At 36.8% G+C, this 57,671-nt stretch carries 63 protein-coding genes, 1 pseudogene and 1 riboswitch (2 of these 65 running past the window's edge); of the genes and pseudogenes, 21 read left to right on the top strand and 43 right to left on the bottom strand.

Annotated features, from left to right (window positions below):
- On the top strand, positions 1–156 hold the final stretch of the coding sequence (locus OXPF_RS03965) for a DUF4231 domain-containing protein (protein ID WP_054873911.1). The gene continues 297 nt to the left of window position 1, outside the view; only the last 156 of its 453 coding nucleotides appear in the window; its start codon lies off the left edge, out of view; the stop codon is at positions 154–156.
- 3 nt (positions 157–159) lie between these two features.
- Here OXPF_RS03965 and OXPF_RS03960 read toward each other — a convergent pair whose 3' ends face one another.
- From OXPF_RS03960 to OXPF_RS03940, 5 genes are all read right to left on the bottom strand, one after another.
- Positions 160–438, bottom strand: coding sequence for a hypothetical protein (locus tag OXPF_RS03960; RefSeq protein WP_054873910.1), 279 nt, complete (start codon positions 436–438; stop codon positions 160–162).
- 236 nt (positions 439–674) lie between these two features.
- Positions 675–1,247: a hypothetical protein gene (locus OXPF_RS03955; RefSeq protein WP_054873909.1), complete on the bottom strand. Its 573-nt coding sequence runs from the start codon at positions 1,245–1,247 to the stop codon at positions 675–677.
- 313 nt (positions 1,248–1,560) lie between these two features.
- Positions 1,561–2,205 carry a nitroreductase gene (locus OXPF_RS03950; protein WP_054873908.1) on the bottom strand — a complete coding sequence of 215 codons (645 nt, stop codon included), beginning with the start codon at positions 2,203–2,205 and terminating at the stop codon, positions 1,561–1,563.
- 178 nt (positions 2,206–2,383) lie between these two features.
- Positions 2,384–4,033 carry a response regulator transcription factor gene (locus OXPF_RS03945; protein WP_054873907.1) on the bottom strand — a complete coding sequence of 550 codons (1,650 nt, stop codon included), beginning with the start codon at positions 4,031–4,033 and terminating at the stop codon, positions 2,384–2,386.
- 156 nt (positions 4,034–4,189) lie between these two features.
- Positions 4,190–5,953 (bottom strand): flavocytochrome c, encoded by a 1,764-nt coding sequence (locus OXPF_RS03940; RefSeq protein ID WP_054873906.1) that lies wholly within the window; start codon positions 5,951–5,953, stop codon positions 4,190–4,192.
- A 555-nt stretch (positions 5,954–6,508) separates the two neighbouring features.
- Between OXPF_RS03940 and OXPF_RS03935 the strand changes: the two genes are divergently transcribed.
- From OXPF_RS03935 to OXPF_RS22320, 3 genes are all read left to right on the top strand, one after another.
- Complete coding sequence (locus OXPF_RS03935) at positions 6,509–7,498, top strand: uroporphyrinogen decarboxylase family protein (RefSeq protein ID WP_054873905.1); 990 nt, start codon at positions 6,509–6,511, stop codon at positions 7,496–7,498.
- A gap of 87 nt (positions 7,499–7,585) precedes the next feature.
- Complete coding sequence (locus OXPF_RS03930; RefSeq protein ID WP_054873904.1) at positions 7,586–8,212, top strand: corrinoid protein; 627 nt, start codon at positions 7,586–7,588, stop codon at positions 8,210–8,212.
- Between the two features lie 199 nt (positions 8,213–8,411).
- On the top strand, positions 8,412–8,570 hold the full coding sequence (locus OXPF_RS22320; protein WP_160317144.1) for a hypothetical protein: 159 nt from the start codon (positions 8,412–8,414) through the stop codon (positions 8,568–8,570).
- A gap of 32 nt (positions 8,571–8,602) precedes the next feature.
- Here the strand turns inward: OXPF_RS22320 and OXPF_RS21590 are convergent, their stop codons facing one another.
- Positions 8,603–8,752 (bottom strand): aspartyl-phosphate phosphatase Spo0E family protein, encoded by a 150-nt coding sequence (locus OXPF_RS21590; RefSeq protein WP_083479682.1) that lies wholly within the window; start codon positions 8,750–8,752, stop codon positions 8,603–8,605.
- 100 nt (positions 8,753–8,852) lie between these two features.
- Positions 8,853–9,023: a hypothetical protein gene (locus tag OXPF_RS22315; RefSeq protein WP_160317143.1), complete on the bottom strand. Its 171-nt coding sequence runs from the start codon at positions 9,021–9,023 to the stop codon at positions 8,853–8,855.
- 135 nt (positions 9,024–9,158) lie between these two features.
- Between OXPF_RS22315 and OXPF_RS03925 the strand changes: the two genes are divergently transcribed.
- The gene (locus OXPF_RS03925) at positions 9,159–9,506 is read left to right on the top strand and encodes a hypothetical protein (RefSeq protein ID WP_054873903.1); all 348 of its coding nucleotides are present in this window, start codon (positions 9,159–9,161) and stop codon (positions 9,504–9,506) included.
- On the opposite strand, the gene OXPF_RS03920 is transcribed toward OXPF_RS03925, so the two are convergent.
- The 4 genes from OXPF_RS03920 to OXPF_RS03900 form a co-directional block, all read right to left on the bottom strand.
- Complete coding sequence (locus tag OXPF_RS03920) at positions 9,503–10,045, bottom strand: hypothetical protein (protein WP_160317142.1); 543 nt, start codon at positions 10,043–10,045, stop codon at positions 9,503–9,505. The genes OXPF_RS03925 and OXPF_RS03920 overlap by 4 nt on opposite strands.
- A 291-nt stretch (positions 10,046–10,336) precedes the next feature.
- Positions 10,337–12,253, bottom strand: coding sequence for an FAD-binding protein (locus OXPF_RS03910; RefSeq protein ID WP_054873900.1), 1,917 nt, complete (start codon positions 12,251–12,253; stop codon positions 10,337–10,339).
- 230 nt (positions 12,254–12,483) lie between these two features.
- Positions 12,484–13,293: a MerR family transcriptional regulator gene (locus tag OXPF_RS03905; protein WP_054873899.1), complete on the bottom strand. Its 810-nt coding sequence runs from the start codon at positions 13,291–13,293 to the stop codon at positions 12,484–12,486.
- A gap of 104 nt (positions 13,294–13,397) precedes the next feature.
- On the bottom strand, positions 13,398–14,141 hold the full coding sequence (locus OXPF_RS03900; protein WP_054873898.1) for a prepilin peptidase: 744 nt from the start codon (positions 14,139–14,141) through the stop codon (positions 13,398–13,400).
- 224 nt (positions 14,142–14,365) lie between these two features.
- Here OXPF_RS03900 and OXPF_RS03895 point away from each other — a divergent pair, with 224 nt between their 5' ends.
- On the top strand, positions 14,366–15,739 hold the full coding sequence (locus tag OXPF_RS03895; RefSeq protein ID WP_054873897.1) for an MDR family MFS transporter: 1,374 nt from the start codon (positions 14,366–14,368) through the stop codon (positions 15,737–15,739).
- A gap of 16 nt (positions 15,740–15,755) precedes the next feature.
- On the opposite strand, the gene OXPF_RS03890 is transcribed toward OXPF_RS03895, so the two are convergent.
- From OXPF_RS03890 to thiW, 12 genes are all read right to left on the bottom strand, one after another.
- Entirely contained in the window at positions 15,756–16,982 is a 1,227-nt protein-coding gene (locus OXPF_RS03890) for a DUF438 domain-containing protein (RefSeq protein ID WP_054873896.1), read from the bottom strand.
- Between the two features lie 12 nt (positions 16,983–16,994).
- Positions 16,995–17,222 (bottom strand): DUF1858 domain-containing protein, encoded by a 228-nt coding sequence (locus OXPF_RS03885; RefSeq protein ID WP_054873895.1) that lies wholly within the window; start codon positions 17,220–17,222, stop codon positions 16,995–16,997.
- A 290-nt stretch (positions 17,223–17,512) separates the two neighbouring features.
- On the bottom strand, positions 17,513–18,226 hold the full coding sequence (locus tag OXPF_RS03880) for a Crp/Fnr family transcriptional regulator (protein WP_054873894.1): 714 nt from the start codon (positions 18,224–18,226) through the stop codon (positions 17,513–17,515).
- Between the two features lie 21 nt (positions 18,227–18,247).
- Complete coding sequence (locus tag OXPF_RS03875) at positions 18,248–18,874, bottom strand: GyrI-like domain-containing protein (RefSeq protein ID WP_152967690.1); 627 nt, start codon at positions 18,872–18,874, stop codon at positions 18,248–18,250.
- A 44-nt stretch (positions 18,875–18,918) separates the two neighbouring features.
- Positions 18,919–20,400: a methyl-accepting chemotaxis protein gene (locus OXPF_RS03870; protein ID WP_054873892.1), complete on the bottom strand. Its 1,482-nt coding sequence runs from the start codon at positions 20,398–20,400 to the stop codon at positions 18,919–18,921.
- A 229-nt stretch (positions 20,401–20,629) separates the two neighbouring features.
- Positions 20,630–22,423, bottom strand: a complete 1,794-nt coding sequence (locus OXPF_RS03865) for a cell wall-binding repeat-containing protein (RefSeq protein ID WP_054873891.1) — start codon at positions 22,421–22,423, stop codon at positions 20,630–20,632.
- A gap of 105 nt (positions 22,424–22,528) precedes the next feature.
- Positions 22,529–23,056 carry a DUF2284 domain-containing protein gene (locus OXPF_RS03860; protein WP_054873890.1) on the bottom strand — a complete coding sequence of 176 codons (528 nt, stop codon included), beginning with the start codon at positions 23,054–23,056 and terminating at the stop codon, positions 22,529–22,531.
- Positions 23,050–23,664 carry a thiamine phosphate synthase gene (gene thiE / locus OXPF_RS03855; RefSeq protein WP_054873889.1) on the bottom strand — a complete coding sequence of 205 codons (615 nt, stop codon included), beginning with the start codon at positions 23,662–23,664 and terminating at the stop codon, positions 23,050–23,052. The genes OXPF_RS03860 and thiE overlap by 7 nt, the downstream gene beginning before the upstream one ends.
- Positions 23,657–24,490: a hydroxyethylthiazole kinase gene (gene thiM / locus OXPF_RS03850; RefSeq protein WP_054873888.1), complete on the bottom strand. Its 834-nt coding sequence runs from the start codon at positions 24,488–24,490 to the stop codon at positions 23,657–23,659. The genes thiE and thiM overlap by 8 nt, the downstream gene beginning before the upstream one ends.
- Positions 24,491–25,690 (bottom strand): putative hydroxymethylpyrimidine transporter CytX, encoded by a 1,200-nt coding sequence (gene cytX, locus OXPF_RS03845; protein WP_054873887.1) that lies wholly within the window; start codon positions 25,688–25,690, stop codon positions 24,491–24,493.
- Positions 25,683–26,492 carry a bifunctional hydroxymethylpyrimidine kinase/phosphomethylpyrimidine kinase gene (thiD, locus tag OXPF_RS03840; protein ID WP_054873886.1) on the bottom strand — a complete coding sequence of 270 codons (810 nt, stop codon included), beginning with the start codon at positions 26,490–26,492 and terminating at the stop codon, positions 25,683–25,685. The genes cytX and thiD overlap by 8 nt, the downstream gene beginning before the upstream one ends.
- A 13-nt stretch (positions 26,493–26,505) precedes the next feature.
- Positions 26,506–27,015: an energy coupling factor transporter S component ThiW gene (thiW, locus tag OXPF_RS03835; RefSeq protein WP_054873885.1), complete on the bottom strand. Its 510-nt coding sequence runs from the start codon at positions 27,013–27,015 to the stop codon at positions 26,506–26,508.
- A 72-nt stretch (positions 27,016–27,087) separates the two neighbouring features.
- Positions 27,088–27,197: riboswitch (TPP riboswitch) on the bottom strand.
- A gap of 144 nt (positions 27,198–27,341) precedes the next feature.
- Here thiW and OXPF_RS03830 point away from each other — a divergent pair.
- The gene (locus OXPF_RS03830; protein ID WP_054873884.1) at positions 27,342–28,199 is read left to right on the top strand and encodes a metallophosphoesterase family protein; all 858 of its coding nucleotides are present in this window, start codon (positions 27,342–27,344) and stop codon (positions 28,197–28,199) included.
- Positions 28,200–28,219: 20 nt separating this feature from the next.
- On the opposite strand, the gene OXPF_RS03825 is transcribed toward OXPF_RS03830, so the two are convergent.
- From OXPF_RS03825 to OXPF_RS03790, 8 genes are all read right to left on the bottom strand, one after another.
- Positions 28,220–29,410: an HD-GYP domain-containing protein gene (locus tag OXPF_RS03825; protein WP_054873883.1), complete on the bottom strand. Its 1,191-nt coding sequence runs from the start codon at positions 29,408–29,410 to the stop codon at positions 28,220–28,222.
- The gene (locus tag OXPF_RS03820) at positions 29,407–29,607 is read right to left on the bottom strand and encodes a ferritin family protein (RefSeq protein ID WP_054873882.1); all 201 of its coding nucleotides are present in this window, start codon (positions 29,605–29,607) and stop codon (positions 29,407–29,409) included. The genes OXPF_RS03825 and OXPF_RS03820 overlap by 4 nt, the downstream gene beginning before the upstream one ends.
- 195 nt (positions 29,608–29,802) lie before the next feature.
- Positions 29,803–30,264: an N-acetyltransferase gene (locus tag OXPF_RS03815; RefSeq protein WP_054874118.1), complete on the bottom strand. Its 462-nt coding sequence runs from the start codon at positions 30,262–30,264 to the stop codon at positions 29,803–29,805.
- Positions 30,265–30,350: 86 nt separating this feature from the next.
- Positions 30,351–30,995, bottom strand: a complete 645-nt coding sequence (locus OXPF_RS03810) for a hypothetical protein (RefSeq protein ID WP_152967689.1) — start codon at positions 30,993–30,995, stop codon at positions 30,351–30,353.
- Positions 30,996–31,063: 68 nt separating this feature from the next.
- Entirely contained in the window at positions 31,064–31,324 is a 261-nt protein-coding gene (locus tag OXPF_RS03805; RefSeq protein ID WP_054873880.1) for a hypothetical protein, read from the bottom strand.
- 109 nt (positions 31,325–31,433) lie between these two features.
- A complete protein-coding gene (locus OXPF_RS03800; RefSeq protein ID WP_054873879.1) occupies positions 31,434–31,919 on the bottom strand; it encodes a GNAT family N-acetyltransferase in 486 nt (161 codons plus the stop codon).
- Between the two features lie 9 nt (positions 31,920–31,928).
- Positions 31,929–32,585: a flavodoxin family protein gene (locus OXPF_RS03795; protein WP_054873878.1), complete on the bottom strand. Its 657-nt coding sequence runs from the start codon at positions 32,583–32,585 to the stop codon at positions 31,929–31,931.
- Positions 32,586–32,628: 43 nt separating this feature from the next.
- Positions 32,629–33,024, bottom strand: coding sequence for a hypothetical protein (locus OXPF_RS03790; RefSeq protein WP_152967688.1), 396 nt, complete (start codon positions 33,022–33,024; stop codon positions 32,629–32,631).
- 290 nt (positions 33,025–33,314) lie between these two features.
- Here OXPF_RS03790 and OXPF_RS03785 point away from each other — a divergent pair, with 290 nt between their 5' ends.
- Positions 33,315–33,770 carry a hypothetical protein gene (locus OXPF_RS03785; RefSeq protein ID WP_054873876.1) on the top strand — a complete coding sequence of 152 codons (456 nt, stop codon included), beginning with the start codon at positions 33,315–33,317 and terminating at the stop codon, positions 33,768–33,770.
- Between the two features lie 42 nt (positions 33,771–33,812).
- Here OXPF_RS03785 and OXPF_RS03780 read toward each other — a convergent pair whose 3' ends face one another.
- The 3 genes from OXPF_RS03780 to OXPF_RS03770 form a co-directional block, all read right to left on the bottom strand.
- Positions 33,813–34,490, bottom strand: coding sequence for a hypothetical protein (locus OXPF_RS03780; RefSeq protein ID WP_054873875.1), 678 nt, complete (start codon positions 34,488–34,490; stop codon positions 33,813–33,815).
- Positions 34,491–34,593: 103 nt separating this feature from the next.
- Positions 34,594–35,580, bottom strand: coding sequence for a D-alanine--D-alanine ligase family protein (locus OXPF_RS03775; protein ID WP_054873874.1), 987 nt, complete (start codon positions 35,578–35,580; stop codon positions 34,594–34,596).
- 205 nt (positions 35,581–35,785) lie between these two features.
- Positions 35,786–37,027, bottom strand: a complete 1,242-nt coding sequence (locus OXPF_RS03770; RefSeq protein WP_054873873.1) for a uracil-DNA glycosylase family protein — start codon at positions 37,025–37,027, stop codon at positions 35,786–35,788.
- Between the two features lie 332 nt (positions 37,028–37,359).
- Here OXPF_RS03770 and OXPF_RS03765 point away from each other — a divergent pair, with 332 nt between their 5' ends.
- A complete protein-coding gene (locus OXPF_RS03765) occupies positions 37,360–37,869 on the top strand; it encodes a DUF2179 domain-containing protein (protein WP_054873872.1) in 510 nt (169 codons plus the stop codon).
- A gap of 101 nt (positions 37,870–37,970) precedes the next feature.
- On the opposite strand, the gene OXPF_RS03760 is transcribed toward OXPF_RS03765, so the two are convergent.
- From OXPF_RS03760 to OXPF_RS03730, 8 genes are all read right to left on the bottom strand, one after another.
- On the bottom strand, positions 37,971–38,756 hold the full coding sequence (locus OXPF_RS03760) for an EFR1 family ferrodoxin (RefSeq protein ID WP_054873871.1): 786 nt from the start codon (positions 38,754–38,756) through the stop codon (positions 37,971–37,973).
- Positions 38,757–38,921: 165 nt separating this feature from the next.
- Entirely contained in the window at positions 38,922–39,206 is a 285-nt protein-coding gene (locus tag OXPF_RS03755; RefSeq protein WP_054873870.1) for a YggT family protein, read from the bottom strand.
- Between the two features lie 109 nt (positions 39,207–39,315).
- Positions 39,316–40,803 (bottom strand): phytoene desaturase family protein, encoded by a 1,488-nt coding sequence (locus tag OXPF_RS03750; RefSeq protein ID WP_054873869.1) that lies wholly within the window; start codon positions 40,801–40,803, stop codon positions 39,316–39,318.
- A 35-nt stretch (positions 40,804–40,838) separates the two neighbouring features.
- Entirely contained in the window at positions 40,839–41,486 is a 648-nt protein-coding gene (gene fsa, locus OXPF_RS03745) for a fructose-6-phosphate aldolase (protein ID WP_054873868.1), read from the bottom strand.
- Between the two features lie 133 nt (positions 41,487–41,619).
- Entirely contained in the window at positions 41,620–42,057 is a 438-nt protein-coding gene (locus OXPF_RS03740; protein ID WP_054873867.1) for a DUF3788 domain-containing protein, read from the bottom strand.
- A gap of 219 nt (positions 42,058–42,276) precedes the next feature.
- Complete coding sequence (locus OXPF_RS03735; protein ID WP_054873866.1) at positions 42,277–43,461, bottom strand: MFS transporter; 1,185 nt, start codon at positions 43,459–43,461, stop codon at positions 42,277–42,279.
- A 215-nt stretch (positions 43,462–43,676) separates the two neighbouring features.
- Positions 43,677–43,802, bottom strand: a complete 126-nt coding sequence (locus OXPF_RS23305) for a hypothetical protein (RefSeq protein ID WP_278308340.1) — start codon at positions 43,800–43,802, stop codon at positions 43,677–43,679.
- Positions 43,803–43,899: 97 nt separating this feature from the next.
- Positions 43,900–44,379, bottom strand: a complete 480-nt coding sequence (locus OXPF_RS03730) for a C-GCAxxG-C-C family protein (RefSeq protein WP_054873865.1) — start codon at positions 44,377–44,379, stop codon at positions 43,900–43,902.
- Between the two features lie 222 nt (positions 44,380–44,601).
- Here OXPF_RS03730 and OXPF_RS03725 point away from each other — a divergent pair, with 222 nt between their 5' ends.
- From OXPF_RS03725 to OXPF_RS03710, 4 genes are all read left to right on the top strand, one after another.
- The gene (locus tag OXPF_RS03725; RefSeq protein ID WP_054873864.1) at positions 44,602–45,552 is read left to right on the top strand and encodes a TDT family transporter; all 951 of its coding nucleotides are present in this window, start codon (positions 44,602–44,604) and stop codon (positions 45,550–45,552) included.
- Positions 45,553–45,859: 307 nt separating this feature from the next.
- Positions 45,860–46,351, top strand: a complete 492-nt coding sequence (locus OXPF_RS03720) for an HD domain-containing protein (RefSeq protein ID WP_054873863.1) — start codon at positions 45,860–45,862, stop codon at positions 46,349–46,351.
- A gap of 187 nt (positions 46,352–46,538) precedes the next feature.
- Positions 46,539–47,513: a glycerophosphodiester phosphodiesterase family protein gene (locus OXPF_RS03715; RefSeq protein ID WP_054873862.1), complete on the top strand. Its 975-nt coding sequence runs from the start codon at positions 46,539–46,541 to the stop codon at positions 47,511–47,513.
- A gap of 100 nt (positions 47,514–47,613) precedes the next feature.
- On the top strand, positions 47,614–48,126 hold the full coding sequence (locus OXPF_RS03710; protein ID WP_054873861.1) for a GNAT family N-acetyltransferase: 513 nt from the start codon (positions 47,614–47,616) through the stop codon (positions 48,124–48,126).
- 50 nt (positions 48,127–48,176) lie between these two features.
- Here the strand turns inward: OXPF_RS03710 and OXPF_RS21585 are convergent.
- A pseudogene (locus OXPF_RS21585) lies at positions 48,177–48,412 on the bottom strand (energy-coupling factor ABC transporter permease); the annotation flags it as partial.
- A 409-nt stretch (positions 48,413–48,821) separates the two neighbouring features.
- On the opposite strand from OXPF_RS21585, the gene OXPF_RS03700 reads away from it, so the two are divergent.
- From OXPF_RS03700 to recD2, 8 genes are all read left to right on the top strand, one after another.
- Positions 48,822–49,529 (top strand): ABC transporter ATP-binding protein, encoded by a 708-nt coding sequence (locus tag OXPF_RS03700; RefSeq protein WP_054873859.1) that lies wholly within the window; start codon positions 48,822–48,824, stop codon positions 49,527–49,529.
- The gene (locus tag OXPF_RS03695; protein ID WP_054873858.1) at positions 49,529–51,892 is read left to right on the top strand and encodes an ABC transporter permease; all 2,364 of its coding nucleotides are present in this window, start codon (positions 49,529–49,531) and stop codon (positions 51,890–51,892) included. The genes OXPF_RS03700 and OXPF_RS03695 overlap by 1 nt, the downstream gene beginning before the upstream one ends.
- 44 nt (positions 51,893–51,936) lie before the next feature.
- The gene (locus OXPF_RS03690) at positions 51,937–53,172 is read left to right on the top strand and encodes an efflux RND transporter periplasmic adaptor subunit (protein ID WP_054873857.1); all 1,236 of its coding nucleotides are present in this window, start codon (positions 51,937–51,939) and stop codon (positions 53,170–53,172) included.
- Between the two features lie 229 nt (positions 53,173–53,401).
- Positions 53,402–54,031 (top strand): TetR/AcrR family transcriptional regulator, encoded by a 630-nt coding sequence (locus tag OXPF_RS03685; protein WP_054873856.1) that lies wholly within the window; start codon positions 53,402–53,404, stop codon positions 54,029–54,031.
- A gap of 108 nt (positions 54,032–54,139) precedes the next feature.
- Positions 54,140–56,110 carry a cell wall-binding repeat-containing protein gene (locus OXPF_RS03680; RefSeq protein WP_054873855.1) on the top strand — a complete coding sequence of 657 codons (1,971 nt, stop codon included), beginning with the start codon at positions 54,140–54,142 and terminating at the stop codon, positions 56,108–56,110.
- A 162-nt stretch (positions 56,111–56,272) separates the two neighbouring features.
- Positions 56,273–56,620, top strand: a complete 348-nt coding sequence (locus tag OXPF_RS03675) for a LapA family protein (RefSeq protein WP_054873854.1) — start codon at positions 56,273–56,275, stop codon at positions 56,618–56,620.
- Positions 56,610–57,446, top strand: coding sequence for a DegV family protein (locus OXPF_RS03670; RefSeq protein ID WP_054873853.1), 837 nt, complete (start codon positions 56,610–56,612; stop codon positions 57,444–57,446). Before OXPF_RS03675 ends, OXPF_RS03670 begins: the two co-directional genes overlap by 11 nt.
- Positions 57,447–57,537: 91 nt before the next feature.
- Positions 57,538–57,671: the start of an SF1B family DNA helicase RecD2 gene (gene recD2 / locus OXPF_RS03665; RefSeq protein WP_054873852.1), read on the top strand. It continues 2,005 nt past the right edge of the window; 134 of the gene's 2,139 nt are visible here — the first part of the coding sequence; its start codon is at positions 57,538–57,540; its stop codon lies beyond the right edge, outside the window.

Here is a 57,671-nt window from a genome sequence, read left to right as displayed (position 1 = left end):
TACTTATTTGAAACTCAGTCTTTACCCTATAAAGGGAAATATAAAGATGAACTGCTTCTTTCAAATGTTTATTCAATAGTTAAAGCGGAACATATCAGCTGGAAGTCTTTAGAATTAAACAATAAAAATAAGCCCCCTGCCAATAAGCAGCAGTGAGCTTTAGCGGCTTAATAAAGTATAAGTCTTTAAAAATATGCTTCTTCTGCATGGATATCTTTCCCCATCCACGCCGGTTATAATGTAATCCCCTCTGCTTATATAGTGCTTGCCTTCCAAGGTTTTAATATAGGGAATTTTGGGGGAATTGTAAGGATTAATATAATTATCAAGGTCAAGGCCGAATTTAACGGCTTCTTCTACTTCGTCAAAACCGTCTTCCAATCCTATGCTGTATTCCATTGCATCAATAGCTACAGGATTTTTAATATATTTGGCCAATATCATCACCTCTCATTTTAATTATTTCATGCCGTGTTTTTTTTATACTGCTAAAATTTGCTTCTTTTCAATATATAATATGTAATAGTATACTGCTTGGGTATCTTTTAAGTGACAAATTATATTGATGTATTGCATGTAACTTAAGTTTAAAATGGTCATTCAGCATTATTATGATTATGTACAAAGATTGAATCTCTATTCACACTGAAGATAACTTAAGTTACATGCACCTATTACATTATTTTTATGGATTGGATGCTTTGAGTAAATTCCTCCTCACAGTAATATTCACCCTCCATGCTGCCAGTTAAGACTATCATATACACAAAATCCGTACCGTTTATAATGACAATCCTGCTTAAATATTCGATGTCTTTACCATAGTGATTTTTCAAAGTAAATCTGCTTCGCAAAATTATACCTCTGTGTCCCGATATAATGCAATCCTCAGGCTGCTCTACTATTTCAAAATTCTCAAATTCACTGTCAAGGGCTCTTATCATTGCCCTTGTATGATCCAGGAACTTGATTTTTTTAGTTCCCCTTTTCAGCCTGCAGGCACATCTCACTGCAGGGAAGGGATATTTATAATTGTTATGTGGCATATAAAAATAAATAAAGGGCATTGCACCCCTTCTTAACCTCTCCTTTAATTCAGACTTTCTTTCAAGATCCTTTAATTTGAAACTTTCAATCCAATGCTGAGGCACGAAAATCCAGCGCTTTGGTTTTTCAATATAAAACTTCAGTTCCCTGTTGTAATATGAATCTTCCTCAATATATTTTTTATATTTACTGCTTCCCAAAATTAAACTGTCCCTCCTGTGTTCATTTAACCGGATAAATTCTTTGTAATTTCGCTCTTTATAAATATCTGCATTATGCAAAAAATATATTCCTTAAAAAGAATATATTCTCAGAAAGCTCCATTAGTGATAAGAAGTGACCATATCAATATCACGGTCAGCCCAGAAAGAAATCTGAAAAGCTGACACCGACTATTTCGGTATCAGGCCAAGTCAGGTCAAGCTAACCGAGACAATATCCCGTTAGTCCTTTTATCAAAAAAATTCCGTTCCTTATATTAGGAACGGAATTTTTTAATATTATAACTTTTAATTATTCATATATATGGACAGTGTCATCAAGGGAGCCTCTGCCGCTTATAAAATTATTGATTTTATTTTCCTTATCGGCATAGCCAATTGCGATACCTATGGTCAGTTTAAGGTTATCGGGAACTTTAAGCACTTCACGCTGAACTTCAGGATAATGCACAAGAGTTATAGCAGGAATGGTTGAAAGTCCCTGTTCAACAGCAGCCAGCATCAAGCTTTGGGAATATGCGCCGATATCATAAAGTGACCATTCGGATAAAACTTTATCCATATAAATATAAACTACCGCCGGTGTATTGAACATTGCTTGATTTAATTTTCCGAACTGCCCTGCGGCATCGCCGCAGTCACGAAGCATATCCGGGCGAAGCTGCTGCTGGTGTTTCTTTGCTGCTTCCGACCATTCAGCCGGGCGTGGAACTTCTGGTGAAGCCTGAGCTTTTTGAGCATACTTATCCAAATAACCCTTTTTTATTTTTTCAAGGGTTTCACCTGTTGCAATAAATACTTCCCAGGGCTGTGAATTAGCCCAGGACGGAGTGCGGGCTGCAGCTTCCAAAATTGCATTTAGCTTTTCCTTCTCAATAGGTGTTGATAAAAATGCCCTTGTAGAATGGCGCCCATTCAAAGCTTCTGTTACATTCATACAAAATACCTCCATTTATTTTAATTTTTTAATACATATGATTAACTAATAAAGTAAATTCTTCTTTTATTACATTTTACTTCAAGCGGCGTACATGTCAAGGAGGTTAAAAATAAATATGAGCTGACAAATCTTATTATTGATATACTTATATATATGAGAACTGCTAACTTCTAAATCATTTATCTTCTTGTTTTTTCATCTCTTTATATTCTTTAGGTGTTATACCCACTATTTTTTTAAAAACCTGGCTGAAATATTTGGAATTATGAAATCCGGACTTTTCACAAACCTCCCACACTTTATAGGTGGTGGTATCAAATAACTTCTTCGCATGCTCCACCCTTACTGAAATAATAAATTCATTAAGGCTTTTACCTGTCTCCTGTTTAAATATCCTGCAAAGATAATATGGGGAAATACATACATATTCAGAAATACTGTTTAATGATATCTTATTTGCATAATTTTGTCTGATGTAATTAATAGCATCGTTAGTTATTATACTCTTAGAACTAATTTTAGATATGATTTGTTTTTGTAAGTTACAGAACACATCACAAACCTGCTGATAAGCATTTTCAATTGATATATATTCATGTAAGGAAAATATCTTTTGTACATCTGTTCTGTTAACGATATTATTAGATTGCACCGTTTCAATGTATACATCTTTAAGGTGATCTAATGAATAGAAGCATAAAGATGGATTAAAAGAGTATTTAAGAGTTTCAATGAACAAAGTGTGAATTATATTTTCAAGCCTTGCCCTTCGACCTGACATTAACGCTCCTTTTACATTGTTCAAAATTAAATTAACATATTCTGTATTCCTGGATTTTAAAAGAGCCTCTTTGTCCTTAAGCCTGACTATTTTTTGTTCCGGTATAAAAAAAACAAGCTGATGCAGTGTTACTATACTTTGCAGTTCATCTCTGACGTGACGGCCTAATCCGCTGATTTTTTCAGAAATAGCCGTAAAATTTATATAATTGCTTTTACCTTTTGAAATCCAACGTTCAAATTCAAATTGTATAAGATTGTGAATTTCTTCTATTACTTTATTGACACCTTCTTTGGTATTTATTGAGTAATCTCTGCTTACAATTATTATAAAGTTTTTTGAAGCAGCATACAGAAATACTTCTGCCTTATATCCCGGTTTGTATAAATTCCTTATTTTTGATCGTAAAAGTCTAAAATAGTCGTAAAATAACACCCCATTTACATTATATTGCGAATACATGCTGCTGGTATAACCACAAAATCCAAGATAATATTCTCGAGTATCAAAGTCTAAGCCTATCCCATAATATCCTTCGGCTATTTTTATATCCCTCTCTGAAGCCCCTGCGATGACTTCCTCATGCAATATATATAATGATAATTCATCCAATTTTTCTGACAATTCATTTACTTTGTTTTTGTACCCGTTATTTATCCTTTTTTCTTCAAGCTCCTGCCAAACAAAGTCAAGAGCTTTTTCCAGCAGACTATTACTCAAATAGGATCTATCAATCAGATAGCTTATTTTCCATTCATTAATGGCTTTTTGTGTATATTTAAAAAGAGGAATATCTGTAACTATAATTATCTGTATGTCCGGAAGATCTCTTCTTATATATTCAATTAATGCACTCTTATCTTTATCAAAAGTCCCGAAGCTTAATATGAGAATATCCGGCAATGCCTTTTTAAAAAACTCCAATTGGCTGACATCTTTAGTTAGATTGTCAATAAGTTTTAACCCTTTATATTTAAATACCAGTGACTTCAATTTTTTTATAACCTCAGAATTATCTGCAATTATTAAAAGCGTTTTATCCATAAACTCACACCTTATATTTAATATATAGAATGTTCCTATTACACATATTTATATATAGAATAGCATTTTGAGCCGCAATAATATATATACAGAAAACACCCGTTCTTAGAACGGGTGTTTTCTGTATATATATTAAAATAGGAAGAATAAAAAATTTTATTTATTTAATGCTTCTTTTGAAGCAGACGCTCCCGCCTGTCTCCCAAAGGTAAGATTGGCTATTATTGATGCACCGCTTCCCGGATATTCTCTGTAAAATATCTGCCCGTTTGCTACCTCACCAGCTGCAAATAATCCCGGAATAACCTCATTTTTAGTATTTATTACATGACCGTTAATATCAATTTTCACTCCGCTCATAGTGCCGCTTAAAACTCCCATCATTTTAATTGCATAAAATTTACCCTTTTCAATAGGTGTCAAAAATTCTGCAGGTTTGTTAAAGTCTTCATCTTTTCCTTTTTTAGCCAGTTCATTATACCTGCTTAAAGTTGCTTTCAAAGTAGACACATCTGCACCTATTTTCTTTGCTAGTTCTTCTACAGTATCAGCTTCAAACGCTGTACCGGCCTCCACAGCGCCTCCTACAGCTTCATTATAATCTGTTTCATCAATTATATAGTAGAAATGGTTTATTCCCAAATCATATAATATCCTTGTTCTGGTAAAGTGAAAGTCCTTTTCATCCATAAAGCGCTTGCCTTGAGGAGTTACGAATAACCCATCAGCTGCTTCTCCATATCCAAGTCCTGTATCGGAATTCATTACAAGCAATATACCCGCATCGTTATTTATAATTTCTGCTCCCATACTCTCTGCCATTATAAGTCCGTCGCCGGTATTTCCCTGCCCGACACCGGTACTGAAACTCCCCGCACTGGGATAATATTTTGCTATAAGTTCTGGATTTCTGTCAAAGCCTCCCGTTGCTAAAATTACCGCTTTAGAATTTATAGTTATTTCATCTCCAGCAAAATTTTTGGCATTTACCCCAGTAACTTTTCCATCCTGACTTATTAAACTCATTGCAGGTGTTTCCAATAATAACTCTACTCCGAGCTCTTTTGCTTTTGCTTCTAGCGGTTTAATAAGATTGGCACCGGAATGCTCTGCCACCATATGTCCTCTGGAAGGTGAGCGATATGAATGAAGAGGTTCAACTCCCGGTTCAAATCTTACACCATTTTTAATAAGCCACTCAATATTAGGCCCTGAATTTTCTGCTATTAAATTTACGAAGTCTTCATTTACTTTACCTTCACCTATATCTATAAGAAATTTTGCAAAGTCTTCTGCCGTATCCTGTACCCCAGCTGCCTTTTGAATGGAAGATTCCGCCGCTAGTATTTTAGCTCCCGACCTTATTGTGCTTCCACCAGTTGCAGGCATTTTTTCCAAAAGAATAACTTTCGCTCCGCCATTTGCAGCCTCGATTGCAGCAGATAATCCCGCTATACCTGCGCCAACTACTACAACGTCTGTTTTCTTCGTGACTTTTTGAGACTCTGTATTTTCTTCTTTTTTAATTTTTAATGCAGCAATATCCGCCCCAGCTTGCTTTAAAGCTTCCTCGGCAGCCGTTAATATTGCATTGCTAGATACGGTGCATCCTGCATAAGTATCTACAGCAAGGGTTTGTCTATCAACAATTTTCAGCGGAATATTATAAATAGCCGGATCTGAAACTCCCTTTGTCTCGCTATGCTCTAAAATTTTTACTTCCTTAATTGAATTTTCATCTACCGTTACCGATAATTTTATGATTCCGTTATGCCCCTTGGTTTCGGAAGTATAGCTCCCAGCTTTAAATTTAGCTTCCGCATTGCCAGACTTTGATGTTGAAGCATTTGAACAGCCGGCAATTAACAATATCATAACCACAGATAGCAATAAACTTAAAAGCCTCTTTTTTTTAAGCATAATTTGTCCTCCTTTAAATTTTGTATAATTGCATCATTGAACTTAACGCACTTAGGTTCGCCTGCTTATAGTTATAATTTTAACATTAAAAGTCAAAATATTGAACTCAATATATTGCTTATATGGTTTGAAATATTGTCTTATTTAAATATCAATTATAGATACTTTAATATAAACCTTTATAAATTATTATTTTTGAGTGAATCTATTATAATAAGGATATTTTTTTGTCAATTTCTTTAATAAATATCTTATCCACAGAGTTGACATTTTTTTATAATTCCTTTGCAGTATAAAAGAAAGTTCAACTGATAAAAATATTTTTATAGAATTATAAAACTCTGTCAGTAGGATTTTTCCAAAATATTGATTTATTGCTTGTAAAATCAATAAAGTTATTGACGATATTTAACGAAAAAACTATAATGATAACGTATGCTAGTGTGGTTATAGTACAAAGTATACTTTTTTTCGGAATATTTTGCCCTGTAATCTTTCAGGACTTAAATATTACAGTATAAGCAGTAATAGTCAAAATTAAAAGGAGGTAACTGTATGTTAACCAAGAGACAAAATCTTTTAGAGACAATTAAGGGCGGTAACCCTGACAGGTTTGTCAATCAGTGGGAAGCATTCAAAATGGTAGCCGGCGACCCAATCGCTGCTAAAAACCCAAGACCTGTAAAAGGCGGCCCTGACGTTACAGACGGATGGGGTGTTGTAAGAAGATTCCCTCCACATGTGCCTGCCGGATTCCCTTTGCATGACCAGGAACATAAAGTAATAAAAGACATCACTAAATGGAAAGAAGTAGTTAAAGGACCTTCCTTCGATTATGCTGAAGGCGCATGGGATAACATTCTTTCTCAGGCTGCTCAAGTTGACCGCAATGAATATTTCTTATCAATGCTTGTTACACCCGGTGTATTTGAACAGGTTCACTATTTAACAGGTATGGATGATTGCTTAATGTACTTCTATGAAGAACCGGAAGCAATGCATGAACTTATAGATTACATTACTGAATGGAAACTTGGATACGCTAAACTGGTTTGCGATATAGTTAAACCTGATTGTATCATCCATCATGACGATTGGGGCAGCCAACTCAATTCCTTCATTTCTCCTGATATGTTCGGAGAATTCATCGTACCAGCTTTCAAGAAAATATATGGATATTACAAATCTCACGGTGTTCAGCTTATCGTTCACCACAACGATTCATACTCAGCTAACCTTGTTCCTCATATGATTGAAATGGGTATAGATATCTGGCAGGGAGCTATGACAGGAAACAATATTCCTGAATTAATCAAGAAATACGGCGGTCAGATTACATTCATGGGCGATATAAACAACGGTATCGTAGATACACATGACTGGTCACGCGAAGTTATAAGGGGAGAAGTGGAAAGGGCCTGCAAAGCTAATGGCAAACACTACTTCATACCAAATACAACTATGGGTGGCCCTGAGAGCGTTTATCCTGGTGTATATGATTGCGTAAGTGAAGAAATAGACAGAATAAGCAAAATAATGTTCTAATTCTGTTGATTCAAATATATTACAATATATTTTAAAATATCAGGCTGAGCATTAATTTGCTATTGCCTATTAAAGGGAGGAAAACAAATGTCTAAAATTGATGAAGTAAAAGCTGGAGTCGCAGCCGGTAAAACCAAAGTTGTTCCTGGTTTAGTACAGGAAGCATTGAACGAAGGACAAGCAGCAACTGCTATCCTTGAAGCAATGGTTGAAGCTATGGGAGTAGTAGGTGACAAATTCTCATCAGGAGAAATATTTGTTCCTGAAATGCTTGTTGCAGGTAAAGCAATGCAAAAAGGCGTAGAAGTTTTAAAACCTGTTCTTGCAGGTGAAGGTTCAGTTTCCCTTGGAAAATGCATTATAGGAACTGTTGCAGGAGACCTTCATGACATCGGCAAGAACCTTGTTGCTCTTATGATAGGCAGCGCAGGTTTCGATGTTATAGACCTCGGTGTTGACGTTCCGGCAGACAAATTCATTGAAACAATAAAAGCAAATCCTGATGTAAAAGTGGTAGCTTGCTCAGCACTTTTAACAACAACTATGCCGGCTATGAAAGAAACAGTAGAAACAATTAAAGCCAGCGGTTTGACAGGATTCAAGGTATTGGTAGGCGGAGCACCTATCACTCCTGAATTTGCATCCTCAATCGGAGCTGACGCTTATGCCCGTGATGCAGGCGGAGCTGCTGTTAAAGCTAAGGAATTAGTTTAATATTAATACGACTTGATGAGAAGGGCAGGATATTTTCCTGTCCTTTTTATACACGCTAAGTACATATATTTGGAATAACAATATTTAAAATTTTTTTGAGAAAATAATTTATTATTGTTAAAATAAATACTAAAATATGTAAAGTTTGTGTTATAATTTATATACATGTTAATTAAACATATTTGCTGGAGGTCTGAATATGATTGATTCATTGGATGAATACAGAAAAATGCTTGAAGAACTGTGCATGTTGTTTATTCAGGCATTAGACGATCTGAAAGCAAAAGGAATGATTAGCGAAGCGGAGTATATAGAACACACCGAAACAAAGCGGAGATTTTTAGAGAATATAAACTAACAAAAAATAACAGCTAATTAGTAATTTAGCTGTTATTTATTTTTATCTTTCAGGTAATACTCAATGATGAGCTTATCCAGTTTTTGGCTATATTCTATAAGTTCCTGCTTATTTAATTTACTCTTTTCCAACATTTCATTAAGCATTTCTTGCAAAATCCTAATTTCATCAGTTAGTTTCATAACAATTACCACTCTTGAAAATATTTTGTAATCATATGGCTATTATACAATTCTTATATATTTTAATCAACATAATCAGATAGCTTGAGCAAAACTTAAATTATAAGCCCTTTTTAGCGGAATCATTCCTCATATAAGGTATTATTCCTTGAGTCAAAACATATAAGCTTGTTAGTAACCCTATCCCTATAAAGGATTTTGAAACCAACAGCTGATATTTATCAAATTCTGCTGAACCTTTAAGATATTCATTATAATTATCAGAAAACATAATTCCATACTCCTTATGAAAACAAATTAAACTTTAAATATAATATGTAAATATTAATGGCATGTTACCATATATCATATGCATATTTTTACTAATACCAGTATTCGAAGCTTAGGAAGGATGTGGATTTTATATATGGAATCAGAATTTTCTCAGGAGTATTTAACTAAGCTTCAGATATTTTCTAATCAACTGCAGATTTATGGAGGACAACTGCAAGTTTTGGGCAACAATATTCAAATCCTGGCAAACCATATTGAATCTTTAGGAAGTGCCGTAGAGAGCATAGGAAATATCTATGCAAATGAAGGAAATAGAGTATCAATCATCGCCACCCTGTTGCAGCAGTCCCAGCAAAATAATTCCAACGGGCAAAATAACTCCGATAATGATGTAACTCATGAACTCCACGGAATTCATATGCAACTTAATCAAATGCAGTCGCAAATTCAAAAAATACTGGATCGTCTTAATAATACTTAACCTTCCCTTCCGGACAGGGTATTTCTTGCGTTGTACGCAAGATTCAAAATGAGGATGGTGGCTATTAAATACGATGCAACCAATATAAGTGAAGGTATATACCAAACTTCTGAATTATTAATGAACGGCAATATGAAAAGTACGGGTACTGTCAACCAGCAAAATTGCTTCCACCTATTTTTTGCTGTCTCTCTGAATACTCCAAGCTGTTTTTCGTCAGCCACATAATAAAACCCTTTGCATATAAAATAAACCATATACATCCTGATTATACTTGGAAATAACCATAAAAGAATATACCCTATTTGATGAGATTGCAATAAGCCAGCTTTATTTATGCTGCTGCCTCTGATTATTACTTCCGCGGCAGAATAGAAAATCATAATAAAAGCAGGCAATCTTCCTTTCTTATATATTTCATGCTGCCCCCTTAATTCCCCAAGAGCTACTGATACAGTTATATATCCGACTATATCAGGAAAAATATCAAAATTTCCTATGTTTATTCCTATATAAATCAATACAAATCCCCAGAACAATTTATTATATGCGGAATAATACAAACTCCCCGCCTGCCTCTCATATCTTAATTTTATAATTAACAAACATCCCTATGTACCAAGGCTAACCTGGTTTATATCGGTATTTTAAAATATGATTAAAGGGCATTTAGCTCCCTCTATAATAATATTCTGCACTTATCTGTTATATCCTTCACACTTAGTTTCTCAGTTCTTATCAATATTGCACCCGTTATTCTAACAATATTATTGAGCAGCAAATAAGTATAAGCAGCCCAGGCAGGCTGCTTATATAAAAGAGTATTTTTATTATTTTTCCAGTGCATTTTCGGCTGCATATTCTCCGCCAAGGCGTCCTGACGTGAATGCATATCCTATTCCAACGCCATTCCCTACATATGTGTCATTAAACAATACACCTTCTGATTCCAATCCTACCGCATATAAACCTTTAATTGGAATACGTTTTTCATCAAGCACCTGGAATTTTGTATTAACCAGTAATCCTCCTACAGAACCCAGGTTGTTTATTTCAGAAATAATGGCATAGTAGGGACCGTCACCGTAAGGGAGCAGATAGTCGGCAGATTTTCCAAACTCCGTATCATTGCCGGTCTTGCAAGCTTCTTCATAACTTTTAAATGTTTCTGTGAAAACATTTACATCCATTCCTGCATTCTTGGCCAGTTCTTCCAGCGTATTGCCATTAAACCCGTCTCCGTTCTGGACCATGGTGTCAAATACTTTATCTGCATCTTTCCATGAATTATCCAGTTTAAACTGATCCTGCCATGACAGATAAAACTCAGGAGGCATTCCTGGAAGCTTTGGAGCTTTTACCCCGTTCATACCCTGTGACATTAGTAAATCCAGCTGAGACTTTGAAACAATAACATAGTGGTATGGCCCTTGGAATGCGCTGGTATTGGCAGCTGCAACCGCTGTAAGCGTAGCAGCTTCATCCCTGAACCTTGCACCGGAAGTGCCTACATTCATGAAGTTAGGCAGATAGGTCAGCATAAGAGGATAACTAGCCTGAAAGCCATCATATTGAGCCTTTAGCTTGTCTGTTGATCTGGCCAAGGTTTGGTGCAGCATTTGCCCTCCAAAGTTATCGGGAACTTTTGCTCCAACCTCCCATGCCATCTTTAAACCTTCACCCACATTCTGTCCAAGACCTCCGTTTACGCCTTCAAATCCAAAGGACTCTTTAACCATTTCCTTATTGGCTGCATAGCCCCCTGTAGCAAGAATTATATTTTTTGCTGTTATTTCAAGAGTTGTTCCGTCCGCTTTTTGTACTATTACGCCTGTAACTTCTCCTGCATCATTCTTTATAAGCTTCTTTGCCGTTGCTTGTGTAATTACCTGTCCATTTTTTTCTACGGAATCAGCCAGCATTTTTCTTAACAATTCTTCACGGGTTTCATAGGCCGGAAGCAGATGCATCTGTTCTCCGAAGAAATTCATAAATTGTGTTACGTATCCTTTTTGAGCCAGCCAATCGTATGTTTCTCCCGATTTCGTTACATATTGTCTTATGGCAGCTGCATCCACCCTCCAGTGGCAGTTTTCAATCCAGTCGGCGATCATTTTTTCCTGGTCAATCTTTAAACCGCTTGCAATAGCCGCAGAAGAGTCAATGAATTTTCCTGCCCAGGATAAATTGCTTGCCCCGCCTATAACCCCTGTCTTTTCTAAAAGTATTACTTTTGCTCCCTTGTCACTTGCCGAAACTGCCGCAGTAACTCCGGAAGCCCCTCCGCCCACTACTACTACATCGGCTTCAAGCTTCTCTGTCTTTCCTTCTTCTACCTTTTGTGCGGCTTTTTTTAATGCGTCAACGTCGCCGTCCGCCTGCTTTACGCAGTCTTCCACTGCAGCCAGTATAGCTTGGCTTGAAAGAGTAGCGCCGGCAACGGCTTCTACTGCTAATGTTTGTCCATCAAGTATCTGCTTTTTAACGCTCTCTAAGGCTGCGTCCCCCAGGCCCTTGGTTTCCGACTGGCTTATAATTTTAATATCGGTAATCTTGGTTTCGCTGAATGTTACCTCTACTTTAACATCTCCTTCTCTGCCTTTAGCCGAAGTTGTGTAGGTACCTGCTTTGAACAGAGCACCCGGCGAATTAGTTGCCGGTTTTGTACACCCGCTGAATAGGGATACTAAGAGCAGCATACTAAGCCATACCGCCAGTATTCTGTTAATTAATTGCTTCTTCTCCATTAGATTTTCTCCTCTCTTATTTATTAATGATCTTTAAAGCTGCCATTGTAATGTAAAATTAATGACACCTTTTATCAGTTATTATTTTAAACTCTGGTGCAACACCAAGGTCAATATGTTTGTTAATTAACAAATTAAAAAAGTCAAATTCATGTAAGAACCTGACCTTTTACCTTTATTTAAAAACTTTGCCTTCAGTAGTCTTAATTTTATATGTCGATTTATCTTTATTATTTTATAGGTATATTCACTTCCAGATATGATCTGTCTTTTCCATTGATTTTTTCGGTGATAACTATTCTGCCTACAATATTTCCTTCTATGGAATAGTTATTTTTGTTAATGAAGTCTGTCATGAAGTCCAATTCATCCCGCATTATATATTCTCCTTCTGAGGAGAATATTACGGAGGACACGCATATTTTTGGGCTTATGTATTCAACATTTTCATTTATTGGTACATCAAAATTATGTATTTTATCTTCATATATGGCAAGCCCCCAGTTATACCGGAAGCAATCATCTCCGGATAGGAACTCCCTTTTTTCTATTTCAAAGGAGTAAAATGTATAGGGCAATATGTTCATCCATGTGCTTACAATGTCTCTTAAGAAATCGTCTTTTAATAACATATTTCTGTCGGTTTGCCTTATTCTGTACATGCCCGGTATATTCTTTATTCTGCATTTATTTAATGATTGTTCTATTTCCTTAAAGCCATGGCTTATTTCCGTAATTTCGTTTAAAAGCAGGGTGCTTTTCCTTATTTCTTCCTGTAAATTCTTCTGAGTTTCTTCTATCTTTTCAAGAATATTATCCAAGGAAGGATTTTTAATTATGGCGGCTACATCCTGAAGCGGTATCTGCATGCTTCTGTACCACCTGCTCTGCAGCAAATTTCTTGCATCCAGATCATCGAAATATCTATAGTTATTTTTGTTATCTTTAATTGGCCTTATAATACCATATTTCTCATATAACCTCAGCGTATCCACCGTTACTCCAAGTATATCGGCAAATTCACCAATAGAATATTTCATAAATCTCCTCCTGTGTAAATACAAATATTCCTATCTTGCATCGGCCATTACGAAAACTCGATAAAGCTTTAAAATTGTTGTGTTACAACCCCTAAAACACTCCTTTAAGGTACCCCCAAATATAAGTCCAGCAACCTATGGCCATAAATTGCCGTAATCAAGGTTGCGACTGAAATAAAAGGTCCGAAAGGAATCATATCCTTTCTGGATCTTATTTTTGTTATGACTAACAATATGCCGATTAATCCCCCTAATATTACCGCTATAAACAGCATAACCGGTACAAGCCTTAATCCGAGATAAAGTCCCGATACTATGCAAATTTCTGCATCTCCCCAGCCCATACCGCGGGTTAACAGAATAATAAGTGCAATTGCTGTATACCCTGTGACTGCACCTAATATATAGCTTAAAACAGCATCACCGGTAAAATACCCTATTATCACAAATATAATTCCAGATATAACTCCAAAAATAACAGTTTTCAAGTATACATCCATGGTATCTAAATCGATGAAGCCTATGACAATCATCAAAGAAGCTAATATAGCATATTTTAAGAAAAGCAATGAATATCCGTAGTTTATGTATAGCAATAAATACACTGCCGCGTTTAATAGCTCAATAACAGGGTATCTTATTGATATTTTTTCATGGCAGCGCCTGCATCTGCCCTTTAATATTAAATAGCTTACAACCGGAAAAAGGTCATACCATTTTATCCTCACATTGCAAGCCGAACAATGAGAAGGTGGGTACGAAATCGACTCACCTTTAGGAATCCTGTATATGCATACGTTAAGAAAACTGCCCATAACCAGCCCTAAAATAAATATTATTGCTTTCATAAAACTATCCCCGGCTATTTAAATTTTATCACCTGATGTATAATACATTATAGCATGAAATTTGCTGCGTAAATTTCATGGCACGATGAATCCTTGCAGCATTCATTATATAATATATTTTTTAAACATTCCACAATTATCCATAACCATAGAGCCCGGAAAAGCAATATTTAACAATTCTATGGTTATGAGAAATAAAATTGACAGAAAAGACGGTGCAAAAAATGGATTTTAAAAAAAGAAATATTGTCATAGCATTAATGGTCGCCATGTTTTTAGGCGCTGTGGAAGGAACTGTAGTAACTACTGCCATGCCTACCATAGCCCGGGATTTGAACGGCTTCGAGCTTATAAGCTGGATATTTTCCCTTTATTTATTGACATCGGCTATTTCCACCCCCATTTATGGAAAGCTTGCCGACTTATATGGAAGAAAAAACATGCTTTCTTTAGGTATATTTATTTTTCTTGTTGGAAGCTCCTTATGCGGTATATCCGGGAATATGCTGCAGCTTATGGTTTTCAGATGCGTACAGGGTTTGGGAGCCGGGGCTATATTAACTATCACATATACAATAGTAGGCGATATATTCACTCTTTCAGAGAGGGCAAAGGTTCAGGGATGGATAAGCTCAGTGTGGGGAATTTCAAGCCTGATTGGTCCGTTTTTAGGAGGATTTTTAATTGATACTTTGTCCTGGCATTGGATATTTTTTATTAATCTTCCCTTCGGAATATTAAGCATCATACTCATTCAGAGGTATCTTGATGAAAGCTTTAAAAAAAAGAAGCATCCCATAGATTATGCCGGGGCTTTTACTCTGTCCGCAGCTATTATCGCCTTATTATACAGCTTTGTATCCACGGGAGAAAATAAAGGTTCCTTTATGATATCTATGGCAATATCATTATCTGCCGCATTCATTCTTTTTGTCATATTTTATATAATTGAAAGCAAAGCAGAGGAGCCGATAATACCCTTTGATACTTTCACAAAAACAAATGCCCTTATTAATACCGTAAGCTTTTTATTATCAGCGGTTTTGATGGGTTTTGATGTATATTTGCCTATATATATTCAGACAGTTTTAGGCTATGGACCTACCATATCCGGACTTTGTCTTGCTCCCATGTCAATTTCCTGGCTTTTATCTTCAGTAATCTTAGGAGATGTTATACCAAAATACGGGGCAAAAAAAGTAATTACAGTATCGGGAATAGTTGTCCTTTTAAGCTGCATTCTTTTATTGACCCTTAACGCTGAGTCTTCGCTGATTGCAATTATAGTTTACAGTTTTTTTTCAGGATTTGGTTTTGGAGGTGCTTTAGCCACCCTTACCATAGTGATACAATCTTCGGTGGGATATGAAAAAAGAGGAGCGGTTACAGCATCAAACTCGCTTTTAAGAACCATAGGCCAGACAATAGGAGTCAGCATATACGGAGGGCTTTTGAATTTTAACATGCAATATTCATCCTCCGCCATGCCCGGGATTCATATTGTGTTTATATCCTTTGTTATCCTATCAGCTGTTTCGCTTTTAACTTCGGTAATGCTCCTAACTTATCCAAAAACACAAATCCTGCCGCATAATTAATTGCGACAGGATTTTTTTATTGGGAAATCAATCTCTTTTCTCCGGAAATGCTTTGTATGGGCTTAATATCCTGGGTTACTTCCATAATTCCTAAGAATTCTCCCTGTTCATTTCTCACTGCAAAGTATCTTATATAAACATACTTTTCCCCCATCTTAATCCAGAAATCCTCATTATCCTTTATACCGGCTTTCAAATCCTCAACGATTTTTTCTACGATATGGACACTGGCAGGAGGATGGCAGTTTTCCACCTGTCTGCCTATAATGGTTTTAGGCCGTGAAAATATCCTCTCTTTTCCTTGAGTGAAATACTTAACTGCACCGTTTTTATCGACAAAGGTTATATCTACCGGAAGAGTATTTAGCATTGCATTTGCTTGCTCTGGAGTTAACAAACCGGCGTCAAATTTTATATAGCCATCATTTAAAGGCTGTACATTATCCTCAGCTGGATCATCCTTATTAATATTTTCCGGAATCCATCTGGTTTTTGGCTTAACTATGGTATAGCCTATTTCATCGCTTTCCTGTGCTATTTTTGCCCATTCGTCCTCTGATAATGTCTCAAGAACCATAGGAAAAAGTATGCTTTCTTCTTTGAATATCATCTCTATTACTTTGTCTGCCATTCCATCAATTTTTTCAACCAAAGTACCTTTATCTGACGTATCTGATGAAAGAAGTACCCTTCCTTCCTTTATGGCATCCCTGATTTCATCGTCTACACCCCACATCACCTTTGGAGGCGCTGTGATGCCGTATTTCTCCATGAAAGGAAAGAGAAGATTTTCTTTTCTTGAATAATGCTTATCAATCTCCCATAAAAGACTCAAATCCTCTAAAAGATAATTCTTATCTTCATCCTTTCCGGAATTTTTGTAGCTTTCAAGATGAGGTTTAATTCTATCCTTCACTATTTTATCCAGTTCAATATTTTCAAGCTTAAATATGTTTACAGGATGTCCCTCCGCCTCTTCAGGCTTTTGAGGACGATGAATCTCTTCAATAGAGCCTTTGAAAACTGCGGCGTGTACGTCGCATAATTCCTGTATTTGCTCTACAGGCATTCCATCCATTATTAATGCCTGCTCCATTTCGGATATTTCTTTTGCCGAGATACCCGAAATTAGCTTTTCAAATCTCGGCTTTACTTCATCTACGCCTTTTCCGTTATGAAGCTCCATTATAAGCTCTTTTAATATTTTCTGCCTGTATTCACGATTGTTTATCATTTCACTCATTTAAATTCCCTCCTATTCTTTAACTTCATATCCTTTACTTTTAAAAACCTCTTTTATTTTATCCATTGAAATGTTTTTGATTAAAGCTCCTTTAGGTATAGTCATAAACCTGCCTGCGGTATTTATCATGCCCGGCGCGGTAATACTTTCAAAGCCTAATTCCTTCATTATTTCTATAATATCCGGATGCTCTTTTGAAATTTCATATACACTTTTTGATAAATCAAGAATATAACTCATATCAAACACCTGCCAATATTAGGGGTCACTTCCCTCTTTTTGAGTAATAAATCTGGTGCAGTCGGGCAAAATGTCCCCAACTTATTTTACCCTCTTTAAATATTATTTACTTATAACCTTGCTTAAATAATAAACCAATTAGAATAAAAAAACTGTGACATATATCATAATTTTATAAAAAATAAGAACCCATAACCATATATAGCAATAAAAGATTGCTAGCAGTACTATGAATCTTGTTATTGCAATAATAAAAGCCATGTAAATTTTATATACATGACTTCAATATTTTAAATTACTTCCCTTTCCAATGCTTCCTTATCAAGGATAATAACCCTTTTATTCCCTACCATTTCAATGATGCCGTCATCCTGGAGATGGCTCATTTTGCGGCTGACGGTCTCACGGGCTACCCCTATATAGTTTGCAATTCCTTCACGGCTTAAAGGAAGTTCTATTATAATTCCTTTAGGATGCCCTTTTCCGTATTTTTTTGAGAACTCCAACAATACAGCATTTACTCTGGCATCGATATTTCTGGTTCCCATGTTCTGCATCATGCTCTCCAAGCGCTCTAAACGGGAGCTTAATTCATCTATAATCTTTGCGCTTATATCCGGATATTGGAACAAGAGCCTTTGAAAATCGCGTCTGTTTATCATACAGGTGTTGGTTTCTTCCAATGCTTCTACATTGTAAGTGGCACTCTGCTGTTTTAAGAGATTTTTTTCTCCAAAAAAATCTCCCTCGGCAAATATATAAAGTATCTGCTCCCTGCCCTCCAAAGTATCCTTGAAGGCTTTCACTTTTCCATTGTGTATTATTATGAGATTTTCTAAATCAGAGCCTTCCTGAATTACCCTCTCTCCCTTTAGATACCTTCTTCTTATTATCAGATCTGTCACTTTATTCAGCTCTTCATCATTAAGGGCTGAGAATATTGGTACTCTTTTTGTGCAAAGCTGCTCTCCGCAGTGCTCACATACTTTTATGTCCCTGTTCATCTTAAATATCCTTCCTCCAACTCATATCTTCTTAACAGAATATCTTAACACAGTTTTAAGTTTATCGGGAGCTGTTTTTCTGAAATCCGAAAGGTATATTTCCCTGTGCCGTAAATCTTCCCTTACAAGATTATTTTCTTTACAGAATTCCTTCATTGATTCAAAGCTTTTAGGTTCATCATCATAGGAACCTAAATGCATCATCTGTACGCATAATCCATCCTCAATACTTTCATATTTTACTTTATCAAGCAAAGGATGCGGTTTTTTCTTTTTTGTATTACCTATTATTTCAAGAGCCAGGCTGTCAGTGGTAAAATCAGGCTGCCTTATCATTATTTTATAAATGAGTTCATCCTTGTCAAGGATGTCCTTACCCCTTGCCTCCTCGGATAAATCCCAGATGCCTTCCAATGGATAAATGGTATATTCAAAATATCCGGACGGCATGACGTCTTTTTTAGGAAGCATTTTAATTCCGTAAGACAAAGAGTATAATACTCCTATCGCCTCTGAAAAATCTTTACTGCTGTTAGGATTGCCCTTACCTTCGATAGTAAAAAAATTGAACTTTGGAACTTCAATAATCACAGGCTTACCTTTTGGAAGATATATATTCTTTTCTTCTTTCTTCCATTCGTGTTTCATCACATCAATCCCCTTAAGCATTTATTTCTATTATAGCAATAATATTACTGCTGCTGTGCAAGTATTGCCATTTCGCTGCTTAATTTTTCAATATTTTTAATTATATTTGCCATTTCATTGATTTTTGCATTCTGTTCATCCATTGAAGCAGTTATCTCTTCCGTTGTCGCTGAATGTTCCTGCATTATTGCCGCATTATTTTCAAGATGGCTGTCGATATTATCAAATAAAACTTTAATTTCATCCACCGATTTAAACTCTGCTTTTATATAATTTTTCATCTTTTCAAAGGATGCTACCATGTTTTCTATACTATTGCCGAGTTTATCAAGGCCTGCGCTTCCTTCACCTGATGCAGCATTCCCATGGCGCGACGTTTCAACTGCAGCGTTGGCTTTTTGCTGCAATACCGATACCACTTGGCTTATTTCATTGGCAGTGTTGTTGCTTTCATCCGAAAGCTTCCGTATTTCTTCGGCTACCACACCAAATCCTCTTCCTGCATCTCCTGCCCGAGAGGCTTCTATGGCAGCATTTAATGCCAGAAGGTTTGTCTGTTCCGCAATCCTTTTAATAGAAGAAAGAAACTCATTTATATTGTCCATGCTTTCTTTCAATTCAATTGCTGTCTTAAGTCCCTGTTCTACTGCCGTATTGACTGTCTTCATAAGTTCCTTCATTGAGGCAATTTCTCTTCCGTTATCCTGTGCTACATTGTTTACATCCATTGAAATGGACTCTACAGCTTTTGACTGTTCATGGACATACTTAAGTTTCTCCTGAGCATCTTTCATCATAGATGAAATTGAAGTTATATCAGCGGCTTCTTCCTCGATGCCCTTAGCCATTTCATATGCGCCCTTTGCCACGGCTTCACTGCTCATTATAGCACTTTCTGTATACTCCATAAAATCAACAATATTTTTATTCAAGGCAGCGGCAGCCTGCCCTACTTTGCTGAAAGTAGTTTTAAGTTCTTGCAACAGCTCTGTGGATTTCTTTTCATTATTCATCGATGATTTTAAATAATCGTTTCCCCATTTAGTGAGAAAATACAATACGATTAATCCTATATTAATAAGTACTGACTGAATTATGACTTCCTTAATTTCAATTAAGCTTCCCATAAGAGGCTTATTTAGTATAAAAGTGCATATGATTATAATGGCGTCAATACCTATCGTAAATGCAACCAGTACTAGCTTGCTGAAATATAAGGCAGCCATGCAGCAAATAATAAGATACACAATAAAAATCCTTAAAGATCCGCCTTCAATAACAGCCAGAATAGTTGCTGATAAAGCAGGGCACGTTGGGATAATAATTGATGAGGCTTTATCATTTACTTTAAATAATACTATAACTGAGGCAATCAATCCTGCACCTGCTGTTGCCCCAAACACCAGCATTGCCCTGCTTATTCCCGTAAAAGCATAGGCTTGAGCAGTCAATAGCAAGCAAAAAATCCAAATTAATAAAACATTGAATTTATTAACCCTGCGAATATTAATCTGTGAACTTTCCATATCCCATTTTCCTCCTTTTTATATTTAATAAATCAATTGATTTCATATAACTTTTGAATAAATATAATATATCGACATTATATGGCAATTAATCTCAGGTTAAAACAAGTTAACAAATATATACTAGAGTATAATTTTTAAATGGAATTTTGGAAGTTTATCTATTAATTTTGCGTATAATATGCAAAAAAACGCATGTAAATTGTATTATCAACTTACATGCGTTTTTTTAATTAGCTTTAAAAAATTCGGGTTTCATAATATTTATATCCACATTACCCTTTATTCCGGGAACTGAGCCCTGGCTTGTCATCTGCCAGATTTTCCATTCGGGCCACACCGGAACTTTAGGTGAAGAAACTCCATAATGGGCAATCCATAGAGGATATTTTGTTACTTTGCTTGTCAGATGGGAGTCTATGAATAAAGGATAAGAATACAAAACCGGCTGTGCTACAGATGATACAGTATCTAAAAACTTCAAGGATGCTTGTGTCAGGTCACCTTTTGCACCGGGATATTCTATATCCAGTACCGCATATTTTAATCCCATGTCTTTAATTATGGATACAAAATAATTTGCTTCTTCCTGGGCTTCTTCAGCATTCTTAAAATAAGCGTAATGATAACCCCCTACCACCAAGCCGGCAGCTTTGGCTCCGTTGACATTTTTTATGGCGTTTACATCTGTAAAGAGACCGTTGCTGCTGACGCCGGATATTCTTATTATGGCAAATTCATAACCTGCATCCTTAACCGCCTTCCAGTCTATATCCCCCTGATAACGGGAAACATCAATGCCTTTTATAGTATTTGAAGGAATCTGCTGTGTAGGCGGGCGTAAAATCTGAGAATGCCTGGATGCCAGCAGAAGCAGTACGGAAGAATTAGAAACCGCGCCGTCTCCTCCTAGTATCTGCACCTTGTCCAAATCCACTTCTCTATTATTTACAAATTCCAGAGCAGCTTGTATGGGGGTAGTACCAATCAGTATTACGGGGCTTAAATTTTTTGCTGCCATTACCGAGCCTGCAAGAGCATCCGGGTAATTTTCGCCGGTGGCTATATATGTGGTGCTGGAATTTAATATATCGGCAAAAAAATTGTTGATCCCTGTATTAGTCTCGTACCTGTCCATTCCCCCTAAGCGCTTTGGATTGGGAAGCAAGGCTTCAATGCCGCTGCTTACCGCTCCGGTGCCGCCTGCAATATATGTATTTTCTATGCCGGCGCTTTCAATATAGCTTTTCATATTTTGTGACAGTGCATCCCCTGCCGTTAAAAGTATAGGGATTTCCTTGGCTGCTGCAGCAGGAGCTATCGAAATTGCGTCGGGGAAATTTTCCCCCGTAACTATTACAGCCTCTTTTGCTTCTTTAAAAAACTTTGCTGCCAAAGCTTCTGATGTCTCGTATCTGTCCAAACCGTACGTACGGTCAACTTCCATACCCATTGTTAACAATGAGGTTTCAATATTTAAAGATATTACACCTTGTCCACCTATTAAGTAAGCCTTTTTTACACCCAATCTTTTTATCTCATTAATAGTCTCTGTAGTTAAAGAATCCTGGGGTGTCAAAAGTATCGGTGCGTCCAAAAGCTTTGCAAGAGGAGCCGCACTCAATGCATCGGGAAAAGCTTCTCCCGTTGCTATAACCACACTTTCAGAGCTTTGCCATCCTGCCTTTGATATTTCCAATGCTGTAGCATACCTGTCTGTACCCTGCACCCTTTTAAAATTGGTGTCGGAATCAGTATACACATAATCACCAAAAACCCAACCGATTTTACCGCCAATATCAACCTTATACCAATTGTCTAACTTATCTGTTATGTTTATCTGTGTCCCGGGGTACAGCTTGTCTATAATTTCTGCATATGTACCAGCCTCTTGACGAACATTCAGATAGCCTTCGCAATTGATTATGCCGACACCTGTGTAAGCGTAGGATACACCAGGTATGAAGGAAAACAATACAATTACTGCCATGGTAGTTAATATTGCCGTTTTTAATTTACGCATTTATACCTCCTTTTAACTTTCTGGAAATTCTATTACAGTTAAATTATATAATGTCTGTCGAAAGAGGTCAAAAGGATATGCGTTAAATTAACATATTATTAAAATTTACTCATTATACAACACCAATGTAAAAAATCCTACCTTCCCGCCGCCGGCATTATATGTCATTTTCTGATTCATGGACATACGAACCACATCTATTCCGCTGCCTTCCATGGAATATTGTATCTTTTTAGGGAAACGGCAGGGCTTATCCTCTAGTGCAGCACACTTTTCGCACACTGTACACTTGCCCGCCCCCATTATGAATACATCTTCATCTTCAAAGGCCTGCCTTAGTTTTTTAGTTGAGTCAGCTACCGCCTCCATGGAATTTTTCATTTCATCCCTGGTTTTTATGGAGGCTATTTTTGATAAAACAAAGCCTTTATTATATTTCATAACCTTTGCTTTTCTTTCATCTTCATTTCCTGCTCTTGGGGGACAGGCATAATTTTTTCCGAAATTCCCGCAGGTATTTCTTGCACACTGGTCAAATACATCCTTTGAAAAGATGATATCTTTTTGTTGGATTTCCTTGTACTCATCAAATCCGAAATCATTGAAAGCCTGTATCAGTTTATCCATTAACATGACAATACCTCCCTTAATTTTTCTATTGAAGATAGTGTGTCGTCACTTCTTAATATTGCCGAGACAACGGAAACACCATTTACATTCTCAATTATTTCAGGAGTAAGGTTATGGCTTGTTATACCTCCGATTCCGTAAATAGGTATAGGTACAGCTTTTCTTATTGCTTTTAGGATATTAATGGTAATTCCAATGGCATCCTTTTTCGTAACAGAAGGGAAAAGAGCGCCTACGCCTAAATAATCCGCACCTTCCTCGAAAGCCGTCACAGCCTGCTCAACGGTTTTTGCCGTAGCTCCTATTATTTTATCTCTTAAAATTTTTCTTGCAGTTTTAACATCCATGTCCTCTCTGCCTAAGTGCACTCCATGAGCGCCTGATGCAAGAGCAATGTCCACCCTGTCATTTATAATAAGCTTGCAGCCTGATTTGGTGCACAATTCTAATAATTTATTTACTTCATATATTTTTTCCTTGAAGCTTCCTTCTTTTCGCCTGTATTGCAAAAGCTTTATGCCATTGTCAAGTGCAATGCGGCACTTATCATAGAGTAAATTGAACTCAATGCCTTCGTCGGTTATTAAATATATTTCCTTTAAGCTAGACATAAAAAACTCTCCCTCTGCTTAAAATATCATCATCATTCACAAGAGAGAGCTCATCCAAGTAATAATTTTTAAAGGTATGAAATCCCTCATGTGATTTTTTAATTTTATCCTGCGCTTTTTCACCGGCTATGGAGTTAATAAGAGTGCCCATAACACATAATGAAAAAATATCTTTTTTATTGCCTTTTGCACAAAGGGTGCCGAGGATGGCGCTTAAAATACAGCCGGAACCTGTTATTTTGGAAAGAAGGGGAGTGCCGTTAGTTATTCTTACAGCGTTGTCCTTATAAAAAACATAATCTTCTTTACCGGTAATAACTATATACAATTTATTAATCTCTGAGAACTCTTTTATTTTTTCAATGACATCTCTTTTAAAGCCTTCTTCAAGGGAATCTATGCCTATAAAATTGCTTTTCATATTTAAAAAAGCCATAACTTCCGAATAGTTTCCCTTTAATACATTCACTTGCCTGTTCTCCAAAAGATATCTTGCAAGGTCCAATCTTACAGAAAAAACGTGTATTCCTACAGGGTCTAAAATTACAGGAATATCCTTAGCCTCTGCAATCCTGGCTGCTTTTTTAATAGCATCAATCCTTGCTTCATCAGGTGTGCCTAAATTTAAAACCAGAGAATGAGCAGCTGAAGTTATTTCATTAATCTCCTGCTCCCAGTGTGCCATTACGGGCTTTCCCCCCATATACAGGCAGGCATTGGCGACATCATTCATGGTTACAAAATTAGTTATAAAATGAACCAGGGGAGTTTTGTTTTCTCTTTCATTATAGCATTTTAAAATATCAATCAGAACCTTATTCCCCATTTAAGCCCTCAACCCTCTTCTTTCTCCCGCTAACTTATTGATAATAACAAAAATCAGAGCTGTTATAAGCATTACGGGCACTGTTACACCTAAGAAAATATCTTTATTTTTTATAATGTGATATAATACTACACCAGATGCCCAGGAAATCAACGCCGGAAGCTTAATTTCAGCTCCATCATCCTTTTTCTTTCTAAGTATGAAATAATTGGTATATACAACAGCAAACAGAGGAGCAAAGACCGAACCTATAAGATATAGAAAATTTTCATATTGTTCCATGGGGAAGAAGGCCGCCAGCATGGTTGATAAAACCGTTATTGCAATTGCCGTATTTTTCTCATTGATACCCTTGATTATCGATGAAGAGCTGACGCCTGCCGAATATGCATCCATAAAGGTTGTAGTAATGGTCGATAATAATATAACTCCTGCCGCCACAAAACCCAGCCTTGATGCGATTAAAATACCGCCTATATCCGTAGTACCTGAAGTTAGGGCAAGTGCCAGACCTATTATGTACATCCAGGTACTGCCTATAAAATAGCCTATAAAGCTGCCAGCCACAGCACCTGCCTTATTTTCTGCGAACCTGGTATAATCCGCAATAAGGGGAAGCCAGGAAAGAGGCATTACGACATTAAGCTCAATCATTGCTCCAAAGCTTAAGGGACTTTGGCCTACCGCTTCAATCAGTTCTCTGTTCTTAAATACCGAAAAACTTAAAATGATAGTCAATGCAAAGAGAAGCCCTGCTGCTATTGTATTTAAATATTTAAATCCCTGAATGCCCATGGCTATCCAAATTGCAATTAAAATACCTATGGCTGCCGCCCAGAGGATGAAATTATCTATTCCCCACAGCTTTAAAGCAACCTCATTAAATGTTCTGGCTCCTATAATTATCATAATGGTGGTCCAGCCGGTCAGCTGAATGATATTAAGAATACCGAAGAGCTTTGTTCCCAAATTACCGAAGGAAGCTTTTGTCCCTTCAATGGCCGGAATCTTTTCCTTAAAGCCTATGTAGCCGCCTAAAATCAAAATAAGCGTTCCTATAATATGCCCTATAATTATGGCTGCTACTGCGCTTTTGAATCCGGAGCCTGCAAGCAATCCTCCTGTCATTAATTCTGCCAGAGAAATTGCTGCACCGAACCAAAGGCTTACAAAGCTTATAAATGACAACTTATTATTCATCTAAAATTCCCGCCTTTCTGTATAGTTCATAAAAGTGATGCGTCGGTCCTACTCCTTTTCCCAGCTTAAATCCTTTTTCTATAGCCTTTGCCACGTAATTTTTGCCCATGGTAACGGCACTTAAAACCTCCATACCCTTTGCAAGATTTGCTGCGATGGCTGAAGATAATGTGCATCCTGTTCCATGTGTGTGTATGGTATCTATCCTTTCACCTTTTATTTCAGAAAAATTTACACTATCGTAAAATATATCCGTAGCCGGGCCGTTAAGGTGCCCTCCCTTCACAAGGACATTCTTGGGCCCCATTTTATGAAGTTCTTTTGCTGCTTGTTTCATGTCATCAATATTTGAAATTTTTCTCCCGGTTATTTCTTCTGCTTCGGGAATGTTCGGGGTTATTAAAAAGCTTAAAGGCAGCAGCTCTTCTATAAGAGTTTTTGTGGCATCTTCTGATAAAAGCTTGAACCGGCTTTTAGACACCATAACCGGGTCCAGCACTATATATGGAAGTTTTTTTATTTTTTCTAGGCTTTGTGCAACTGCTTTTATGGATTCAATCTTTGAAACCATGCCTATTTTAATCCCATGCACTTCTATATCATCAAATATGGCATCAATCTGACCTTTTATAATTTCAGGGCTTATATCCTGTATACCGAAAACTCCCATGGTGTTTTGTGCCGTAACGGCAGTAATAACACTCATGCCATATACACCATTGGCAGAAAAAGCCTTTAAATCTGCCTGTATTCCTGCTCCTCCGCAGCTGTCAGAGCCTGCAATGGTCAATGCATTAAACATAAATATTCATCTCCTAGTTTAATTTTTTTTGCTCATCCGCCATGATTTTTTTAAATACCGGCAAGCTTAATATAATTACTGCGAAAATTGCTCCCCCTACGGTGCTTAAGGAAAATGGCACAACAAAGGCAAATATGGCAGCTTCCTTTCCCATTAAAAATACAGAAACAGGATATGCCGCGATTGCTCCGATTGTTCCTGTGCCTATTACTTCACCTAAAGCTGACCAGTATATGCTTTTGAATTTCTTATAGAGCAGTCCGGCAAGGAAAGCTCCGATTATACTTCCCGGAAAGGCTAAAAGTGAACCAGTCCCTATTATATTTCTAAGAAGCGAAATTAAAAAAGCATTGACAACCGCATAAAGAGGCCCTAACAAAACTCCGGAAAACACATTTATAAAATGTTGTACAGGAAACATTTTCCCTCCCAAAAAGGGGATGTAAAAAACAGAGCCGGATAAAACTCCAAAAGCTACAAGGAGTGCACTTAAGGTAAGCTTGTAAATGTTTTTAGATTTCATTATAATTCCTCCCGTTTTTGTGCCGGGGTGCAATAAATTAAAAAAGCACAGCCCGCAGGCTGCACTAATAGATTAATATTATTAACGCTTTCCTACGCTGGTATTAACCAGATCAGGTATAAGAGTCAAGGGATATAGTCCCTTATCTCAGCCAGCATATACTGGCCCCCCTAGCACATTTTATTTTTTAGTATAATATAACATGAAAATTATCATTAAACAATAAGCCAGTAAGATTTCCATATAAAAATATAAAAATAATACGGTTTCAGCTGAAGCGCTGCCAGCATATTATTATTGTATATTTATATTTTGGCAGGGAAACCATGAGGTTTATAATTATAAGCGACTGCAAAGGAAAAAATAACGGCATTAACAAAGAGATACTGACAAAGATTTTTAAGCAAACAGTGAAATTACAGCCCCAATTCATTGTGGCCTTAGGAGATACTGTGGCGGGACACCCGGATGAAGATGTATTAATATTCCAGCTGAAACATTTAAAAAAGCTTATTTATAAATATCATCCGGATATTACCGTATACCCTGTGGCAGGAAACCATGAAATAGGCAGCCGCTCAAATGATGACAGATATGAAAAAGCCTTTTCTTCATTCTACGGTGATTTTGCACTTGACTCCTCCCTTCAAGGCTACAACAACTTAGTGTATTTTAAGGATTTTGAGCATGTAAGGCTTATTATCCTTAATACCTTTCGATTTAGAAGCGCTCATAAAATTGACGAAGCCCAGCTGAACTTTCTGGAAGCAGCAGCATCAATTGAAAAAAAATATAAACTTCTTTTTTTCCATTCTCCTGCCTTTCCCACAGGAGCTCATTACGGCAACTGCCTTGACTTGCATCCCGATTATAGAAATTTATTGTGGAGCATAGTTGATAAACATAAAATCCATGTGGTTTTTTCTGCCCATGAGCATAATTATACAAGAAGACTGATTGACAATTCCTTTTTGGATGGTAATTTTAAAAATCCTATATATCAGGTTATAACGGGAGGGGGAGGTGAAAAGCTGAGAGACAAATATATAAGCAGTCAAGGAGTGATAATTCCCCCCATAGCCAGGCACCATTTTGTTCTGGTGGATGCTGAAGGGGATGGTTTAAATGTATACGCGATGGATCTTAAGGGCACAGTTATGGATGAGTTTGTAATAAAAAAATAGCGTCCTAAGCTAAATGGAAGCTACTTGAAATGCCATACTCCGCCTATCTGTTCCACATTAAAACTTTCTCCACAAACATAGCAATTAGATACCCCATTTACGGGATAAGGGAGTGTTATGCCGCATTTATTGCATAAAAGAGGTATGTTCTTACTTGTCCTGCTTATATCATTTCCGGGATTATTTAAAGGACCTATAATCATCTCAGGCTGGTTAAGCCAAACTAAAAATGCATCAACAACGACAGGTGAAAATTGACTGCCTTTTGCTCTTATGATTTCTTCAACGGCCACAGACCAGGGTGTAGCTTTCCGGTAAACCCTATCTGAAGTAAGTGCATCTAACGCATCGGCTACAGAAATAATCTGGGCTCCTTCCGGAATTGCATCTCCTTCAAGGCCAAAAGGATAACCCGTCCCGTCATATTTTTCATGGTGATACAACACATAAGGGATAAGGTCATGAAAAAAACCCAGGGATTCAAGTATGCGTGCCCCTTCTCTGCTATGACTTTTCATAAGCTCGTACTCTTCATCGGTAAGCTTTTCGGCTTTGTTCAATGCTCTGTCAGGAACTCCTACTTTTCCTATATCATGGAGCAGTCCAGCCCTTTTAATAATATCGATTTGGCTTTCTGATTTACCCATAGCCCTTGCTATTCCGGCAGCATATTGGGCAACCCTTTCGGAATGGCCTCCGGTGTAATTGGAACGTTTCTCAATGGCACGGGATATCATGCGTATAACCTGCTGCTTAAAGACTTCTTCCTTTTCTGCTGCAGCTATTAAGTGAAGGACTGTTTCTATGCTTCCCTTGATTAATTCCAGAGCATAATACTCCCAATCCTCATAGGATGAGGGACGGAATAAGTAGATTATATAACCGGTATCTTGAGATTGTATGCGTATTGCGGCAGCAGGCATTCCATCAATTGATACTGGTTTATTAATGCTTTCCTGCTTAAAGACTTCAAATTGTTCGTTGAGCTTTTTGGTGAAGCTGTCGGTTTGTTCTTCAGATAAGTTTGAATAATATAATTCCACTTCATCCAATATAAAATCCATAGAATAAATGGCCGCTTTTTCATAATCTATGACGGTGCTTATTATATCAGGAACCTTTTTTAGAAGCTCCGGCTTGCTGTTGATTGATTTTATTTCATCTGCAGCATTTTTTATGTTGATCAGAACATCCTTGAAATAGTCCATCATATTTTATTCCATGCCTTAGAAAGAGACTCATAACGCAAACGCAGTAAATTTTCATGTTCTTCTTCATCTCTTACCAGTTGTTCAAAAAAGCCTTTTACCGTTAGGTCCTCCGACTTGTCTGCCAGCATTTGATAATGCTCCTGCGCCTGACGTTCGGCTTTAATAGCATCCTTAATTGCTTTTAATATTTCTTCCATAGTATATTCACACCTTTCATTAAACTAAATAGCCCTTATCAGTCAGTTCAAGGAAAGCCTTTTATAAAAATTGTCTCCCATATTGTACCACGCAATTTTACATATTTCACTACTTATTTCATATTTTGTCGAAATTTAATATGAATTTTACACATAAAAAATATCCTTTAGAAACCCAAAGGATATTTTGAATAATTATAAATCGATGATTTTTTCAAGGCAGACTTCGTTGCAGTTTGGGAATTTGGGACAATTTATACAATCTGTCCATACCTTATGAGGCATGGACTCTTTTTGTATAACATTAAAACCATGTTTTTCAAAAAAGCCCGGCTGATATGTCAAAGTGAAGACCTTGGGGATTCCCAGCTCTTTTGCTTCCTCCAATATAAAATCAACTATTTTGCTTCCTATTCCCTTGCTTAATAAATTCTCTTTAACCGCCAGGGTTCTAAGCTCTGCTAAATCAATCCACAACACATGCAAAGCTCCCGTTCCTAATATTTCTCCATCCTCCTCAGCAACTACAAAATCTCGTATATGTTCATATAACATGCTGCGGGCACGTGATAGCATCATGCCTTTTTCTGCATAATAATTCACTATTTCGTGTATTTGTTCCACATCGGAAAGTTTGGCCTTACGAACAATCACAATAGTCACCTACTTATTTAATAATGATAAGAATAATAGTAACAAACAATGAATAATAATGCAAATAAAACGTATATAAATCTGCGTATTTATTTGGGGAAATCAAAGTCCACCGTAAAGATTATACCACCCTCTTGGTATTTATCAAAATTTATTATAATTGAATTAAGGAATTTATTTGAGGACTCTTCATTAATTAATTCCTTGAATTTAAGTATATCGTCAAAATTAATCACTATCTCATTGCCGTTAAAACTAATTCCTTCTAGCTTGTCCAGCCCAGCTTCAATAAAAGATTTTCCTATGATTTTATGAAGAAATTTTCTTATGGAACTCAAAATAAGCCTGTTTTCAATATTCATTATAGACGAGATTTCTTCTATATAGTTTAAAGCAATTACATGGCTGCCGGGATGAAATTCAAAGTTTTTTATAGTTACCATATAACTTACTTTTACAGGAAAACCCTTGTATTGGTCTGTTATATCCAAGCAAACTGTTTCATTCTTAAAAGAAATATCCAAAGCTGTAAAATTAAGCTTAAGTTTATCCAATATAATAGGTTTTATTTCGTCATTTACAATTTTGTCAGTAATAACGATGCGGCCCATTAATATATCTTCCCAGGTTATGTGTTTTAAAAGATTATATAATTCCTCCCGGTGTTCTGTGAGGAATACCATTATGTCCCTACTAGTTTTTTTAGTTTTAATAAATTCATTAAGGACTGCCATTTTCCCGCCTCCGATAATTAAATTGTTTATGAAAAGAGCCTCTTTATGAGGCCCTCCTTTAAAACTTGTTACCATTTCTTTTTGCTGTCGCTGATTTTGTCTGACATGGGCAGGGATGCCTTCCCAAGTGAACCTATTGAAGATTCTCCTTTGGGTGTGCCCGTCATTTCCTCTTTATCCTCTACATCGCCTATATCGTCACTGCTATTTACCATAGCCGCGTCCATATAAGCAAATGAGCCTAAATCCGATTCGCCTTTTGGAATATCAGTTATTTCATTTATATCCTCGCTTACATTGGCTTTAGTTTTCTTTTTGTTTTTAGCCATGTTATCACCCCGTTTTTATCTTTTCCATTTGCTTATTGTTTATGCTGATAAAAAAAGCCATGTTTTCCTGTTCAAAGCAAAGGATTTTTAAAAAATGAAGTGATTCTTATTATATTGTCCTTTCCATATAACCTACTTCAAAGGGTAAATGTTCGAACGTCTTTGTACCAGTTTGACAAAAGCCCTTCTTAATATACCATCTCTTTAAGATTTCATTATCATTTACAATTCCTATGGTGATTTTTTTGCCTCCGAATTTTTTTACAAAGTCAAAAATAAAATTCACCAGCATGTTTCCATATCCTTTATGTCTGTATTCAGGAAGTACCGACAATCTCTCCATGCAAAAACATTCATTATCTATTTTTTCAACAGCCACAAAACCAATGCATATATTGTCCAAAAAAAGCCCAAACATGTTTATTCCTTTTTCTTTCATTCTCATAATATGCCTAGGTTTTATAAATGCGGGATTTGTCGGTGCATTCTCCTCAGTAAAATTAAACTCCCGTGCCACGGTTAAAAATGATTTGCTTACAACTTCAGCATATAATGAATAATCATCATCAAAAATTTCTAAAATTTTAACCTCCATGATTTTTGCCTATACCGGGATTCCTTTTGCCAGCTTTGCGCCCATTTCATAGACATTTTGACAGTCTACCGGGAAAACTTCTTTATACCTTTTAGTCTTTGCCTCGACATCAAACCTGTCGGCAACATATTTTGAATAATCATCAAATTGATAAGTATCAGTGGAATAATAGCATTCTGAATAGCCAAACATCCTCTTTAAAGCTCCTTCCATCTGTGAAAGCTGCTGTTCAAAATTAGTCTTCTTTATCATATCATCGGGTATGTTCATTGTATAAATTAACCCTATCGGTATTTGTCTGGGGAATAAAGTGGGGCCGCTTTTGTTACTATATACAAGATATTGGAACAACATTCTTTCAAGCAAGGACCTGGTTTCACCCGTCAGGTTTCCAAAATAAATGGGAGAACCTATAAATACCGCATCAGCATGTGCTATTTTTTCTAAAATCGGTGTCAGGTCATCCTTCATGGCGCATTTGCCATAGCTCTTTCCATTCTTTAACTTACAGACAAAGCAGCTTATGCAGCCTTTAAAATTTAAATCATAAAGATGAATAAGCTCTGTCTCCGCACCGACCGATTGTGCGCCTTCCAATGCTTTTTCCAAAAGGGTTGCAGTATTCCACTTCTTTCTGGGACTTCCGTTCAGTGCCACTACTTTCATAATCATCCTCCTTATATTTTTATAATTTACTATAGTTATAAGACTATAGTTCAACATCGAGCCACTGGTTCCCTCTCCAAATTTTTTTAAACTTCAGATGCATGTATATGGCAAGCAGCATTGCTTTATCATCCTTTTCATCTATTTCCTCAAAGCACTTTTTCCTGTTTGTCAAATATTTTTGAATTAGCTTTGCAAGCTCAGATATATTAGCCAAGCCTAAAATATCCAATAATTCCTCCATTGTTGGAAGCCAGGCAGTGGTTTCCGATGGTCCCAAAAGCTGCCTTGTTTTAGATAATAAGACAATACCGTCACGTAAAAAATAATCTCCCTCTGATAATTCCATCCTGCCTTTATGCATCTTATTAAACTTAAGCAGATAATTTTTTTCACACATTTTTGTGTAATCTACAGAAAAATTTTTCTTATCCGGCATTTCAGGTAACTCCTGCTTTGCATATATTTGTATATTTGAAATAATTATAACATTCTTCCCCAAAATGTTTATTGTATTTTTACTTATAACTTCTTTTAATATTCTGCTTATATGTTGAGACAAATGGCAAATACTATATAATACAATTTGCTCTGCAAATTATATTTCAAAAATGAATTCCGAAGAATTCATTACATAATACAAATACTTACTGAGAGGCTAATGAATATGAAGACTTTACATTTAAGAGATACCATTTATAAATTATATGGTTATGAGATAAAGCTATTATGAAGACTGACAGTCATATTGAAAAAATTTTATGGAGCATTGCCTTTCCAGGTTTTGGGCAGCTTCTCAACGGAGACCTTGTAAAGGGCATGGTATTTATCGCTCTTGAATTGATTATCAATATAAAATCCAATTTGAACAAGGTCATTGTTTTAAGCTTTTACGGGGATATAGAAACAGCCATCAATACTACTGATTACCAATGGCTTATGTTTTATCCCTGCATTTATATCTTTGCTATTTGGGACGCTTACAAAAAATCCGGTGATGACGAAATTAAATATTCTTTCCTGCCTTTTGTTATATCCGCTTATTTAGGCACTATAGGTGTTATATATTCGCCTACCTTTAAAATCGGCAATATACTGCTAGGTCCAATATGGCTGCCCATAATCTGTTTCTTTTCAGGAGCATTGATAGGCATGATCATTATTAAAATAATGAGTAAAAAATAATGCTGCTATAAAATTTTAAAAGCAGCATTATTTATAAGCTGATTATGAGAGTTTACAATAACCCTTTTTTACAAGCTTGTCTACATGTTCATCAAATAATTTTTCTATATTGATATGATACTTATTTTGTATACTGTCAAGAAGATTGAAGCAGTTTTGTATTATTTGAAACAACTCATAAACATATTTAATATTTGAGGTTTCTCTGTCAATTACAGGTACCTCACCATTGTCTCCGGTGAATTTACCTAATTGGGCGATTCTCCCCATGGATAATATAATGCAATTCATGGTTTTCTCCAACCCTGCCGTAATGTCATTGGGGCTGAAATGTATGTACCTGCAGCCATCCTTTACCTGAAAAATTATCTGATTTTCCAGCTCAATCAGGTTTAAATCCTCCGCATATTTTTCAAAGAGCTTTTGCACATCTATACCATAGCTTTCAAATACAAAAAGCTGGGATGCACAGGTCTGGGCAATATCCATTATTTCTCCCAGAACGCTGTTGAGCTTTATCTTATACTCTGACCTTATCCTGTCAACCTCATCGTCACTTAGAAGCAGACAATTCCTGTCGTTTTTTTCTTCATATATCCGAAGCTCTTCAATTGCCCCGTTACATTCTGCAATCTCCTCCACCAGTTTCCTGAAGGTGGTCTGTTCATTGGGCTTCAGGAAATTCAACTCCGGCAGCCTCATCACATTATAATCCATCATTGATTTTTCACCTCGACACTTCCTGAGTTAATACTATAATAATTATATCATGCAAGGCGATTTCATAAAACCTCGCTTAAAAAAAGTGCCGAAAAATATAAAATTAAACTGCACACCTTTTTCTTGCTGTATTAATAATCTTATATATTAAAGAAGCATAATCAATGCCGCCCTTATTTGCCATTCTTACAAAATCGCTGTAGCCTTCCTTTAGCCCCGGAAGGGTATTTATCTCTAATACATATGGTGTATTATCCTTTACCATAATATCTACTCTTGAAAAATCTCTGCACCCAAGAGCATTATATGCACCAATGGCTGCATCTTCAATTTTACTTCTTAAAATTTCGTCTACATCAGCAGGACAATAATATTTTGCAAGCTGCCAGTGATCTGATTTTACTTCAAAGGTATTAAACCTGCCATATTCTTCTGGAACATCGGAAAAGTCAGTTTCCATGAGGGGGAATACCGTCGTTTCATCACTGTTTCCTATAATGCCGCAAGTAAATTCACGGCCTATAATAAATTCTTCAACAAGTATGGTTTGATTATATTCACTACGAAGTTTATCCACCTGATTTTTCAATTCCTTTTCATTATGAACCAGGCTATCCTTATAAATTCCGATGCCCGATCCTTCGCATGCAGGCTTGACTATTACAGGAAAGTTTAAGCTTCTGTCAAAAACAAAGTTATCCCCTTTTACAACCTGAAATTTAGGAGTATTTATTCCATGAAACAAAAAAGCTTTTTTTGCCATAGACTTGTCCAAAGCAATGGCGTGAGCAAGTACCCCCGAACCAATGTATGGTATACCCAGCATTTCAAGTATTGCCGGAACCTGTGCCTGACGGCTCTCTCCCCTTATACCGGTGCTTAAGTTGAAAACCATATCCACCTTGTTATTCTTTAATTTATAACCAAGCTCTTCACCGGCCTCAAAGTCCAGCACTTCATATTTCTCCTTTAAGATCTCTCTTACCCGGTCCCTTGTAATATTCTTCTGCTCATCCTCCTTAACCGACTCCCTGTTGCTTCTTACCGGCATCCTTGACTTGTCATAGACAAGACCTATTTTAAAACTCATTATATCCACCTCTCATATTTAAATTTATATGAATATCACATCCCTCTTCTGGATTAACCGACAACTTAATTATATTATTTGGGTTGTCACATGTCAAATTTATGAATCATTATAAAACTTATACAAATTACTTATAAAGAAAACAGGCCATCCATTGACGATTAAACATCACTGGAATGACCCGTTCTATTTATCATGAGGTGCTTCATAGTGTCAGCGCATTGCTTCCTTCCTTAATGCTTTCAAAGGATTGGATTAAATGATTGTATATATAAATTACCGTCTTTTCAAAGCTTTTTAACTCATTCAAACTTTGACCGAAGGTCCCATTGGTTATGAGGTTGCAAATTGTCTTTACCTCATTGGAATGCTCGGGGAATGGGTTTAGAAGGTATTCTTCCAGTGAATCCGGCATTAGAACATCATATTTGATATTGTGTATGAACATCCCGGCATAATATGAAATAAGCAGTCTCTTTACCAAGTTGAAATCTGTAAGAAAATCCTCGGAAATCTCCTTGTTTATGCTTCTTATATGCTGTCTTCCCAGCTTTCCTTTGACTCCAAGTATATACATGGGGAATATAAACCATTGCTTCTCGGCAATCCAATAGGGCTGGGATACAAGATTGTAAAAAGTATCCGACCTTTTTATATTATTCAAATACTTTTGAGTGACACCCTTGCCCAGGGTTATCACAATTTTAGGCTTTACTAGCTCCAGATGCCTCATTACAATATTTTTGCATTTGCTTATATAATTATTATCATGGTTGTCGATTTTGCAAGCGCTTCCTTCTTTGATACACATAACGGAATTTAAAAGAATAGTTTTGTCCGTGCAGTTTATATGTTTTATGCCTTCCTCAAGGTTACACCGCATTTCGTTTTCCTGAGGGCACCTTCCCCTTTTTTCATAATCTCTTATAATTGAAATTGTCCCCAAATCTTGACCAATTACGGCGATATCGGCTGGACTGTTAAAGCACCAATCCGTCCAGTAGTTTGTGGTGTAGGGCTGCAGATACTCTTCCTCTGCAAATATATCAAAAGGATTAACAAGGCCTTCTTTTCTGTTGTCCTTGCTCTCAGTGCACATTCTGCATCCTTTTATCTGCTCCCTTAAAGCCATGATCTCCTTTGGTATTTTATTTTTTCTTATAAATTTTTTTCTGTCTTTATTATATGTCTTGTTCTTTTCATCGATAGCCTTATACACCCTGATATATTCCTCATAGGGATCTTTAACTATCATTTCTTTTTCCATTAACTCGTCTTTTTCCTCCCAGAAACACTCTACCCCTCTTCCCTGTGATGTTCCATAGAAAAAAGGACAGGAACTGCATTTTTCGTCCGCATATGTTTGATTGAATGTTAAAACTTTGTTAATCAATCTACAGTAAATTTTTAAATTTTCATCTGGATAATTGATATGGTTTACTATCATATACATCCCTCCAAAATTTGTTTTACCCCTAAAGTGCAGTTATTTCAACATGTATGATGTCGTATAGTTCATGCTTTTAACATAGTGTTCATGTTTTAAACTGCTAATATAAGTTTGAATTAACTTATTTATATAAAATACTTTGATAAAATTATAACATATTAATTGTATATTGTCCCTAAAATATTTATAAATAATCAAAGTTGCGGCAAAATTTTTATATAATCTAAAAAAATATAAAATTGATAATATGTGCTGCCTCATCTTATGAATAACGGTTTGACACATATGTTATATTTATTATATATGGACATAGTAAAGGAGCGAGATTGATGTTTTATTTGTTAATATTCTGTGCAAAGGTATTTGAAGTATCTTTAATGACCTTAAGGTCGGTATTGGTAAATAGAGGAGAAAAGGTCTACGGTGCATTGATTGGAATTGTTGAAATTTCAATATGGATTGTAGTAGCCAGCACAGTATTGACAGGAGTGGAAGAGGATCCATTTAAAATGGTAGTATATGCCCTTGGTTTTGCCGTTGGAATTTACCTTGGCTCCACTATCGAAGAAAAGCTGGCCATTGGCCTTGTAACCATTCAGGTTATCGTGAGTAATGATGAAGAAGAACAGCTCAGCAATACCCTAAGAGAACAGGGCATAGGAGTTACTGTTCTTTGCGGACAAGGTCTGAAAGAAGAAAAAAAGATACTTATTCTGCATATACAAAGAAAAATGAAAAATTCAGTGATTAAGCAAATAACAAAGACCATTCCCGGAGCTGTCATCTCTGCCAGCGACTTAAAAACGGTTCATGGAGGATACGGTCTTATAAAAAAATAAAATTAATGCGCCCGAGATTGGCGCATTAATTTTATTACACAGCGTTCCCGGGCTACAACAATCTAAGGTTGCTACAGCGGAGTGGCGTTTTCAATATGTTTTTAAATGAATAATTCGGGCTCCTTCCTTATATGTCCTAGATTTGCTATCATCACTTCCGCTCTTTTTTTCATCTCCTCATTATTAAATTCCTTTGCATTTTGAGGACATTTTTTAACACAGCTGTTGCATCTTATGCATTTTGTATCATCTATTTCCTTGGGGTCATCAAAGCTTATGGCGGCCATTGGACAACTTTCACTGCAAATACCGCAATAGATGCAGTCGTCGTTGGTATCCGGCTTTATAGGTATCATGGGATGCAGCTCCCTATAGGGATAATTTCCCTTCACCCCGATCGCCGGAATATTGCTTAAATCACTTACCGCCTCCAGTTTTTCCATTATTCCGGCACCGAAATTATTGGCAATTTTTATATCCTCTTCGTCCGGTCTGTTGTAGGCTATTTTCCTACTGATTGAATGTTCACCTATGAATGCTCCCGCAGCAACACTCACAAAACCGTTTTTCTCGAAAGTATCCTTTAATTCTAAAAGCGCGTCGTCATAATCCCTGTTGCCGTAAAGTGCAATAAATACGGCAGCTGTATTATTACCTTTGACCTTTGAAAAATACTCTGTAATAAATGCCGGAATTCTGCCTGCATATACCGGTGCTCCTACAATAACCAGGTCATTCTTGTCAAAAGATATTTCTTTTTCTCTCCCTGACGGCAAAGTTATGTCGTATATTTTTGCCTGGCTTCCCATGCCCTGTGCAATCCCCTTTAAAACCTTTGCAGTAGTATCCGTAGCGCTAAAATAAAGAAGATTAATTTGTTTTCCCATACTAAACTTCCCTCCAAACACCGAAATATTTTAATGGATATACTATTCTATATTTGTTTACCATATCCTTTATGATTTAAATAAATTTGTAAATTATCATGCGTACAAAGGACATAAAAAAAGCAGAGTGATTAAAAACTTTCACCCTGCACTTTTTTAAATATTCTACAACCTTAAAAGATATACCACTCCATAGGCTATAATCGCATATATCAGCATAGCTACCGCAGTCGCCGGTTCGAATACAGCCCCGTCGGATGCCACCATGTTGAATATGCCCTGAAATGGCACAATAAATATCCTTGTCAATGAATACAAGAAGCTTACAAAACCGCTGCTTGCATTGGCCCCCAAAAGCTTGAACAGCAATCGCAATCCAAGCAGCACCTCTAATATACCAAGTACATAATATACAACATTTTGCTCTCTATAATTCTTTGTCTTATCCATAGGCTCCCTCTCTAAACATAAGATATACTGCTTATGCTTAGTATTCTCAACGGAATATGTTTTATTCCCATAGATTTTTATACTTAGCATGAATATTCTAATCCGGCACTTAAACTTTATTTATAATAAATTTTTGCCTCTCTTTTTTACAAATATACTGAATTGCTTTTTTGCCTGAAAGGGCGTTTACAAACAAAGCTCCAGCTGATGTAGACCATGCTCCCACGAAATAAAAGTTATCAAGACCGGGAACAAGCATTTCTTCGTTCTTAAATAAGCTTCCTATAATATCTGCCTTTTTATTTGGTATATTTGCGAATCCATGGGTTCCTCCCATAAAACGCTCCCATGTGAGAAGGGTGGGCACATCGACTACCTCAACCTGGTCTTTTATTCCGTGAAAATAGCCTTCAAGAATATCTATTACTTGCGATGCAACCTTTTCCTTTTCGGCATCATACAGTGCTTTATCCGATGCCAGCTCTTTCCAGTAGGAATAGCTTCCCACCAATTCAGCCTTTATAACCCCTTTATTATCAGGAGCCATGGTTTTATCGAAGCCATATAGCTGCATCTCTAAAGAATGATGCTCATGCCCCGCAATTATTACCGGTTGATCTAAAAGCATAACGAGGCTTGAAGGTTCATTTGAAAGATCCCTGTCAACACCTAAGAAAACATGAACCGCCCAGTTTGTTTCACCCTTCGGCTCCTTGCAATATTCCTCAAGCTTTTTGTCAAGGTACTTTCCTTCCAAGAGATCTTGCAGGGTTTTCCTTCCGTCTGCATTTGAAATTACAATATCGGCATATTCTCTGCTACCGTCTAAAAACTCCACCCCTACAGCCTTGCTGTTTTGTGTAAGTATCCTTGCAACCTTCTTCTGATAATATATCTTGCCGCCTAACTTTTCGTAATGCTTCGCAATGGATGCTGCAAATTCCGCCGAAGCTCCCACAGGCCATGCTATATCCTTTGCATATCCGCTGCCATGCCTTGCCAGGTGTACCGCAAAAGGAGCTTCCGGCATGGAATACACCAGAAGGGGAAAGGCTTTTCTTAAAAATGGATTTTTAAACCGTTGTGCGAAATCTGCCATAGTAGGTTTAAACCATTTAAGGGTCTTTAAAACCTTGGGCATTATCTTTACAATATCAAGTATATTCCCCAGCATCATGCTTCCCCACAGGTCAACCCCCCCAAAGGTCTTTATTCCATTTATATATTCATCGATTACTTTGGAATCATCAGGCGAAATCTCTTTAAGATGTTGTGATAACAGGTCTGGATCATAATAATCACAGAACATTTTCCCTTCCGGCGATACGACGCTTACCATCTCCTTGGTATATACAAGCTCTCTGGGCATGGCTCCTAATTCTCCCCAAATCCGGTTTATGCCTGTCTTTTGTGAGCAGCCCATGAGATGGTGTATACATACATCAAAGGTGTAGCCTTTACGTTTCCAGGAGGTGCACTGGCCTCCCGGAAGGTGGTGCATTTCATATATCCTTGTTTTAAATCCGTTCATCTGGCCATATACTCCTGCTGCCATTCCTCCCATGCCAGCTCCGATGATTATTATTGATTTACTCATAATATCCCCCAATTAAATTACATCAATAATTATATCTATTTTTTAGGAACTGATTCCCAATCCTTTAAAAACTTCTGTATTCCAATATCCGTTAATGGGTGTTTTGTCATCTGTACTATTACTTCATATGGGACCGTAGCAATATGGGCTCCTAAGCGGGCGGCATCCACAACATGGATTGGGTTTCTTATGCTGGCTGCTATAATTTCAGTTTCGAGTCCATGTACGTCAAAAATCTGGACTATCTCTTCTATAAGGTTCATGCCTACCATGCCCACATCATCCAAACGCCCCAAAAATGGGCTTACAAATGTGGCCCCTGCCCTTGCTGCAAGGAGAGCCTGAGCTGCTGAGAAAATCAATGTTACATTGGTCTTTATCCCCTTTGATTTAAGAATTTTTGTTGCTTTTAATCCTTCAACTGTCATGGGAATTTTAATTACAATATTTTTATGAATTTTTGCTAAAGGCAATGCCTCTTCTACCATCTTCTCGCTCTCAAGACTTATTACCTCGGCGCTTATAGGACCATCCACTATTGTGGTGATTTCCTTTACCACCTCTTCAAAATCTCTTCCCTCTTTTGCTATGAGGGAAGGGTTTGTTGTTACACCGCAGATAACACCCATATCATTTGCTTTTTTGATATGTTCAACATTGGCGGTATCAATAAACAGCTTCATATATTTTTATCTCCTTTCGAAAATTATTATTTATTTGGTACATTTATAATATACTATCATATTCTTAAAATCGCATAAAGCTTGACAAAGCATATGGGATCCCCCATTTGGGGTATCCCATATTAATTTTAGGTTAAACTTTTTCATTTTTAAGCAGTAAAAGCTGCTTAACGTCGTTAAAAGTCTCTCTGTCATTTACCTCAATCATAAGCCACAATGTATTGTTAAAGGGTTTTGCGGTTTTTATAGTCTCGACTACCTGAGGCTGGAACTCCCGCCATATTCCTTCAATGACAGGCAATAAGCCCAGCTTAACTACTACAAGCACAACAAAACCCTTCTTTTCAGGGTATAGTGTACAAAGAGATTTACCGGACTTCTGGTATTTTACATTCCATCCCGGCTTAGCAGAGCATTTACTGTACATGATTTTTAAAGAAGCATTATATCTTTCCCGGACAAATGAATTCATAGCCTGCCAGAGCCCTTGTGCGGCCTCATCCATATAACCTGCAATTTCATCATATGACGGGGTGTAGCTTCCATCCAGTATTAGATCCTTTTCCGGCATTAAACCATCTCCTTCCCCAGTAGTTTATCATTACATAAAAATCCATTTTTTTATCAATTATCCATATCCATATTATAGTATTCCGTTAATGGGGCTTCAACAAGTATTTTGCCTTTTTTAACCAGGTAGTATAATATCGCTGCATTAATACCTTACAATGGATTGTACAAACAATTCATCATTAAACAGTACCGCTCCATACCTGCAACCTGTCATGAATCATATGGTTTTTCTTATAAGTAACACACTGTTGACAATCACAAGAGCTGTGCTCAATATTCCCAGTAAAATAAATGCAATCTTTAATGAATATAAATCTCCCACAATGCCTATGACAGGAAAGAGAATTATCATAAAAAAGCTGAACACCATGCTTTCAAAGGATAGGACCGTCGCCCGAGTCTCACTAGGTATCATTTTATTTATATAATCACTGACTGAAATGTATATGATTCCTTCCGATATCATGAGCAATATAAAAAATATGTAATGAAATTTTAAAAATGCTACTCCCCACAGGCAGAATACCGTCATAGTCGGCATTAAAATTAGCATGCCCTTTTCTTTTATCCTTTTCTCAATCCTGTGAATATTAGGAGCAATGAGCGCCGGAATAAGGGCTGAAAGTGCATATATGACCCCTATCAATGTTTCATTGTAGCCATCTGCCTTCAAGTAATTCTGGAAATAGTAAAATACACAGGTGCACAACGCCATGATTATCTGAGTAATCAGCGCAAACATGATGATTTTAGGGTTGCATTTAACAACGCCAATGCTCTCTTTCAATACCTTTATAAATATTTTTTCTTCCGGGTGACCTGCCTCCATCCTTCCTATACTAGGTTCTTTGAAAGTCAAGGATACCACTATTGCTACTGTGCCAATAATTAGGGTTAATATGAAGGCGATATCATAATTTTTTGAAGCCAGGTATCCGCCCACAAGGAATGAGATCGCTCCTGCCGTCTGATAAAACACTTCCTTCCTTCCCGAAACCTTCATATATTCATATTCCTCTCCTATTTCCTTAAGCGAATCATAAATCAGGGCATCTCCCGCCCCTGATTCCAAGTTATAGGAAAGAGCAGTAAAAACAAAGGAAATTGCAAACCATACAAAGCTGTTCGCCATTAAGAGAATTATGACGCTTATAAGGGAAGCAATCCTACCTAAAATCCTGCTGGCCCTTCTTCCGAATATGTCTGCAATAGCTCCTGTAGGCACTTCCATTGTAAATGATGTTATATGGAATATGGTCTCTAGAAAGCCTAACTGAGTTAAGCTCATGCCTTTTTGTGCAAGGTAAATCATCCATATGCCTCTTGTGAAATCTGTATTTTGAAGCAAGGTATATATATAATTTTTATTGATATTTCTTTTTAATTGGACACGATTATCCATTTATATCTCTCCTTTAATAATCAGTTTTAAAATTAACCCCTCCCCCCTATGTGTCCAATAACTTTTATCTAATGTCAGGGTACACTTCTCTTTTTAATAAGCTCGGCTCTGGGGTAAGCAGAGAAATGTCCAATTTACTAAATTTACACGCAAAAAACCCAGGCAGAATTAATCCTTACCTGGGGGTTTTATTTCAATTATTTTGGTGTAAGGTTTTATTCAATCGGGTTAACATAATATTTGATTTTGGACACACTTCTACCCTGGAACCCAAAATCAAATGTAACAGCATGGATATAAGCTAAATATTCAGCCATGCCTGACCCGGTATGAGCAACCATTTCTACACCTCCTGTATGTACCATACATAATTATAATAGACTATTTTCAGAAAATATTCAATATGGCTATCACATGAATTATACTGCCGCCCTCTTTTTAAACCTTTTTGTCTTCTATAATTTGATTTGCCACCCATCTTGCAACCTTTCCTGTAATCTTTATACAATGATCTTTTCTTTCAGGACTTTTAAAATTGTCTCCTGCCCATTCTTTAGTTATTACTCTGCAGCAGGTTGATTTATATTCATCCTTGACGTAGTCATGAAGTCCTTTAGATACTTCGAACATCCTATCCTGCATAGGCTCTCCTTCCACTCTTCCATATACCATTCCAAGTGCCATTTGGCCGCCTGAAACCGCACCGCATAAACAGCCTGCTTTACCCATTCCTATGGGAAAGCCGCTTGCCAGTTTGACTATATTCTCTTCATAAGGTTTGCCTAAAAATTCATTTATAGTTTGAACTACAGCCTCACTGCAAAAGTAAGTGCCGCTTTTGAATAATTCTTCTGCATTGGCTTGTACCTTATCAAGGACTTCTTCTTTTTCAAATAGTTTTATATTAACCGGTTTCATAGAATACCTCCGTATATTGAGTTATTTTTCAATTCAATTATAAGTTACGTTTTTTTAATATTCCAATTAAGAAATCAAATAGTTAGTTGCGAAAGCATTTGAAAATTCAATAGCCCCAGTCAATTATACTTCCTATTTATTGTGCTATAATTCTAATTGGAATTATATTAATTATCCAAATTTTTGAAGTCTAATTTATTTATATACGCGGAGGAATAATTTATGGAACAAATTTTAAAAAAGTATCCCGTACCTGCAACAGGCCTTATCCTCGGATTAGCTGCAGCCGGAAATCTTGTTCAATCATATGGTGAAGTTTACCGGAGCATATTCGGAATACTATCTGCAGCATTATTTATTTTAATGACAGTAAAGATTGTCAAATATCCGAAAGGCCTTGCGGAAGCTTTGGACAACCCCCTGGTAGCCGGTGTATTCCCAACATTTTCTATGTCAATTATGTTATTATCAACTTACTTAAAGCAGTATGCACAAACAACCTCATTGGCTCTATGGATTATTGGATTTATTTTTCATATCACACTTATTATATGGTTTACAAAAAAGTACGTGCTGAACCTTAAAATTAAGCAGGTATTTCCATCTTGGTTTATAGTTTATGTCGGTATAGTTGTCGCCAGTGTAACAGGTCCCGGATTTAAGATGAATGCTATAGGACAATCAGCCTTCTGGTTTGGATTTGTGACTTATCCGGTGCTTTTAGCAATAGTTCTTTACAGAGTTATAAGGATTAAGGAAATAGCAGAAGCAGCTTTGCCAAGCATTGCAATATTTGCAGCACCTGCAAGCTTGCTTTTGGCAGGATATATGAATTCATTTGAAACGAAGAATATAGCAATAGTCTGGATTCTGGTATCATTATCATTTATTATGTATACAGCAGTTGTTATTGCCATGTTTAAACTTTTAAGATTAAAGTTCTATCCAAGCTACTCATCATTTACATTTCCATTTGTTATCAGCGGTATAGCAATGAAGCTTACTAATGGATTTTTAATTAACTCCGGTCAGGGGATTTCAGTATTAAAATACCTGGTAAAGTTTCAGGAAGCTGCTGCCGTTGTTTTAACATTATATGTATTGCTAAGATATATTAAGTTTGTATTGTCAACGGATAAGGCAGCAACAACCGCAAATGTAAAAGCACAATAAATTATTATTAAATTAATACAGAGAGAAAGCGCAAGCTGCAAAACTATATTAGCGGTTAGTTTTGCGAGAGCTGCTTCTTTTTTTACGCAATATTTATGAAACATCTTTGGTTATGCTTATCAGTTTCTTTGAAGAATTACATCTTACTTGACACATATAAGCTGTATAATAGAATTATATGTGTTCTTTTTTTATTAACGCTTATCATAAGAAAATAAATAAAGATAATAAGGATTAATATAAAACCAATATCTCTTATGAGCCTCATCGGCAGCATATGTACAATAAAAGTTATAGGAGGTAACTTATGTTCAAGGAGACAATTATTGAAGAGATGAAAGAAGTTTTTAAAGAAATTCCTTACGGAATAGAGCATTCTCTCAGGGTATTGCAGAATGCAGAGGATATAATGGAAGGTGAAAATATCAGAGAAGAAAAAGAATTAATTACTATTGTTGCCATACTGCATGATATTGGTGCTGTTGAAGCACAAAAAAAGTATGGTTCAATAGATGGTGCTTATCAAGAGAAAGAAGGGCCGGCAGTAGCACGAGAAATATTGCAAAAGGTTGGCTATGATAAAAATATTGATAGGATATGCTTTATAATAGGCAATCATCATACCCCTTCTAAAATTGATAGAATTGATTTTCAAATACAATGGGAGGCGGATCTATTAGAAAATTTAACAGTGATGGATATACATAATCAACAGCAAGAAATAAAGAAATGCATTGAACAAAATTTCAAAACAAATACGGGTAAAAGAATTGCATACAGCCGCTTTGTTTTAGGATAGACATACTAGTATTATAAATTTAGGTTAAAGATAATTATGAATTTAAAATTTTTCATGCAGTTACCAGGATAATTAAAATGCTCACTTAATTTTTTGTGGTATATAGAAGTACCCTGTGTTTTACTTGTTATAATCCAACTGTTATCCTTTAATAATGCAGCATAGGTCTTTCAATTAGGAGGAAAAAATGAATAGGATTAAGAAAATATTGAGTAGGAAGATAGTTTGGTTTCTCATCATACTTTTTGCTTTTATTTATTTTAATAATTGTGCTTTTTTAGCCAAACACCGCACTGGTAAACCATTGCTCCTTGCGCACCGAGGACTTGCTCAAACCTTTAATATGGAAGGAATAACAAACGAGACTAACACCGCCCAGCGTATAAATAAACCGGAATACCCATATCTTGAAAATACAATTCCTTCGATGGAGGCAGCATTTCAATATGGAGCTGATATAGTTGAACTTGATATTCAATTAACTAAAGACGGGCAGTTTGCTGTTTTCCATGACTGGACCCTTGAATACCGAACCAATGGAAAAGGAGTTATAAAAGATTATACAATGTCAGAATTAAAACAGTTTGACGTTGGTTATAACTATACTGCAGACGATGGTAAGACATTTCCTTTTCGAGGCAAGGGAGTCGGACTTATGCCATCTCTTGATGACGTTTTAAATTATTTTCCTGAAGAATCCTTACTGATCCATATTAAAAGTGATGATCCCCAGGACGGAGAACAGCTTGCTCAATATTTATCAAAGCTGAAGCGTTTAAACCAGCTGACGGTATATGGAGGGGATAAACCAATAGCAGTCTTTCATAAAAGACTTCCCGGCGTTAGAGCTATGTCTGCAGCAACACTGAAAAAAGGACTGCTTTCATATATGGCTATAGGATGGACAGGATATATACCATCGTCATGTAAAAATACGGAATTCCATATACCGCTTAAATATGCTCCCATACTGTGGGGATGGCCAAATCGTTTTCTTAACAGAATGGAGAGTGTAAATACCCGCATAATAGTTGTTGGAGGAGAAGGCGAATTTTCGGAGGGTTTCGATACGGTTGAAGATATAAGGAACCTCCCCTCGGGTTATACTGGGGGAATATGGACAAATCGAATTGATAGAATAGCACCTTTATATAATAATTAAGAAGATAAGTCAGTTAATCATATTTAGACCTAATAAATATAAAGCCGTGCTTTCCATATTTAGGTCAAGGCACAATATTCTTAAAATGCACAGGAGGCTTATGATTATACGACAGGAACAACCAGCTGATTATACCGGAGTATATGAGCTCGTTAAAAAGTCCTTTGCTACATCTACCAATGAGGGAGAATGGGATTATTTAAATGAAGTCCGTAAAAAGGATATATTTATCCCTGAATTATCCTTAGTTGCTGAAAATGAGGATGGAAGGCTGATTGGGCAGATTGTGTTATATAAAATGGAATTTGCCTCGTCCGATAATGTTTATACTGAACTCTTACTGTCTCCCCTAAGTGTTCATCCTGAATTTTTTCGCAGGAGAATTGCCCGTGCAATGATGAAGGAATCTTTCCGAATTGCAAAGGAAATGGGATATAAGGCTATCTTCCTTTGCGGAGAGCCAAGTTTCTATCGTAAATTCCAGTTCAAGCCAACTTACGAATTTAAAATTTTTCATGTTGTTGATGAAAATAAAAATGCCGAGTGGTGCATGGCTCTCGAATTAACTCCCTGCGCTTTAGCAGACAAATCCGGAATCATCAACATACAATGATGAGCATTAAGCTCCTGGCTGGATTATTTTCTTAAGCTAAAATGACTTCATAATAAAATTGCAAGGAGCATGCCGCCTCCTATGTGACCGCTGGAACCGGTACCGGGTATTGTAAAGTTAATCATCTGGGATGCAAAAACAAATGCACCCATAACTTTTATCAAGGGTATTTTTTTCTCATCCATCTCATCCTGTACTTTTCTGATTGAGTGTCAGCAACACCTGTGCTTGCTGCCCGCATAGCCCCGCCTACTGCCGCTGAAATCAACGCATCTGCCATATGCATATTGTTACCCCCATTATTAAATTTATATAATACTGCCCTTGTAATTTTCTCCAAGCATTCCCTCGAAGCTCTCCTTCCTTATAAACATCACAACATAAGATTATTAAAAAATAAAAAACCACAAATGTCCATAAACTGCTGCCTGCAGTATACTCAATCTCCGTGGTTGTATAATCCGTGTTTTCAATTTTATCTTATATAAATACACTCTTCCAAGACTTAATGACTTGATTATACCATGATTTAATCCGTTGAATATTTACTGTCAATATAGCACAGCATTCAGACATATTATTACTATGGGCGGCATTTTTAATACATATAAATTACTTGAATAAAATTATCAGTTAGAGCATAATTATGTTATAATGACCACATGGTCAAATATGATGAGCTTGGTTGTGATTTTATGAATGATAATATTGTTGTAATTAAGGATGTCTACAAAGAATATACCATGGGTGAAGTCAAGGTAAAGGCTGCTGACGGCATGAACTTTGAAATCCAAAGAGGCGAATTTGTCGTGGTTTTAGGTCCCAGCGGCTCAGGTAAAAGCACGGTGCTTAATATTATCGGCGGAATGGACAGACCCACATCGGGAGAGGTATGGGTGGACGGCAAAGACATCGCTAAATATTCCGACAAAGACCTTACAATTTTCAGACGGGATAATGTGGGCTTTGTTTTTCAATTTTACAATCTCATCCCCAACCTTACCGCCTATGAGAACGTTGATTTGGTTACTCAGGTGAGCACCAACCCCTTAAATGTTGATGATATTATGTCTGAAGTAAGCTTAAGTGAGAGAAAAGGCAATTTCCCCTCCCAGCTATCAGGCGGAGAGCAGCAGAGGGTCGCGATTGCCAGAGCCGTGGTTAAAAACCCTCTCATGCTTTTGTGTGACGAGCCTACGGGGGCCTTGGACTACAAAACAGGAAAACTGGTCTTAAAGCTTCTTCACGACATAAATAGAAAATTAAAAAAGACTACTATTATTATAACCCACAATGCGGCTGTGGCAGCTATGGCCGACAGGGTTATTAAGGTTCGGAGCGGCATGGTCGAATCGGTAAGTGTAAACTTAAGCCCCGAACCGCCCGAAAGGATTGAGTGGTAATGGGAATACTGTTTAGAAAACTATTAAGAGATATAAAAGAAGCAAAGGGGCAATTCATTTCCATATTGATTATAGTTGTCCTCGGTGTAACTTTATTCTCGGGTATAAACGCCACCTTCCGCAACCTTACAGGAGCAAAGACAAAGTATTACGAGGATTACAGGTTTGCAGACTTGTGGGTTGAATTATATAAAGCTCCAAAAAGCGTCACTGAAAGGATAAACTCTCTTCCTTATGTGGAAATGGTTACGGGAAGAATTGTCGCCGACGCCGGCATAAATTTTGAAGAGGAAAATGCCTCCATAAGGTTTATCACCCTGCCGGATGTAAAAAACGACATAGTTAATGACATAGTAATAAAATCCGGCCGTTATTTCTCTGATGAAGAGAGCAGCCAGTGCCTTGTAGAGGAAGAATTTTTTATAGCTCATAATCTTGATCTGGGGGATTATATATACCCAATAGTTAACGGAAATGAAATAAAAATAAAGGTTATCGGTACAGCAAAAAGCCCCGAATATGTTTATACATTGAAGGATGGCAGTGAGCTTATTACCGATAGTAAAAAATTCGGAATTGTATATATAAAAGACTCCTTCGGGCAGGGATTATTAGGTTACAACGGAGCTATCAACAGTGCTTCCATACTTCTTAAAGACGGAATTGATACAGAAACTGCAGCAGAGGATATAAAAAAAGACTTGAGAAATTACGGAGTTACATCCGTTATAGAAAATCAGGACCAATTAAGCAATAAAATGCTGAGCGAGGAAATAAGAGGCCTTGAATCAATGGGAAGCTCTTTCCCCATAGTATTTTTTTTAGTGGCTGCCACCATAATTTATATAATGATGAGCAGGATGGTGGAAAATCAGCGTACACAGATAGGTATACTAAAAGCTTTAGGCTTCACTAACCTTCAGGTATTGGTTCATTATCTCACTTATTCGGTTTTGTTAGCTGTAACGGGCAGTATAATAGGTTCGGTTCTCGGGATGTACTTAGGCTATGGCATGACAAACTTAGAAAATATGTATTTTCACTTGCCTTTAGAAGAAATGAGGATATATCCCGAGCTGGTGTTTCCGGCATCCTCTTTGACTCTTGTTTTCTGCCTGCTGGCAGGTTATAACTCCTGTAAATCCGTATTTAAAATAATGCCCAGCGAAGCAATGATGCCTAAAGCCCCTAAGATAGGCAAAAAAATATTCTTAGAAAAAGTTCAGGTACTATGGGCTAATATAAATAATACCTGGAGGATAATCCTTCGAAATATATTCAGGCACAAGCGGAGAGCCCTTTTAACATCAACAGGAATAATATTTTCAACGGCGCTGCTCTTTTTTGCTTTCAGCATGAAAGACTCCATGGATTTTATGATAGTGCAGCAATATGAAAACATACAGAATTATGATATAAAGGTCAATTTTTCAGGACTTGTAACCCTCGAGGATTTATACAGCATAAAGAATTTAGCCCACGTAACAATGGTGGAGCCTGTACTTGAGACCGGTGTGGAGCTTCAAAACGGCTGGCGAAAGAAAAGCGCCGCATTTACGGCACTGATTAATGAGCCTGAAATGTACAGAGTTATAGACAAAAAGGGGCTTTCTGTGGAATTGCCTCAGAATGGCATAGTTTTGCCCGACAGGCTGGCTAAAACCTTAGGGGTAAATATAAATGATACCATATATCTTAAGTCTTACTTACCCGGAAAGGAAAAAAGAGAAGTTACGGTCAAGGGTATATCGACGCAATATTTAGGCTTGAGCGCCTATGCCTCACTTGATAACGTACATCATATTTTAGGCGAAGGCACAGTAGTGAATTCGACGGTTATAAAGCTTGACAGCATTATTTACGAAAATGAGATTAAAGACAAACTTCGGGATATGTCTAAAGTTACATCGGTACAGTCAAAGACCGATGCACTGGATTCATTAATGAAAAACATGGGAGCCATGACCTCCTCTATGGGAGTGTTTATTTTCCTCGCAGCAATACTTTCCATAGCAGTTGTTTACAACACAGCTACAATTAATATCTTTGAAAGGCAAAGGGAGCTTGCCACCCTAAAGGTATTGGGATTTAAAGACAATGAAATCAAAAGCCTTATATTTAATGAAAATTATATGATAACCATCTTTGGAATAATCATCGGGCTCCCTTTCGGATACTGGCTGGGGGACTACCTTATGTCGTCATTTACGTCGGACGTTTACAGCTTTCCTTTTGAAGCTAAGCCCTTTACCTATTTTCTTGCAGCATTTTTAACTCTGGTTTTTACGGTCATGGCGAATTCAATACTAACTAAAAAAATACGTAATTTGAGTATTGTTGAAGTTTTAAAGAATAGAGAATAAATCCAATAATTTATATAGTGTATTACAAATGGGGGGACTTTTTTATGAGTAAAAAGAAGATTTTAATTATCAGCCTTTGCGTTACGGCTGCAATTGTAGCTGGGGCATTACTGGCAAATGGTCAAGGCGTAAAAGCCGAAATGCTGGCAGTCACAAAGGGAGAAATCCAGCAGTATGTTGAAGATACTGCCACGGTAGAATGCCAGAATACACAAACTGTATATATTGAAGGCAGCGGCAAAATTACTGAAATATATTTTGACACGGGAGATGCGGTAAATGCAGGAGACCTGTTATTATCCTTAGATACAAGCGATTCGGAATTGCAGCTTAAAAACGCCAGCTCTCAGGTAGCTGCTGCTGAATCCCAGGTTACCGGGACCCAGATAAACAATTATTCAAATCAAATCGGTATTGCATCGGCAGCTTTAGAGCAGGCCAAAATAGCCCGGGACTCAGCAGAAAGAAATTTTAATACTTCGCAATCCTTATTTGACGCAGGCATGATAAGCACTGAGGAATATAACAAGGTAAAAGAAAATCATCAATCGGCAATAAATTCATATAAAGCTGCTGAATTAGGCCTTTTAGAAGCACAGAAGGGATCTCCGGAATACGTAAAAAAGGGGTATTCCTCTCAATTGGAGCAGGCATTGGTTTTAAGGGACACAATACTTAAAAACATTGATAGACAAAAACTCATATCCCCAATTTCAGGTGAAATTTTAGAAAATCTGATAGAAGAAAATTCAATATTAACGCCCGGAGCCCCGGCCTTTATAATCGGAGATACAAGCATCTTAAAGCTTAATGCCTATATATTATCCGATGAAAGCTATAAAATTAGTTTGGGCGACAAGGTGGAAATCAGGGGAAAATACTTAGGCGACAATGTTGCCTTTGGTAAGGTTTCAAAAATAGCGCCTTCGGCTAAAACAGTTACATCAAATCTTGGAGTAAATCAAAAAAGAGTAGCCGTCACAATTGATATTACCGGTGATTATGGCTTATTGAAGCCTGGATATAATACTGATATTAAAATAATCACCGATGAGATTGCAAATACCATAACAGTGCCTGATAGTGCTGTTTTCGATTACAAAGGCAGCTCCTGCGTATTTGTAGTCGATAATGGCAAGGCAGTAATACGGCAGGTAGAAAAAGGCTTAGAAGGAAGCAAGTCAATAGAAATCACCCAAGGCTTGAATGAAGGCGAAGTTATACTGATAAAACCCGATAACAATATAAAAGAAGGAATTAAGATATCCCCTGTAAAATAATATTAAAAGGGCTGTTGCATTTGAAACACGCATTGCTATGTGCGAGTTCCGCAAGTTCTAAGGTTCTCTGTCTTGAAAATACAAGAATTTTAAACTTACTTCGTTCAAACAATCTAAAATTCCAAGTATTTTTTGGGGCAGAGTCAACAAGAGCTTTAGAGAGAACTCTCACAATGCTCATTTACGTTGTTCCAAATGCAGCAGCTCCTTTATTATAAGGAGAGCAGCTATGAACGAGAACTTTCAAAACCTCCATCCCGATAAAAAGAAAAAAATAATAGATGCCTGTATAAATGAATTCAGCGAAAACAGCTATGAAAAAGCTTCCACAAACTCCATAGTCAAAAACTCCGGAATTTCAAAGGGAACGTTATTTAACTATTTCGGAAATAAGAAAAAGCTTTTTCTTTACATTTTCGATTACTCCATGGATTATTTAATAGACCGATTTGAGGAGATGAAATGCGACCAGCCTTCAGACCTTTTTGACAGGCTGGTCTGGCTGAGCCTGGCAAAGATGAAGCTTTACCTGGAGCATCCTTTGATGTCAAAATTCCTGGTTACATCTGTGATTAATATGCCCGAAGAACTTAAAGATGAACTATCCTTAAGATATAGTGCTCTCATTGAAAAATACACTCCTCCATTATTAAAAGATATTGATGTTTCTAAATTCCGCTCTGAAATAAGTCGCAAAAAAGCCGTGGATATTGTATCTATCTTTTTAGATGCTTTATCCATGAGATATATCAAAGAGAATAAAAACAAAACAGCAGATGAGATTTTCGGCTCTCTTGATATTATCGCCGAGGAGATTTATGAGTATCTGGAGATTTTAAAGCATGGCATATATAAGTAATGTTAAAAAGCATATAACAATTAACCCAATATATACTCATAGAAAGAGTAAACTCTCGATGCTATAATATGTTTTGTTGTGACAAATTAAAAGAGAGGACTGAATTGAATGAATTTTAAGAAATATGTATCTATAATGTGCTCAGCACTGATAATGACATTATCTTTCGGAAGTCACGCATTCGCAGCCCCTTCCAACCAGCGCCTTTCAGGCTCTGACAGGTATGGTACAAGCACAGCCATATCAAGAGAAGGCTGGACGGAGAATTCAGATTATGCTGTAATTGCATACGGTGAAGATTTCCCCGATGCACTGAGCGCAACTCCCCTTGCTAAAATGTACAATGCGCCTATCTTACTTGTATCAAAAGACAGCTTGGACAGTATATACGGTGTGGACGACATTAAAGTAAGCGAGGAATTAGTAAGACTTAATGTTAAAAAGGTATTCATAGTAGGCGGTACAGGAGTCGTATCAGAAAAGGTTGAAAATGAGATAAAGGCTCTTGAAACAACAACCGGTGCTGAAATAGAAATAGAAAGACTAGCAGGACTAGACAGGTTCGAAACATCCTTGAAGGTTGCCGAAAAAGTTGGAATGGACAATGGTATTGTCATCACAACAGGCCTTGATTTTCCTGATGCTCTTTCAATAGCACCTATAGCTTCAGCAAAAGGAATGCCTATTTTACTCGTAAACAATACTGAAGTGAATGAAGATGCTTTAAATGCATTGACTGAAAAAGGATATATAGGAGACATGGAAGATGCGCCAAAAGCTTATATTATAGGCGGTACAGGCGTTGTCGGACAAAACGTCGAGGATATGTTTTTAAACAAGGAAAGATTGGCAGGAATAGACGCTTATGAAACAAATGCGGCCGTTCTCAATGCCTTTGAAGAAGATATTGATTACAGCACAGCTTACATCGCAACAAGGAATACTTTCCCTGATGCGCTGGCAGGCTCAGCATTGGCTGCTTTAAATATGTCTCCTGTGATAATAACAGGGGATACCCCTAGCGCAGTTACTGCAGGCATTATATCTTCAAAATTTGATTCTATAAACAATGTAAGGATTCTCGGAGGAGAAGGCGCTGTAACTACTGAAACATTCAACAGACTTGTTACTGATGTAGCTGAAATAAAGGAAATCCTTACAGCTATGGAAAACACAATGAATGCAAAGTCTATGGAGAATGTAAGCGAGCTTTCATTTAATGCATCAACATCCGGAATGCCCCAGGAAGTACAGGATCAGTTAGCTCCCATACTTCAGATGGTTAATGATGCAAAATTAAACATGGTGGCAAAGAGCAGTGTAAACGAAGACAATACAATAGCTAAAACTTCACTTGAAATGGTTTTGGATTCACAAGAGTTGATGGAATTAGGATTCTGGATGGATATGGACTTAACAGGAGAAACTTCAAAACAGCAGGCAATAGTAAAGCTTTCTGAACTTTTAAATATGGATCTTCCTGCAGAATTAATGGACAAGGAATATATGGTTATTGATTCCGAAGATATGGAAGATGGAGCGGCAGAAGCCGTACTTGTGGATTATGCACAGATGGCTGCCTTAAACCAGCAGTTCATAAATGAAATGGCAAAAGCCATAGAAGAATATATGCAAACTCCGGGTACAGAAGATTTCGTTGCATACAAAGGAGAAAAAACTGTAATGACTCCTGCAGGTCAAGTAAATGCCAAAGCTTACGAAGTAAAGGTTGACAATAAAGCATTGGAACAATTCTTAACTCTATTGGCAGGAGAAGACCAGGATTTATCAGACCTTGATATCCTTGGCGACAAGGGAATTGTAATAACTTATTATATAGCTGACGGATATATAGTTGGTCAGGATATGGTATTTGATTTACAGTTAGACCTTTCCAAAATGGGTGATGTTATTGGCGAAGAAGAAGCTGCAGAGCCTATGACTGGAATAATAAATATAGAGTTCAATATGAGCAGTGTGACTTACAACATCGGCGGAGAAGTTGAAGTAACTTTCCCGGAACTCACTGAAGATAATTCCTTCAACTACAAAGAGATAGAAAATTATACTTTTGAATAATGTATTGAAACTTGTGGATTTTGGGGCACTGAAAAAGTTTTACTTTTCAGTGCCCTTACTTTTTTTCTTTTTTATTTGGACAAATGAAAACTCACTGGTATAATAAAATTAATTATTAAGTGTTTATTCCTAATTTATAAGCCAACTAAGGAGGATAACTATATGGCTGTGAGATTCATAGTCTCTCTGGTTTTTGCCATACTTGTAGCTATATTCGCACTTCAAAATTCAGGCAGCGTAACCATCAAATTCTTGTTTTTTCAGTCAAATATTTCTCAAGCCCTGGTAATACTGATATCAGCAGTCGTAGGCGCTATTATAGTATTGATACTTTCAACCATCGCACAAATAAAGCTTAACCATACCGTAAAAAGCTCGGCAAAAGCCATTACAGCACTGGAAGAGGAAAAAAAGCTTTTGTCCGATAAAATCGACGAGCTATTAAAGCAAGCAAATTCACAAATCACGAATAGTTCGATCAATAATGAGGGGGAAGGAAATGAAGTATAAAATTATTGCAGACAGCAGTTGTGATTTAACCATGGAAATGAGAGCTGCCATGGGTGTGGATATCGTACCGCTCACATTAATTTTGGATGAGAAGGAATATGTTGATGATACAAACTTGGATGTACATCAATATGTGAAGGATATGAATGCTTGCCCTGTATCGCCTAAAACATCCTGCCCTTCACCGGCAGATTTTTTGAACAGGTATAAGCAGGATGGAAGCATATTTGTCGTAACTCTTTCTTCCAAATTAAGCGGAACTTATCAAAGTGCTGTTATGGCAAAAAACTTATTTTTAGAAGAAATCGGTGAAAAATTCATCCATGTTTTTGATTCATTCAGTGCATCCGTTGCAGAAACTCTTATCAGCAGAAAAATATTCGAGCTTGCGGAAAAAGGTGTTGAGGAGTTAGAGATAGTAGAAAAAGTTACAAATTATATAAAGGAAATGAAGACTCTATTTCTCCTTGAAAGCCTTGAACATCTGGCCAAAGCCGGAAGGCTTAACCCCATAATTGCCAAAATTGCATCCTTTTTAGAGATAAAGCCTATTATGGGCGCTACAGATGAAGGCAATATTAAGCTGGTTGAAAAGGTAAGGGGATATAAAAAAGCCTTTAACAGATTTATCGATATAATAGGGAAAGAAGGAACGAAGCTTGAAGACAAGGTGTTGGCCATCGCTCACTGCAACTGCCTTGACAGAGCAATTAAATTCAAGGAAGAGGTTTTAAAAAGATATAATTTCAAGGATATAGTAGTGGTTGAAATGGCAGGCTTAACTTCCACCTATGCCGATGACGGTGGAATTGTTATAGCATTTTAAATTGTATTTATAATAAATCAGCTGATGTTTTTCTCAGCTGATTTTGCATTATGTGTGCCAGGTATGGGTGCTGCTTATAGGGAGGAAGCTCATGGAATACTTAAGCGGAGTGGTAGAAAGAATAACTTATGCCAATGAAGAAAACGGATTTTATGTAATCAAAATAAAGGCTTCAGGCTTTCCTGACCTTGTTACCGTAGTAGGAAATTTAGCGTCGATTAATGT

The organism is Oxobacter pfennigii (genome assembly GCF_001317355.1).
Classification (GTDB): Bacteria; Bacillota; Clostridia; order Clostridiales; family Oxobacteraceae; genus Oxobacter; species Oxobacter pfennigii.
This window is presented reverse-complemented; position numbering and strand designations above follow the sequence as displayed.

Excerpts from the sequence above, each read along its gene's own strand:
- OXPF_RS03670 (WP_054873853.1), top strand. The coding sequence starts at position 56,610 with ATGAAGTATAAAATTATTGCAGACAGCAGTTGTGATTTAACCATGGAA.
- fsa (WP_054873868.1), bottom strand. The coding sequence starts at position 41,486 with ATGAAGCTGTTTATTGATACCGCCAATGTTGAACATATCAAAAAAGCA.
- OXPF_RS03740 (WP_054873867.1), bottom strand. The coding sequence starts at position 42,057 with ATGCCGGAAAAGGATCTAATACTGGATGGAAGCTACACCCCGTCATAT.
- OXPF_RS03730 (WP_054873865.1), bottom strand. The coding sequence starts at position 44,379 with ATGAAACCGGTTAATATAAAACTATTTGAAAAAGAAGAAGTCCTTGAT.
- OXPF_RS03810 (WP_152967689.1), bottom strand. The coding sequence starts at position 30,995 with ATGGCAGTCCTTAATGAATTTATTAAAACTAAAAAAACTAGTAGGGAC.
- OXPF_RS03735 (WP_054873866.1), bottom strand. The coding sequence starts at position 43,461 with ATGGATAATCGTGTCCAATTAAAAAGAAATATCAATAAAAATTATATA.
- OXPF_RS03950 (WP_054873908.1), bottom strand. The coding sequence starts at position 2,205 with ATGAATGTAACAGAAGCTTTGAATGGGCGCCATTCTACAAGGGCATTT.
- cytX (WP_054873887.1), bottom strand. The coding sequence starts at position 25,690 with ATGAATAATAAGTTGTCATTTATAAGCTTTGTAAGCCTTTGGTTCGGT.
- thiE (WP_054873889.1), bottom strand. The coding sequence starts at position 23,664 with ATGTCTAGCTTAAAGGAAATATATTTAATAACCGACGAAGGCATTGAG.
- OXPF_RS03880 (WP_054873894.1), bottom strand. The coding sequence starts at position 18,226 with ATGAACAGGGACATAAAAGTATGTGAGCACTGCGGAGAGCAGCTTTGC.
- OXPF_RS03685 (WP_054873856.1), top strand. The coding sequence starts at position 53,402 with ATGAACGAGAACTTTCAAAACCTCCATCCCGATAAAAAGAAAAAAATA.
- OXPF_RS03820 (WP_054873882.1), bottom strand. The coding sequence starts at position 29,607 with ATGGAAGAAATATTAAAAGCAATTAAGGATGCTATTAAAGCCGAACGT.
- OXPF_RS03725 (WP_054873864.1), top strand. The coding sequence starts at position 44,602 with ATGGAACAAATTTTAAAAAAGTATCCCGTACCTGCAACAGGCCTTATC.
- OXPF_RS03800 (WP_054873879.1), bottom strand. The coding sequence starts at position 31,919 with ATGGAGGTTAAAATTTTAGAAATTTTTGATGATGATTATTCATTATAT.
- OXPF_RS03925 (WP_054873903.1), top strand. The coding sequence starts at position 9,159 with ATGGAATCAGAATTTTCTCAGGAGTATTTAACTAAGCTTCAGATATTT.
- OXPF_RS22315 (WP_160317143.1), bottom strand. The coding sequence starts at position 9,023 with ATGTTTTCTGATAATTATAATGAATATCTTAAAGGTTCAGCAGAATTT.
- OXPF_RS03930 (WP_054873904.1), top strand. The coding sequence starts at position 7,586 with ATGTCTAAAATTGATGAAGTAAAAGCTGGAGTCGCAGCCGGTAAAACC.
- OXPF_RS03890 (WP_054873896.1), bottom strand. The coding sequence starts at position 16,982 with ATGAGTGAAATGATAAACAATCGTGAATACAGGCAGAAAATATTAAAA.
- OXPF_RS03760 (WP_054873871.1), bottom strand. The coding sequence starts at position 38,756 with ATGGGAAAACAAATTAATCTTCTTTATTTTAGCGCTACGGATACTACT.
- OXPF_RS03945 (WP_054873907.1), bottom strand. The coding sequence starts at position 4,033 with ATGGATAAAACGCTTTTAATAATTGCAGATAATTCTGAGGTTATAAAA.
- OXPF_RS03940 (WP_054873906.1), bottom strand. The coding sequence starts at position 5,953 with ATGCTTAAAAAAAAGAGGCTTTTAAGTTTATTGCTATCTGTGGTTATG.
- thiW (WP_054873885.1), bottom strand. The coding sequence starts at position 27,015 with ATGAAATCTAAAAACATTTACAAGCTTACCTTAAGTGCACTCCTTGTA.
- OXPF_RS03755 (WP_054873870.1), bottom strand. The coding sequence starts at position 39,206 with ATGGATAAGACAAAGAATTATAGAGAGCAAAATGTTGTATATTATGTA.
- OXPF_RS03785 (WP_054873876.1), top strand. The coding sequence starts at position 33,315 with ATGAAGACTGACAGTCATATTGAAAAAATTTTATGGAGCATTGCCTTT.
- OXPF_RS03910 (WP_054873900.1), bottom strand. The coding sequence starts at position 12,253 with ATGGAGAAGAAGCAATTAATTAACAGAATACTGGCGGTATGGCTTAGT.
- thiM (WP_054873888.1), bottom strand. The coding sequence starts at position 24,490 with ATGGGGAATAAGGTTCTGATTGATATTTTAAAATGCTATAATGAAAGA.
- OXPF_RS22320 (WP_160317144.1), top strand. The coding sequence starts at position 8,412 with ATGATTGATTCATTGGATGAATACAGAAAAATGCTTGAAGAACTGTGC.
- OXPF_RS03715 (WP_054873862.1), top strand. The coding sequence starts at position 46,539 with ATGAATAGGATTAAGAAAATATTGAGTAGGAAGATAGTTTGGTTTCTC.
- OXPF_RS03795 (WP_054873878.1), bottom strand. The coding sequence starts at position 32,585 with ATGAAAGTAGTGGCACTGAACGGAAGTCCCAGAAAGAAGTGGAATACT.
- OXPF_RS03675 (WP_054873854.1), top strand. The coding sequence starts at position 56,273 with ATGGCTGTGAGATTCATAGTCTCTCTGGTTTTTGCCATACTTGTAGCT.
- thiD (WP_054873886.1), bottom strand. The coding sequence starts at position 26,492 with ATGTTTAATGCATTGACCATTGCAGGCTCTGACAGCTGCGGAGGAGCA.
- OXPF_RS03710 (WP_054873861.1), top strand. The coding sequence starts at position 47,614 with ATGATTATACGACAGGAACAACCAGCTGATTATACCGGAGTATATGAG.
- OXPF_RS23305 (WP_278308340.1), bottom strand. The coding sequence starts at position 43,802 with ATGGTTGCTCATACCGGGTCAGGCATGGCTGAATATTTAGCTTATATC.
- OXPF_RS03680 (WP_054873855.1), top strand. The coding sequence starts at position 54,140 with ATGAATTTTAAGAAATATGTATCTATAATGTGCTCAGCACTGATAATG.
- OXPF_RS03865 (WP_054873891.1), bottom strand. The coding sequence starts at position 22,423 with ATGCGTAAATTAAAAACGGCAATATTAACTACCATGGCAGTAATTGTA.
- OXPF_RS03885 (WP_054873895.1), bottom strand. The coding sequence starts at position 17,222 with ATGAGTTATATTCTTGATTTATCAAAAAGTGTATATGAAATTTCAAAA.
- OXPF_RS03700 (WP_054873859.1), top strand. The coding sequence starts at position 48,822 with ATGAATGATAATATTGTTGTAATTAAGGATGTCTACAAAGAATATACC.
- OXPF_RS03900 (WP_054873898.1), bottom strand. The coding sequence starts at position 14,141 with ATGAAAGCAATAATATTTATTTTAGGGCTGGTTATGGGCAGTTTTCTT.
- OXPF_RS03765 (WP_054873872.1), top strand. The coding sequence starts at position 37,360 with ATGTTTTATTTGTTAATATTCTGTGCAAAGGTATTTGAAGTATCTTTA.
- OXPF_RS03935 (WP_054873905.1), top strand. The coding sequence starts at position 6,509 with ATGTTAACCAAGAGACAAAATCTTTTAGAGACAATTAAGGGCGGTAAC.
- OXPF_RS03780 (WP_054873875.1), bottom strand. The coding sequence starts at position 34,490 with ATGATGGATTATAATGTGATGAGGCTGCCGGAGTTGAATTTCCTGAAG.
- OXPF_RS03875 (WP_152967690.1), bottom strand. The coding sequence starts at position 18,874 with ATGAAACACGAATGGAAGAAAGAAGAAAAGAATATATATCTTCCAAAA.
- OXPF_RS03690 (WP_054873857.1), top strand. The coding sequence starts at position 51,937 with ATGAGTAAAAAGAAGATTTTAATTATCAGCCTTTGCGTTACGGCTGCA.
- OXPF_RS03870 (WP_054873892.1), bottom strand. The coding sequence starts at position 20,400 with ATGGAAAGTTCACAGATTAATATTCGCAGGGTTAATAAATTCAATGTT.
- OXPF_RS03790 (WP_152967688.1), bottom strand. The coding sequence starts at position 33,024 with ATGCCGGATAAGAAAAATTTTTCTGTAGATTACACAAAAATGTGTGAA.
- OXPF_RS03770 (WP_054873873.1), bottom strand. The coding sequence starts at position 37,027 with ATGATAGTAAACCATATCAATTATCCAGATGAAAATTTAAAAATTTAC.
- OXPF_RS03720 (WP_054873863.1), top strand. The coding sequence starts at position 45,860 with ATGTTCAAGGAGACAATTATTGAAGAGATGAAAGAAGTTTTTAAAGAA.
- OXPF_RS03860 (WP_054873890.1), bottom strand. The coding sequence starts at position 23,056 with ATGTTAATGGATAAACTGATACAGGCTTTCAATGATTTCGGATTTGAT.
- OXPF_RS03695 (WP_054873858.1), top strand. The coding sequence starts at position 49,529 with ATGGGAATACTGTTTAGAAAACTATTAAGAGATATAAAAGAAGCAAAG.
- OXPF_RS03825 (WP_054873883.1), bottom strand. The coding sequence starts at position 29,410 with ATGATGGACTATTTCAAGGATGTTCTGATCAACATAAAAAATGCTGCA.
- OXPF_RS21590 (WP_083479682.1), bottom strand. The coding sequence starts at position 8,752 with ATGAAACTAACTGATGAAATTAGGATTTTGCAAGAAATGCTTAATGAA.
- OXPF_RS03830 (WP_054873884.1), top strand. The coding sequence starts at position 27,342 with ATGAGGTTTATAATTATAAGCGACTGCAAAGGAAAAAATAACGGCATT.
- OXPF_RS03895 (WP_054873897.1), top strand. The coding sequence starts at position 14,366 with ATGGATTTTAAAAAAAGAAATATTGTCATAGCATTAATGGTCGCCATG.
- OXPF_RS03905 (WP_054873899.1), bottom strand. The coding sequence starts at position 13,293 with ATGAAATATTCTATTGGTGAATTTGCCGATATACTTGGAGTAACGGTG.
- OXPF_RS03775 (WP_054873874.1), bottom strand. The coding sequence starts at position 35,580 with ATGAGTTTTAAAATAGGTCTTGTCTATGACAAGTCAAGGATGCCGGTA.
- OXPF_RS03805 (WP_054873880.1), bottom strand. The coding sequence starts at position 31,324 with ATGGCTAAAAACAAAAAGAAAACTAAAGCCAATGTAAGCGAGGATATA.
- OXPF_RS03750 (WP_054873869.1), bottom strand. The coding sequence starts at position 40,803 with ATGAGTAAATCAATAATAATCATCGGAGCTGGCATGGGAGGAATGGCA.